At 69.3% G+C, this 57,671-nt stretch carries 36 protein-coding genes and 2 tRNA genes (1 of these 38 running past the window's edge); 23 read left to right on the top strand and 15 right to left on the bottom strand.

Annotated features, from left to right (window positions below):
* Positions 1-10 precede the first annotated feature (10 nt).
* The 5 genes from D187_RS45580 to D187_RS53400 all read left to right on the top strand — a co-directional run bounded on the left by D187_RS45580 (position 11) and on the right by D187_RS53400 (position 17,377).
* Positions 11-12,280, top strand: a complete 12,270-nt coding sequence (locus D187_RS45580) for a tetratricopeptide repeat protein (protein ID WP_002624067.1) — start codon at positions 11-13, stop codon at positions 12,278-12,280.
* A gap of 152 nt (positions 12,281-12,432) precedes the next feature.
* On the top strand, positions 12,433-14,415 hold the full coding sequence (gene gltJ / locus D187_RS45585; protein ID WP_043435123.1) for an adventurous gliding motility protein GltJ: 1,983 nt from the start codon (positions 12,433-12,435) through the stop codon (positions 14,413-14,415).
* Between the two features lie 227 nt (positions 14,416-14,642).
* Complete coding sequence (locus D187_RS45590; protein WP_043435126.1) at positions 14,643-15,497, top strand: hypothetical protein; 855 nt, start codon at positions 14,643-14,645, stop codon at positions 15,495-15,497.
* Positions 15,498-15,691: 194 nt separating this feature from the next.
* Positions 15,692-16,180, top strand: a complete 489-nt coding sequence (locus D187_RS45595) for a toxin-antitoxin system YwqK family antitoxin (RefSeq protein WP_043435129.1) — start codon at positions 15,692-15,694, stop codon at positions 16,178-16,180.
* Positions 16,181-16,273: 93 nt separating this feature from the next.
* The gene (locus tag D187_RS53400; protein ID WP_076606353.1) at positions 16,274-17,377 is read left to right on the top strand and encodes a TIGR04552 family protein; all 1,104 of its coding nucleotides are present in this window, start codon (positions 16,274-16,276) and stop codon (positions 17,375-17,377) included.
* Between the two features lie 27 nt (positions 17,378-17,404).
* Here the strand turns inward: D187_RS53400 and D187_RS53405 are convergent, their stop codons facing one another.
* Both D187_RS53405 and ffh read right to left on the bottom strand, forming a co-directional pair.
* Positions 17,405-19,375: an Ig-like domain-containing protein gene (locus D187_RS53405; RefSeq protein WP_076606354.1), complete on the bottom strand. Its 1,971-nt coding sequence runs from the start codon at positions 19,373-19,375 to the stop codon at positions 17,405-17,407.
* A 258-nt stretch (positions 19,376-19,633) separates the two neighbouring features.
* The gene (gene ffh / locus D187_RS45610; protein ID WP_002624073.1) at positions 19,634-21,262 is read right to left on the bottom strand and encodes a signal recognition particle protein; all 1,629 of its coding nucleotides are present in this window, start codon (positions 21,260-21,262) and stop codon (positions 19,634-19,636) included.
* A 551-nt stretch (positions 21,263-21,813) separates the two neighbouring features.
* Between ffh and D187_RS45615 the strand changes: the two genes are divergently transcribed.
* Both D187_RS45615 and D187_RS45620 read left to right on the top strand, forming a co-directional pair.
* Positions 21,814-21,899, top strand: a tRNA-Leu gene (locus D187_RS45615).
* A 195-nt stretch (positions 21,900-22,094) separates the two neighbouring features.
* A tRNA-Arg gene (locus tag D187_RS45620) sits at positions 22,095-22,168 on the top strand.
* A gap of 461 nt (positions 22,169-22,629) precedes the next feature.
* Here D187_RS45620 and D187_RS45625 read toward each other — a convergent pair.
* A complete protein-coding gene (locus D187_RS45625; RefSeq protein ID WP_245592006.1) occupies positions 22,630-25,359 on the bottom strand; it encodes a vitamin B12-dependent ribonucleotide reductase in 2,730 nt (909 codons plus the stop codon).
* 601 nt (positions 25,360-25,960) lie between these two features.
* On the opposite strand from D187_RS45625, the gene D187_RS45630 reads away from it, so the two are divergent.
* Positions 25,961-26,296 (top strand): (2Fe-2S) ferredoxin domain-containing protein, encoded by a 336-nt coding sequence (locus D187_RS45630; protein WP_002624077.1) that lies wholly within the window; start codon positions 25,961-25,963, stop codon positions 26,294-26,296.
* A 75-nt stretch (positions 26,297-26,371) separates the two neighbouring features.
* Here D187_RS45630 and D187_RS45635 read toward each other — a convergent pair whose 3' ends face one another.
* Together D187_RS45635 and D187_RS45640 are read right to left on the bottom strand one after the other, a co-directional pair.
* Complete coding sequence (locus tag D187_RS45635) at positions 26,372-27,085, bottom strand: Bax inhibitor-1/YccA family protein (protein ID WP_002624078.1); 714 nt, start codon at positions 27,083-27,085, stop codon at positions 26,372-26,374.
* An 84-nt stretch (positions 27,086-27,169) separates the two neighbouring features.
* Positions 27,170-28,669, bottom strand: coding sequence for a hypothetical protein (locus tag D187_RS45640; RefSeq protein ID WP_002624079.1), 1,500 nt, complete (start codon positions 28,667-28,669; stop codon positions 27,170-27,172).
* Between the two features lie 231 nt (positions 28,670-28,900).
* Here D187_RS45640 and D187_RS45645 point away from each other — a divergent pair, with 231 nt between their 5' ends.
* From D187_RS45645 to D187_RS45665, 5 genes are all read left to right on the top strand, one after another.
* Complete coding sequence (locus D187_RS45645; RefSeq protein WP_245591995.1) at positions 28,901-29,335, top strand: hypothetical protein; 435 nt, start codon at positions 28,901-28,903, stop codon at positions 29,333-29,335.
* A gap of 305 nt (positions 29,336-29,640) precedes the next feature.
* Complete coding sequence (locus tag D187_RS45650) at positions 29,641-30,126, top strand: hypothetical protein (protein WP_002624082.1); 486 nt, start codon at positions 29,641-29,643, stop codon at positions 30,124-30,126.
* Between the two features lie 79 nt (positions 30,127-30,205).
* Entirely contained in the window at positions 30,206-30,589 is a 384-nt protein-coding gene (locus D187_RS45655; RefSeq protein WP_002624083.1) for a hypothetical protein, read from the top strand.
* An 11-nt stretch (positions 30,590-30,600) separates the two neighbouring features.
* Complete coding sequence (locus D187_RS45660) at positions 30,601-31,206, top strand: hypothetical protein (protein ID WP_002624084.1); 606 nt, start codon at positions 30,601-30,603, stop codon at positions 31,204-31,206.
* An 11-nt stretch (positions 31,207-31,217) separates the two neighbouring features.
* Positions 31,218-32,900 carry a tetratricopeptide repeat protein gene (locus tag D187_RS45665; RefSeq protein ID WP_002624085.1) on the top strand — a complete coding sequence of 561 codons (1,683 nt, stop codon included), beginning with the start codon at positions 31,218-31,220 and terminating at the stop codon, positions 32,898-32,900.
* Positions 32,901-32,909: 9 nt separating this feature from the next.
* Here the strand turns inward: D187_RS45665 and D187_RS45670 are convergent, their stop codons facing one another.
* Both D187_RS45670 and D187_RS45675 read right to left on the bottom strand, forming a co-directional pair.
* Positions 32,910-33,758 carry an alpha/beta fold hydrolase gene (locus D187_RS45670; RefSeq protein ID WP_002624086.1) on the bottom strand — a complete coding sequence of 283 codons (849 nt, stop codon included), beginning with the start codon at positions 33,756-33,758 and terminating at the stop codon, positions 32,910-32,912.
* Between the two features lie 41 nt (positions 33,759-33,799).
* The gene (locus tag D187_RS45675; RefSeq protein ID WP_155894036.1) at positions 33,800-34,237 is read right to left on the bottom strand and encodes a CBS domain-containing protein; all 438 of its coding nucleotides are present in this window, start codon (positions 34,235-34,237) and stop codon (positions 33,800-33,802) included.
* A 62-nt stretch (positions 34,238-34,299) separates the two neighbouring features.
* Between D187_RS45675 and D187_RS45680 the strand changes: the two genes are divergently transcribed.
* Positions 34,300-34,848 (top strand): isochorismatase family protein, encoded by a 549-nt coding sequence (locus tag D187_RS45680; protein ID WP_002624088.1) that lies wholly within the window; start codon positions 34,300-34,302, stop codon positions 34,846-34,848.
* Positions 34,849-34,860: 12 nt separating this feature from the next.
* Here the strand turns inward: D187_RS45680 and D187_RS45685 are convergent, their stop codons facing one another.
* From D187_RS45685 to D187_RS45710, 6 genes are all read right to left on the bottom strand, one after another.
* Positions 34,861-35,736 carry a metal ABC transporter permease gene (locus tag D187_RS45685; protein ID WP_002624089.1) on the bottom strand — a complete coding sequence of 292 codons (876 nt, stop codon included), beginning with the start codon at positions 35,734-35,736 and terminating at the stop codon, positions 34,861-34,863.
* A complete protein-coding gene (locus D187_RS45690; RefSeq protein WP_051256826.1) occupies positions 35,717-36,526 on the bottom strand; it encodes a metal ABC transporter ATP-binding protein in 810 nt (269 codons plus the stop codon). Before D187_RS45690 ends, D187_RS45685 begins: the two co-directional genes overlap by 20 nt.
* Positions 36,516-37,349 carry a hypothetical protein gene (locus D187_RS45695; protein WP_002624091.1) on the bottom strand — a complete coding sequence of 278 codons (834 nt, stop codon included), beginning with the start codon at positions 37,347-37,349 and terminating at the stop codon, positions 36,516-36,518. The genes D187_RS45690 and D187_RS45695 overlap by 11 nt, the downstream gene beginning before the upstream one ends.
* A 3-nt stretch (positions 37,350-37,352) precedes the next feature.
* A complete protein-coding gene (locus tag D187_RS45700; RefSeq protein WP_002624092.1) occupies positions 37,353-38,279 on the bottom strand; it encodes a metal ABC transporter substrate-binding protein in 927 nt (308 codons plus the stop codon).
* Between the two features lie 26 nt (positions 38,280-38,305).
* Entirely contained in the window at positions 38,306-39,637 is a 1,332-nt protein-coding gene (locus D187_RS45705; RefSeq protein WP_002624093.1) for a hypothetical protein, read from the bottom strand.
* A gap of 67 nt (positions 39,638-39,704) precedes the next feature.
* Positions 39,705-40,124, bottom strand: coding sequence for a hypothetical protein (locus tag D187_RS45710; RefSeq protein ID WP_002624094.1), 420 nt, complete (start codon positions 40,122-40,124; stop codon positions 39,705-39,707).
* Positions 40,125-40,343: 219 nt separating this feature from the next.
* Between D187_RS45710 and folE the strand changes: the two genes are divergently transcribed.
* The 4 genes from folE (at position 40,344) to D187_RS45730 (ending at position 44,179) form a co-directional block, all read left to right on the top strand.
* Positions 40,344-40,928 carry a GTP cyclohydrolase I gene (gene folE / locus D187_RS45715; RefSeq protein ID WP_076606355.1) on the top strand — a complete coding sequence of 195 codons (585 nt, stop codon included), beginning with the start codon at positions 40,344-40,346 and terminating at the stop codon, positions 40,926-40,928.
* Positions 40,929-40,941: 13 nt separating this feature from the next.
* Positions 40,942-42,372: an FAD-binding oxidoreductase gene (locus D187_RS45720; RefSeq protein WP_002624096.1), complete on the top strand. Its 1,431-nt coding sequence runs from the start codon at positions 40,942-40,944 to the stop codon at positions 42,370-42,372.
* Between the two features lie 206 nt (positions 42,373-42,578).
* Positions 42,579-43,328, top strand: a complete 750-nt coding sequence (locus D187_RS45725; RefSeq protein WP_002624097.1) for a sigma-70 family RNA polymerase sigma factor — start codon at positions 42,579-42,581, stop codon at positions 43,326-43,328.
* A gap of 110 nt (positions 43,329-43,438) precedes the next feature.
* Entirely contained in the window at positions 43,439-44,179 is a 741-nt protein-coding gene (locus D187_RS45730) for a tetratricopeptide repeat protein (protein WP_002624098.1), read from the top strand.
* An 88-nt stretch (positions 44,180-44,267) separates the two neighbouring features.
* Here D187_RS45730 and D187_RS45735 read toward each other — a convergent pair whose 3' ends face one another.
* Positions 44,268-44,507, bottom strand: a complete 240-nt coding sequence (locus D187_RS45735) for a twin-arginine translocase TatA/TatE family subunit (protein WP_002624099.1) — start codon at positions 44,505-44,507, stop codon at positions 44,268-44,270.
* 86 nt (positions 44,508-44,593) lie between these two features.
* Positions 44,594-45,565 carry a sensor histidine kinase gene (locus tag D187_RS45740; protein ID WP_002624100.1) on the bottom strand — a complete coding sequence of 324 codons (972 nt, stop codon included), beginning with the start codon at positions 45,563-45,565 and terminating at the stop codon, positions 44,594-44,596.
* 229 nt (positions 45,566-45,794) lie between these two features.
* Between D187_RS45740 and D187_RS45745 the strand changes: the two genes are divergently transcribed.
* The 5 genes from D187_RS45745 to D187_RS45770 all read left to right on the top strand — a co-directional run.
* Complete coding sequence (locus tag D187_RS45745) at positions 45,795-46,166, top strand: response regulator (protein ID WP_002624101.1); 372 nt, start codon at positions 45,795-45,797, stop codon at positions 46,164-46,166.
* 86 nt (positions 46,167-46,252) lie between these two features.
* Positions 46,253-46,579 carry an SCP2 sterol-binding domain-containing protein gene (locus D187_RS45750; RefSeq protein WP_002624102.1) on the top strand — a complete coding sequence of 109 codons (327 nt, stop codon included), beginning with the start codon at positions 46,253-46,255 and terminating at the stop codon, positions 46,577-46,579.
* A 109-nt stretch (positions 46,580-46,688) separates the two neighbouring features.
* Positions 46,689-47,885, top strand: coding sequence for a CaiB/BaiF CoA transferase family protein (locus D187_RS45755; RefSeq protein ID WP_002624103.1), 1,197 nt, complete (start codon positions 46,689-46,691; stop codon positions 47,883-47,885).
* Positions 47,886-48,156: 271 nt separating this feature from the next.
* Positions 48,157-55,869, top strand: a complete 7,713-nt coding sequence (locus D187_RS45765; protein ID WP_002624105.1) for a type I polyketide synthase — start codon at positions 48,157-48,159, stop codon at positions 55,867-55,869.
* Positions 55,866-57,671: the start of a type I polyketide synthase gene (locus D187_RS45770; protein ID WP_002624106.1), read on the top strand. 7,248 nt of this gene lie beyond the right edge of the window; only the first 1,806 of its 9,054 coding nucleotides appear in the window; the start codon lies at positions 55,866-55,868; the stop codon falls past the right edge of the window. The genes D187_RS45765 and D187_RS45770 overlap by 4 nt, the downstream gene beginning before the upstream one ends.

Genomic DNA, 57,671 nt, shown 5'->3' on the forward strand with positions numbered 1-57,671 from the left:
CTTTTTCTTCATGGATTCGTCGAACCTCCGCCGACCCGCCGAGCGTGTCGTCACCGAGCGGCCCTTCGCCGAGGTTGAGGCCTCGCTTGAGAAGGCAGGCCGGGTCGAGGAGCTCATCCGTCTCTACGAGGGCCGTGCGCGCGAGACGACGGGTGCCGAGGCGGCGCGGGTGCTGGTGCGCGCGGGCCAACTCGCCCACGAGCGTTTGCGCAACCCCGCGCGTTCCGAGGAACTCTTGCGGCGCGCGCTGCTCATCGCCGAGGACACCCGGCCCGCGCTGCTCGGACTGAAGGCCGTCTACGAGGCGCGCCAGGACATGTCGGCGCTCGTCGACGTGCTGGAGCGTCTGGGCGCCCTCTCCGAGGGAGATGAGTCCGCGTCCTTCTTCCTCAAGGCGGCCAACCTCCACGAGCAGAAGCTCTTCCGGCGCGATCGCGCGGTGCTGTGCCTGCAGTGGGCCGCGCGCGCCAGGCCGGAGCGCAACACCTTCAAGCGCGCGCGCCAGTTGCTCATGGCCGACGAGCGCTTCCAGCCCGTCTTCGACTCGCTCGAGCGCGAGCGGGCCGCGCTGGGCGGCGAGGGCATGGTGGAGGAGTACGCGGCCCTCTGCGAGAAGCTGGTGGAGGATCCCACCGAGCACGTGCTCGCCCAGCAGGCGCTGGCCGTGGTGCGGGAGCTGGAGCCGAAGAACGTCCGGGCGGACAAGGCGGCGCAGACGCTGCAGCGCTTCGAGCAGACGTGGCGCGAGCGCGCGCGCACCCTGCGCGGCATGTCGCTGGAGGAGCGCGATCGCAAGAGCGCGGCGCGGCTGTCGCTGCTGGTGGCCAAGCTGCACGCCTGGTACGAGCCGACGGCGACGGACAAGGTGAAGGAGGCGCTGGACCGCTGCTTCCTGCTGTGGCCGGGCATGCCCGAGGCCGTCAACCTCATCGAGTTCCAGGCCGAGCGCAATGGCGACGTGTCGTCGGCGCAGTCGTGGATCGAGACGCTCGCGAACGAGGCGCGTGAGCGCACGGTGCAGGCGGACCTGTGGCTGCGGCTGGGCACCTTGCGGATGACCCGGCTCAATGATCCGGCCGGGGCGCTCGCCGCCTTCGAGAAGGCCACGTCGGTGGATCCCTCGCGCGCGGACATCGCCAACCTCGGCGCCGAGCTGCTGCTGGATCAGCAGCGTGAAGCGGACGCGCTCGCCATGTTGGAGCGGGTGCTCACGACGGTGAAGGACCGGTCCACCCGGGTGACCCTGCACCTGCGGCTGGCGGACCTGTACCTGCAGCAGAAGGACGGGGCCGCGACGCGCACCCACCTCGAGTCCGTGCTCAAGCTGGATCCGGTCAACGCCGCGGCGGCCTTCATGCTCGCGCGGCTGTTGGCGGAGCAGGAGGACCTGGCGGCGATCGAGCCCCTGTTGGACCTGGCGATGCTCGCCCCGCGCTCGCGCGCCGAGCGCGTGGCCTTCTGCGAGGGACTGGCGCTGCTGTACGAGGAGGCGGAGAACGCGCGGGGCGCCTTCGAGGTGCTCGCGCGCGCCCTGACGCTGGAGCCGAGCCGGCCGATGTTGCTGGAGGCGGTAGTGGAGCACGCGAGCAAGGCCCACGCGGAGCCCGCGCTCGCGACGGCGTTGCGGCGCGCGGCCCTGGCGGCGCTGCCGCCCGAGGCGTCGCTGCCCATCTGGCGCCACCTGGCGCGACTGCTCGAGGGGCCGCTGGCGGATCCCGCGGGGGCGGAAGCGGCCTGGAAGGAAGTGCTCGCGCGCGCTCCGGGTGACAGTGCCGCCCAGGAAGCGGTGAAGGCGTTGCGTGCCGCCGCGGCGCTCTCGGCGGATCCGAAGACGCGCCTGGAAGGGGAGATCCTCCGGCGCGAGGCGTCGGGGGCGACCCCCGCCGAGCTGGAGCCCCTGGTGCGCGAGTTGGTGCGGCTCGCGCCGGATGATCCGGCGAGCGTGCGGCGCCTGCAGGCGGTGTGCATCGCGCTGTCGAAGGTGGAGGAGGCCACGGAGCTGGCCGGACGCCTGGCGAAGGTGTCCGAGACGCAGGTGGAGCGCAGCGACTGGGCGGCGCGTCAGGCCCGTCTGTACGCCGAGCGCCTGAACCGTCCGCAGGAGGCGGCGACGCTCTTCCTGCAACTGCTCTCGGAGAACGTCTCCACGGGCGTGGTGCTGGGCGGGCTCGAGCGGCTCGCGACGGCGGGGGTGCGCACGGCGGAGATCGCCGAGGCGCTCGCCCGTCATTACGGCCGCCAGGGAGATCATCAGCGTCAGGTGACGGCGTTGTCGCAGCAGTTGGAGGCCACGCAGGACGTGACGGCGCGGCAGCGGCTGTTCGCGCAGATCGCCGGCCTCCAGGAGAAGCAGCTCGTGGACGGCCGGTCCGCCTTCGATCTGCGCATCAAGGCCCTGCGTGAGGTGCCCACGGACGAGGCCAACCGTGCCCAGCTGGCGCGGCTGGCCCATGAGCTGTCCGCTCACGCCGAGCTGGTGCGTGTGCTGCGCGCCCTGGCCGGTGAAGCGGAGGCGCCGGCCCTCGCCGTTCAGTTGCTCTCGGAGACGGCGACGCTGGCCGAGGCGTCCGGGGCGCTTGCCGAGGCCATTGGCGCGCTGGAGGCGGCGCTGCAGCGCGCGCCCGATTCGTCCGACGTGCTCGGCCGCCTCATCCAGATGTACGGCAAGGCGGGCCGCGCGGCGGAGGCGGACGCGCTCCTGCGCAAGCGCATCCAGACGGCTCCGCGCGCGGAGAAGGTGGAGCTGCTGATGCAGCTCGTGGAGCTCAACGCCGGGCTGGGCCGTCCGCTGCAGGCGGCCGAGGCGCTCCAGGCCGCCATCCACGCCGGAGCGGACGAGGTGCGTCACCTGCCGCAACTGGCCGAGCTGTACGAGAAGGCGGATCGCAAGCCCGAGTGGGGCCAGGTGCTCGCGCGGCAGATCGCGCTCGCGGAGGACGCGGGCGATCTGGATCGCGTGGCGCGGCTGACGCTCAAGCGCTCGCAGGTGCTCCAGGACTCCTCGGGAGACCGCACGGACGTGGTGCGCAGCTTCTCGGACATCCTCCGCCAGCGGCCGTCGGATACCGACGCCCGGGCCGCGCTCGAGGGGATGCTCACGGCGGGTCCCGCGCGCGAGGAGGCCGCGCGGGCGCTCATCCCGGCGTATGAGGCCACCAAGGATCACCGCAAGCTGGTCGCCGCGCTGGAGGTGCTCGCCGAGGTGGCCAAGGATGACGCCGCCCGGGTGTTGGCGTTGCGGCAGACCGCGCAGGTCCACCTGACCCAGCTGCGACAGCCGGAGCTGGCCTTCGCCTCGCTCGCCCGGGCGCTGCGCCTGGCGCCGGGTGACTCCGCGCTTCGGGTCGCGGCGCGTCAGGCCGCCGAGGACGCGGACTCGCTGGATGCCTACGCGGAGATCCTCATCGAGCTCACGGAGGAGGGAACCTCCGACGTGGTGCGCGCGGGTCTGCTGCGCGAGCTGGCCGAGGTGCAGGAGAAGAAGCTCGACGACCGCGCCGCGGCGCTCCAGTCGCTGCGGGCCCTGCTGATGCTCGAGCCGGGCAGTGTCGACTGCCTGAAGGCCTTGCAGCGCCTGCACCGCGCGGGCGAGGAGTGGGCCGCGCTCGCCGAGGTGTTGGAGAAGCTCGCCGCCGCGGCGGCCGATGTGGCCGAGCAGATCGCGTACCTGCGCGAGGCCGCCCTGCTGCACGAGACGAAGCTGTCCGACCTGGAGAGCGCCGCCGGCGCGTGGCGGGCCATCGCCGAGAAGGAGCCGCTCCAGCGCGAGGCCGCCGCCGCCCTGGACCGCCTGTACACCGAGCTGGAGTACCCGAAGGAGCTGGCGTGGGCGCTCGGGCTGCGGCGCACGCAGGAAGGGCAGAGTCCCCAGGGCCGCGAGGTCTCCTTCCGTCTCGCGGAGTTGCTGCGCACGTCGCTGGGCGACGCCAACGCCGCGCTCCAGCTCTACCAGGGCATCCTCGCGGAGGATCCGGGCCATCCCGGTGCCCGCGCGGCGCTCGAGGAGTGGGTGAAGGCGGCCGTGCCGATGAGCGCCGGGGCGCTGGAGGTGTTGGATCCGGTGCTGGCGCGGCTGGGCGACCATGCCCGTCGCGTGGCGCTGCGCGAGGCGCGCCTGGCGTCCGCCATGACCGCGGAGAAGGTGCAGCTCACCGCGGACATCCGCCGCATCTACGAGCAGGACATGCAGCAGCCGTCGCTCGCCTTCATGGCGGCGGTGAAGGCCTTCTCCCAGGGCATCGAGCGGGAGTCACTCCAGCCGGAGCTGGAGCGGCTCGCGCGCGACACGGGCTCCTACGAGATGCTGGCCGAGCTGTACGAGGAGGCCGCCTCGGAGCTGCCCGCGGGTGAAGCGGCGACGCTCTCGATGCTGCGCCGCTCCGCGGAGCTGCGCGAGCAGATGGGCCAGACGGAAGAGGCCGCCAGCGTCTGGAAGAAGGTGCTCGAGGACGCGCCGCAGGACCGTCAGGCGCTCGACGCGCTCTCGCGTCTGTACGAGCGGGGACAGAACGCCAAGAGCCTCTCCGAGGTCTATGCCGCCCAGTCCGCGCTGGCCACGGACCCCGAGGCACGGCGCGCGCTTCTGGTGAAGGCCGGTGAGGCCCACGCCGCGGCGGGTGACGATGCCAAGGCGATCGAGACGTGGCGCTCGGCGCTGGCCATCCGCAAGGCGGCCGACGGGTTGCTCGCGCTGGACAAGCTGTTCGCCAAGACGCGCCGTCCCCTGGAGCAGGCGGATGTGCTGGCGCAGCTCGCCGAGCTGGCCAAGGACAACGAGTCCCGCCATGGCTTCATCCTGCGCCGGGCCCAGTTGCTGGAGAAGGAAGGCAGTCACGCCGAGGCGCTGAGCGCCTACCGGGAGCTGCTGGGGCTCGCCCCGGGCGATCCGCAGACGGTCGCGGGCCTGGAGCGCCTGCTGCAGCTCGACGCGCAGCGGGTGGAGGCGGCGCGGTTGCTCGAGCCCGTCTACCGCGGCCTCAACGACACCCGGAAGCTGGTGGATGTGCTGGAGATCCTCCTGCCCGTCACCCAGCCCGCGCTGCGCCTGGAGCGCATCCAGGAGATCGCCACCCTGCGCGAGGCGCTCGGCCAGACGTCGCTCGCCTTCGTCGCGCGCCTGCGTGCCTTCAACGATGCCCCGCAGGTCGAGGGCGTGTGCGATGACCTGGAGCGGCTCGCGGCCGACTCGGGCTCGTTCGAGGAGGTGGCGGCGGCCTACGAGGATCAGCTCGATCGCGGGGCCGCCGAGCCCCTGGCGGGCGACCTCTGGCGCAGGCTCGCGGCCATCTACGACGGGCGCCTCAAGCGCTACGACCTGGCCGTGCGCGCGCTGGAGGAGGTCAGCCGGCGCGATCCGAAGAACAAGCAGGTCCTGGAGTCCATCTCCCGCGTGCACCGGCGCACGGGCGCCAACCGGGAGCTGGCGATGGTGATGCGCCGGCAGGTGGCGGCCGAGCCGTCCGTGCCCGCGCAGGTGAACCTGCTCTTCGAGCTGGCGCACCTCGCCGAGGAGACGCTGGGCGACAAGGCCCTGGCCGCGCAGACGTACCGCGAGGTGCTGGATCGCCGTCCGGAGGACGCCAACGCGTTCAAGCTGCTGGGCCGCGTGCTCACGCAGATGGAGCGCTGGCCGGAACTGGCGCAGCACATCGAGCGGGAGATCCAGCTGGCCGACGCGCGCAACGCCCAGGAAGAGGGCAGCGAGCTGCGCGTGCGTCTGGGCCGCTTGAAGTTCAGCCGCCTGGATGATCCCCGCGCGGCGTTGGAGCTCTACCAGGAGGTGCTGCGCCGCCGGGCGGCACACGCCGGCGCGGTGGGCGCGCTGGAGGAGATGGCGCGCTCGGACAGCCCGCTGCGCGGCCAGGCGGCCCTGGCGCTGGAGCCGGTGTTCACGGCGGTGGGCGATCACCTCAAGCAGGTGCAGATGCTGGAGTCGCGCGTCTCCGCCGAGCCCGTGCCCCAGGAGCGCGCGTCGCTGCTGCGCCGCATCGCGGAGACGTACGGGGGCCCGCTGGAGAACGCGGAGATGGCCTTCCTGTCGGCCACGCGCGCGCTGCGCGAGCTGCCGGATGAGCCGCGCACGCTCGAGCTGTGCCTCTCGTTGGTGGACAAGGCCGGAGCACTCGAGGAGTTCGCGGCCATCCTCTCCGAGATCGCCCCGAGGGCGGGCGACACGGCGCGCTCCGAGCTGTACCGGGCCCTGGCGCGGCTGCAGGCCCGCCTGGGCGAGGACGACGAGTCGCTGGCCTCGTGGCGCAAGGTGTTGACGCTGCTGCCCACGGACACCGAAGCGCTCGACAGCATGGCGCGGATGGTGGCCGATCAGGGCACGCCGCAGGAGCTGTTGGAGGTGCTGCGGCGCCAGCTCGCGAGCGCCGAGGAGCCCGCGCGCCGCGCCCAGGTGCTCTTGCAGATCGCCGCGCTCCAGGACGAGAAGCTGCACGATGCCCTGGGGGCGCTGGCCACGCTGCGTCGCCTGTTGGACGTGAAGCCCGACGACACGGCGGCGCTCGCGCGCATGGATGGCCTGTGTCAGAAGCTCGAGCGCTGGCCGGAACTGGCGGACGTGCTCGCGCGGCGCATCGCGCTCGTGACGCCCGAGGAGGGACTGGAGCTCAAGTTCCGCCTCGCGGTGGCGCGGGAGACGAAGCTGCTCGACAAGGCGGGGGCGCTGGCTCTCTACGGCGAGGTGCTGTCGATCCAGCCCAACCACCTGGGGACGGTGGGCCGCCTGGAGGCGTTGGTGGGCCGCGAGCCCCAGAACCTGCTCGCGGTGGAGACGCTGCTCAACGCCTTCCGCGCGAGCGGGGACGTGACGCGGCTCGCCTCGCTCATCGAGACGCGGGTGGGCGTGTCGCCGGACGCGCACGAGCGCAAGACGCTCCTGGGCGAGCTGGCCACGCTGCGCGAGTCCCAGGGAGAGCCGGAGCTCACGTTCCTGGCGCTCTTCCGCTCCTTCAAGGAGGACCCGAACGACCGCGAGCTGCGGATCCGGCTGGAGAACGCCACGGACGCGGCCGGCTCCTATGACGAGCTGGTGGTGGCCTACGAGGAGGCGCTGCCGCGCGTGGCCGAGGTCCAGGACTCGGCGGAGATCTGCCTCAAGCTGGGCCAGCTCTTCGAGTCGCGCCTGGGCGAGCCCGAGCGCGCCATCATCTACTACGAGCGCGCGCGCAAGCTGGATTCCACGGCTCAGGTCCGGTCGCTGGCGGCGTTGGACAGGCTCTACATCACGCTGGAGGCCTGGCCGGAGCTGGCGGATGTGCTGGAGGCGCTGGCCTCCACGGCCGAGCAGACGGTGGAGAAGGTGGGCTACCTGTTCCGCCTGGGTCAGCTCGTCCAGGAGAAGCTGGACAACATGGATCGCGCCGCCTCCGCCTTCGAGCAGGTGCTGGCGTTGGATCCCACGCATCTCGCGTCGGCGCGGCTGCTCGAGGGCATCTATGACGCGGCCGGAGCGCAGGACAAGCTGTACGCCATCCTGAAGCTGCAGTCCGAGCGCGTCACGGGCCTGGAGCGCGAGCGCGTCCTCATGCGCATGGCGCAGGTGTCCTCCGAGGGCCTGGAGGACCTGGACCGGGCCATCAAGCTGTACCGCGAGCTGCTGGCGAAGAACCCGCGCAACGAGCAGGCCTTCACGGCGCTGGAGGGGCTCTACGAGCAGGCGGGCCGTCACGAGGAGCTGCGCGTGCTGCTGGCGGATCGGCTGGCGCAGACGCTGGATCCGCGCGAGGTGGTGCGGCTCAACGAGCGGTTGGGCAAGGTGGTGTACCGGCTGCTCAAGCAGCCGGAGCTGGCGGTGACCTACCTCAAGGCGGCGCTGGAGCGGGATCCCCGGCACCGGGGCGTGCTGGACACGCTGCGCGAGCTGTACGAGGAGACGGGACCGGCCGAGGAGCTGGTGGGCATCCTGCGGCGGCTCGTGCCGCTGCAGGAGTCGGCCGAGGGCGTGAAGGTGCTGCGCCTGCGGCTGGCCGAGGTGCTCTCGGGCATGGGGCGGCGCGAGGAGGCGCTGGACGCGGCGCGCCGGGCGCTGGAGGTGGAGCCCCACGCGGTGGCGGACCTGGAGCGCGTGCAGGCGCTCTTCGTGTCCCTGCGGGCCTACAACGACGCGGTGCGCGTGCTCGAGCTCAAGGTGCAGGTGCACCTGCAGGAGAACGAGCGCGACCAGGCGGTGGCCACGTGGTTCGCGGTGGCGGACCTGTGGTCCGGTGCGGGCAACAAGCCCGAGCTGGCGGCGGGCGCGCTGGAGAAGGTGCTGGAGCTGGATCCGGCCAACCGCACGGCCTACGAGCGCGTGTGCGAGCTGTACCGCGCGAACAAGGACTGGCGGGCGTACGCGCAGGTAGTGGACCGCTACCTGCCGCACCTCGTCACGGAAGAGGAGAAGCTGGCCACGCTCAAGGAGCTGGCCAAGGTGCAGGAGGAGCGGCTCGGGCAGAAGGACGTGGCCTTCCTGGCGCTCTGCCGCGCGCTGCAGCTCGACGCCTCGGACGACATGCTGCGCGAGGAGGTGGAGCGGCTCGCCGACGAGACGGGCTCGCACGAGGAGCTCGCCGCCGTCTACGAGGAGGTGGCGGACGCGCTGCCGCGCGGGCCGCTCGCCGAGCGCATGTACGCGACGCTGGCGCGCGTGCATGACCTGAAGCTGGATGACGCGCAGGCGGCGGAAGGGGCGCTGCGGAAGATCCTCGAGTTCGATCCGACGAACGCCACGGCGCTCGATGGGCTCGCGGGGATGTTCCAGCGGCGGGGCCGCGAGCGCGAGTACGTGGTGGCCCTGGAGCAGAAGATCGAGGCCGCGGGCTCCATCGAGGCGCGCAAGGCCATCCTTCGGGAGATCGCGCGCGTCCAGGACGAGCAGGGTGACCCGGACGAGGCCGCGAGCGCGCTGCTGCGGGCGCTGGAGCTGGAGCCGGACACGGAGACGCTGGGCGAGCTCGTCGCGCTCTACCGTCGCCAGAAGGCGTGGCGGGACGTGGCCGCCACGCTGCTGCGGGCGCGCGACCTGGCGGCCACCGTCGAGGAGCGGGCGCGCATCCAGGTGGAAGTGGCGGGTGTCTACGAGCGTGACATCGGGGACGACGAGCCCGCGGTGGCCGCCTACCGGCAGGCGCTCGAGTTCGAGCCGTACAACCTCCAGGCCCTGGAGTCGCTGGAGCGGCTGCACACGCGGCTCGACCAGCCGGGGGAACTGCTCGCCATCTACGAGCGCATGCTCGAGGTCATCACGGACTACCGGGAGCGGGTCCGGGTGCTCTTCCGGTGCGCGAGCATCTGGGAGGACACGTACCAGAACCCGGCCAACGCGGACGCCTTCGTCGAGGGCGTGCTGGCGATCGATCCGCAGAACATGCAGGCGATCAAGTCCCTCATCCGCCTGCGCAGGACGCAGTCGCGGTGGGAGGACCTGATCGTCGCCTACGAGCGGCAGTTGCAGCTGGCCACGTCGACGCAGGAGCAGGCGGAGATCTACGTGGAAGTGGGCAACGTCTACCACCAGCAGCTCAAGCAGGTGGACCGGGCGGTGAACACGTACCACCACGCGCTGAGCATGGATCCGATGTGCCGGCCCGCGCTGCATGCGCTCGGCAACCTGTACGAGCGCAGCGGCAACTGGCCCTACGCGCTGGACGTGCTGCAGCAGGAGGCGCAGCTGGCGGGTCGCACGCCCGAGGCGGTGGAGCTGTACTACCGCATGGGTCGGATGCACGAGGACATGCTGATGGACACGGGCAGCGCGCGGGCGAGCTACCAGAGCGCGCTCGCGATCGACCCGGGCCACCTGGCGAGCATCCGCGCCCTCAAGGGCATCCAGGAGCAGGAGAAGGACTGGGGCGGCTACGAGCAGACCCTGCTCCAGGAGGCGCAGCAGACCGAGGATCCCGAGGCCAAGGCGCGCTCACTGCTCGAGGTGGCTCGCTACAACGCCGAGACCAAGGGCGACCCCGACACGGCCACGCACTACTACGAGGAGACGCTGCGCTACGCGCCGGACAGCCTGGAGGCGGCGCGTCCGTTGTCGGACGTCTACAGCGCGCGCGAGGACTGGGTGCGCTGCGAGCGCATGCTCGACATCGTGGTGCGCAAGATGGCGGAGCGGGCCATCGCGGAGAAGGACTCGGGACTGGCCGCGGAGTTGTGCCGGCAGCTCTACCGGCTGGGCTACGTGGCGGACAAGCTGGGCAACCGCGACAAGGCGCTCGACTCCTACAAGAAGGCCTATGATCTCGACGCCACGTACCTGCCGGTGCTCGAGGGCTACGGCCACCTGCTGGTGCAGCACGCGCAGCGCTACGAGGACGCGTTGCGCATCTTCCAGACCATCCTCATCCACCACCGCGAGGAACTCACGGACATGGAGGTGGTGGAGGTCTACTGGCAGCTGGGAGACATCCACGCGAAGCTGAATCAGGTGGACCGCGCGCAGAACCACTTCGAGAAGGCGCTGGCGGTGGACTCCAGCCACGAGGCCTCGTTGCGCGCGCTGGTGGCGTTGATGGACGCGTCGCAGCGCTGGGAACGGGCGGCGGACCTGCGCCAGCAACTCGCGCAGGCGCTGGAAGGGGAGAGCAAGGCCCAGGTCTACCTGGAGCTGGGCCAGATCGCGCGCGAGAAGTTGAAGGACGCGTACCAGGCGATCGACGCGTACACCGGCGCGCTCAAGCTCATGCCGGAGTCGCTGGAGGTGCTGGACGCGCTGTACGTGCTGCTGCGCGAGACGCGTCAGGGCCAGAAGGCCGCGGACATGCTGGAGCGGATGTTGCGGCTGCCCGCGCTGAGCGCCGAGCCGAACAAGGCCAAGCGGGTGTGGTTCGCGCTCGGCGAGCTGCGCCGGGACGAGCTGCGCGACGTGGAAGGCGCGGCCGAGGCCTTCAACACGGCGCTGGACCTGGATCATCGCTTCGTCGAGGCCTTCAGTGCCCTCGAGGCGATGCTGGGAAGCGCGAGCCAGTGGAGGGCGCTGGAGGAGAACTACGTGAAGATGATCGGGCGCATGCCGAAGACGCCCGACACGCACGGGGCGCGCATGGGCCTGTGGCGGGCGCTGGGAGACCTCTATCGCCAGGTGTTGAAGAGCCCGGAGAACGCGGTGGCTGCCTACGGGCTCGTCGCCAAGGGCCTGCCGGACGACGCGTCCGTGCAGGAGATCTACGCCGAGCTGGCCGCGGCCTCCCCGGGCAAGGAGGACGAGGCCATCGCGGCGCTGCGCCGGGCGCTGCCGAACACGCGGGATGCGCGCAAGGTGTGCTCGCAGCTGGTGCGCCTGTGCGCGTTGCGCCGTGACTATGACGGCGCGTGGCGGGCGGCGCAGGCGGTGGCGGGGCTGCTGGGCGAGGCGGGAGACGACGAGAAGGAGATCCTCTCCAAGCTCGGGCCCTACGCCAAGCTCAAGGAGGTGGCCCAGCGGCCGCTGCCGGACCGCATGTGGTCCTCGCACCTGCTGCACCCACGGCTCAAGGGTCCGTTCACCGAGCTCATGGGCCTGCTCTTCGAGCAGCTCGGCCACCTGTACGCGGTGCCGTTCCAGAACTACCAGATCGTGCCCAAGAAGCACCGCATCGACCTGGCCAGCTCGCAGGAGTACCACGTGCAGCACTACCGGTACGTGGCGCGCCTGTTCGGGATGGACGCGGTGGAGTTGTACTCGCCGCACCTGGTGGCCCGGCGCGAGAACCTGGCCAAGCGCTCCAACGAGCCGACGCCGGATCCGCGCCTCAACGTGGAAGTGCTCCAGACGCACCCGGCTTGTATTCGCGCGGGTGGGCGCTTCTTCGCGGAGCAGGGGCAGAAGGAGGCCTACTACATGCTCGGCCGGGCGTTCGCGCTGGTGCGTCCGGAGCTGGCGTTGAGCCAGCGGCTGGCGCCCGAGCGGCTCGAGGCCGTGGTGCAGGCCGCGCTCAGCCTGGTGGTGCCCAATCTGCGCTTCACGGTGGATCCGCGCGCGGTGGACGCGGAGCGCCGGGTCCTGGAGAAGAGCGTCAGCGAGCAGGGCCGCGCGGCGCTGGCCAAGGTGGCACGCGTCTACGTCCCGGTGGCGACGCCGGCGGATGTGCGCCAGTACCTCGAGGGAGTGGAGCTGACGGCGGTGCGCGCGGGCCTGTTGGCCGCGGGCGAGTGCGAGCCCGTCAAGCGCATGGTTCTGGAGGAGACCGGGTCGGCCTTCCGGGTTTCTCCGAAGGCGAAGCTCCAGGATCTCCTGCTGTTCGCCACGTCCGACGAACTTCGCGAGCTGCGTGTCGCGATAGGTACGGACGTGGAGGTGCAGGTAAAGAAGTAGCCGCACCATGAAGGGCGCGTGAACCCTGGAGAGGGGTTCACGCGTTGAAGAAGCAACCGGGCGGGCTAGAGCGGCGTCCTTGACCCCCCCGGAAGCCACCTCTACGATTCCAACGGGTTTTCTCCCGTTATTCCTGAGACTTGCGGGGAACGATGCGTTTCGTTTGCGATAGCTGCCGCGCGCAATACATGATCAGCGACGACAAGGTTGGCGCCAAGGGCGTCAAGGTTCGTTGCAAGAAGTGCGGCCATAACATTGTCGTCCGCCCAGCCGGCTCCGCGCCGGTGAAGGAGGATGGGACGAGTAGTGAGGCCGCGGGCGGTGCGGCCGCGTCCCAGGGTCAGTCGAGTACGGACGGTTTTGGCGTTCCCGCGTCGCTGGGCACGCCTCCCGAGGGAGGAATCTTCGGGGGGGTCGAGGACGACGAGATCGGCGCCGTGTTCGATCAGGTGCTCAACTCCGGCTCGCACAAGGTGCCAGCGGGAGAGGGACCGGCCCTGGTGGAGGACGCGGCGGTTTCGGACGCGAGCGACGCGATGCGCAAGCTGGCGGAGGCCGAGGCGGGGAGCGCCAAGGCCGCGGCCTCGCACGAGTGGTTCGTCGCCATCGACGAGAAGCAGGTGGGCCCGCTGTCGATGGAGAAGGTGAAGGATCACTGGGAGCGGGGCGAGGTCGGTCCGGACAGCCTGTGCTGGCGCGCGGGCTTCAGCGACTGGATTCCGCTCTCCGAGGCCTCGGAGCTGGCGTCGGTGCTGGCGCCGCGTCCGACCCGGCCGGTGATCGTGGAGCCCACGCCGGTGGCGTCGTCGTCGCCGGTGTCGTCGGGTCCGGTGGAGTCCGCGTTCAGCGCGGGAGGCGCCTCCAAGGCGGGTCGGGCCGAAACGCCCGCGCCCGTGGCTCCGTCCGCGCAGGAGTCGGGTTGGAAGCCGTCGGCGGCGAGCGTGCTCGCCTCGCTGGTGAAGGAGGAGAACGAGGCGCTGTCGAAGCCCGCGGCCAAGAGCTCCGTGGCGGAGGAGAAGGCGAAGCCCGCGGCGTCCGGGTTGCTGGATGTGCCGCCGCCCGCGGCCGCGCCGGCGCCGAGCCCGTTGCTGCCCGAGGCCCCCGCGCCCGTGGCTCCGGCCTACGCCCAACCGGCGCCGCACTATGCGCAGCCGATGCCGCAGCAGTACGCGCCTCCTCCGGCCTATGCGCCGCCCCCCGCCTATCCCGGCTATCCGCCCCCGGCGGCGCCCAAGCAGGGCGGCAAGATGGGGATGGTGATTGGCGGAGTCGTCGGAGCGCTGTTGTTGGCGGGTGGCGTTGGCTTCTTCATGGCGTCCCGGCCGTCCGCGCCGCCAGCGGCTCCGGCGCCACAGCCCGTGGCCCAGGCCCCGGTGACGCCGCCTCCGGCGAAGGCCGCGGAAGTGCCCATGCCTCCGCCCCCGGCGGCCGCGGTGGCGCAGAATCCCGCGGCAACGCCTCCGGCGGCGCCCACGGCTCCAGCGACAACGACCGCGCCCGCGGTGGCTGCGGCGGTGCCCCCCGCGACCGCGCCGACGGCGACTCCGCCTCCGGCGACGACGCCTCCTCCCGCCGCCGTGCCTGCGCAGACGCAGACGCCGCAGCAGGTCGCCCGGGTGGATCCGCCTGCGCGTGGAGGAACCAAGAAGCCTTCGACGGGCCGTACGCAGCGCGAGGATGAGGACGAAGCGCCCGTGGCGCGTAGCAGCCCGCCGCCGAAGAGCAGTGGCGGGGGCGGCGATGACGAGTTCGATGAGTTGTTCGGAACGAAGCCGGCCAGCGGAAAGGGCTCGGCGCCTGCGGGCCGTACGGTCTACGTGCCTCCGGAGCCTGGTGGAGGTGGGTCCGTGCCCGATAAGCTCGGACAATCGGACATCATGCAGGTGGTCGTGAACAACAAGCCCGCCATCGTGAAGTGCGTGAACGAGCAGAAGAAGAAGGACCCGGGTCTGAGCGGCAAGCTGGTGATGCGATGGACCATCCAGACGTCGGGCAAGACGAAGAACGTGTCCTGCCAGACGGGGGAGTTCCGCTCGACCTACATGGCGACCTGCATCTCCGGGCTGATCAAGGGGTGGAACTTCCCGAAGCACAAAGTGCAGGGAGATCCCATCGACTTTCCGTTTACGTTCTGACCCTTGGGTAGGAGAGGACAGTCACCCAGCGGACAAGACTACAGGGTGACTGTTCATCTCATGGGGCATGAATCTTCCTCTGGGGGGATGCGTCGAGAGGGTCTGTCGACACTCGTTGACAGGCCTGGAGCGACGGGACTAAAGCCGCGCGCTGCAGGATGAAGGGGGGCCTCGAGTGGCCGGCTGCCCGCCTTCATGTGACGTATCCCTTCAGGAGGAAGCCGATAATGCAGCTTCGGAAGATGACGTTGATGATTGCCGCGCTGGGCTTGGCGTTGACGGCCTGCCCGGGTGGTGGTCGCGAGGATCTGTCGTGCACTGCGGACACTGACTGCAGCGAGGATGGCACCGAGATCTGCCACCCGCAGGCCAAGGTCTGTGTGCAGACCTGTACGCAAGGGACTGATTGTCCGGACTCCGCGAAGACGTGCGAGGCGATCAGCTCTACGAATTCGCAGAAGATCTGCAAGTGCTCCACGGATGCGCTGTGCCAGACGGACGAGCGCGTGTCCGACGCCTCGACCCTGTCGTGCGACACGACCTACCGCGTGTGCAAGTCGACTGGGACGACCACCCCGCCGGGAGCTGCCTGCACGGGTTCGGGCCAGAGCACCTGCGCTTATGGCCAGTTCTGCAGCGGCGGTACCTGCACGGCTGCGCCTGAGGCTGCGGCGACCTGTGAGAACTTCTCGCAGAACCGTCCGAATTGGAGCGCTGCTTCGAGCAACGGCCCTGTGATCTACTCCGTGACGGGAACTGACTACCAGGTTGGGTCGGCGTACTGCCAGTCTGATGCGCCTAACGCATTCATCGTTCGGGTTCGTGCGTACCGGACTGATGCTGACTGGCCTTCTACCCGCGCTGGTTTGTCTGGTTTCTTCTACGTGACCACGGGGTCAGACAAGCTTGATGTGGTTAACCGTGGTCTCCTTGTGCCTAACACTGGCTACAATCGGACTGCCAGCAACCCCAAGGATGCCGAGTTCAATGTTTACCTCTGCCGCCCCTCTAACGCTCAGACGATCCAGGTTGGTTTCTACTTCACGGGTGGAAACCCGGTGTGCGAGAACATCAACAGCTAGACCTTTGTTGACTGGTGGGATGAGTTTCTCTCGCTGTTGGTAGCTGGGCCCCACTCCTACTCGTAGGAGTGGGGCTTTTTGCTACATAAATTGTTTTTTCGGTCGAAACAAACACCAATAAATATCAACAAGACTTGTGCGTCAGTTTGGTTGGCGGCAGTGATGCCATGTTGGTTGAGAAAAAGGAGAACACCATGCAACTCACGAAGTGGATCAGGGCTTTCGGAATGTTCGCGGCAGTGACTTGCGGCTCTTCGGTTTTGGCCAAGGAGTCCATCAAGCTGGATTGCCCTGCTGGGACCGTGCAGTCCAGCAGCGCGAACGGCAAGACTGCGGATATCGTGGCCTGCGTGAAGACGAATGGTAAGGCCTTCAGTCCGCATGGGCCTACGGTCTACTTGTTTCCCAACGGAACCAAGCAGGCAGAAGGTATGTCCGAGGATGGCTTCCGTACAGGCCTTTGGACTTTCTACAACGAACAGGGCCGGAAGACTGGGTCTGCCTCCTTCAAGCACAGCAATTTTCACGGCGAAGTCGTTGAATTGCACGAGAACGGCAAGGTCAAAAAGGTCGACCAGTACGTCGAGGGGCTGCGGGAAGGTACGGCCAAGGAGTTTTCCGCAGATGGAACCCTGGTCAAGCAGACCGAGTACCGCAATAATCGCCAGGTTGCTGTCAAGTAGTCTTTGTGCCTCGTGGCGGTGAAGCGGGACTTTAGTACCCCTTGCTTCTGGCTGAGCCTCTTCCTTCCGTGAGCAGGCTCAGCTAGAAGCTCAATGGTGAAGTCCGCACCTACTCTACAGTCGTTGCCTGACCTGCCCATTTGTTCCGTGGCGGACATGGGTCTTCGAGAACTCGAGCGCATCCGGCTCATTCTCCGCGGTGGCTCTGTCATCGACTGGCGGCGAATGCACTTCCAGGCCCATGAAGAGGTCGACCGATTCCTTCGCCTCTGCCAGCTCGACACGACTCGGGCTGAGGATGAGGCGTGGGCGCGAGTTGTGCTTTCGGATGCTGTGGAGTACCTCCGAAAAACCTTCAACTACCGGGTCGCAGATGCTGTGGCGAATCCGGAGAAAATTCACGACCTCTTTCTCTTTGCCTCTGGCGTCAAGGGGTTGCCAAGGCATCGACGTATCGCTTGTATCGTCCTCAAGGTGATGCACGTCATTCAACACATTGAGGGACGAGATCTGCTTCATCGATTGGCATGCTCCGAAGTGGAGCTGTCACGGCTGGTAATGGACAAGGTGCTGGGCGTAGCTCAGTTGCTTCAAACCAAGGGTCTACCAGTTGTTGAGTTTGCTCATTCCATCAAGACGCGAGAATCTCTTGTTACCAAATTGCTGGCCAAGAGAGAGACGGTTGCTGCTCAAATCTACGACCGCACTCGCTTCCGAATCATCACTCGGACGCAATCAGATATCGTTCCTGTTCTTTATTTCTTAACCCAACACCTGTTTCCGTTTAATTTCGTTGTTCCTGGGCAGACTGAAAATACGCTTGTCTCGTTCAAGGCTGTGCTTGCGGAGAACCCTCATCTCCAACAGTACGCTCAGCATCTTCATTTGGACCTCGATTATGAAGAGCGAGAGGATAAGTCACGCAATGTTTTTTCTGGAAGCACATACCGAGCGTTGAATTTTATTGTGGATGTGCCTTTGCGGATGGATGCGTATTTGCCCGCTCCAGAGCAAGACTACCGTGAGCGAAAAAATAGAACAGTCTTCACTCTTGTGGAGTTCCAAATCATGGATGAAGAGACTGCTCAAAAAAACGAAGAAGGGCAGAATGCGCACAAGGTTTACAAACATCGGCAAAGGCGGCGTGTTTTGCGCCGCCTTTCACGTGGCCTTGTAATTCCAAAGCGTCAAGGATGACTCTTTTGGTCGTCAGTGCTTTGGTGTTTATTGGTTGTATCGGCGAATGTAAAGGTATTCCCCTGAGAGATAGTCTCCTGCGCCACGGCCCTCGAACCAAGCGATGATTGGTCTTTCGGATTGATCAATTGAGACTGTTGATCGGATACTGCTCTTCTGCCCCGCGTTGATGCCGTTTGCATTTGAGAGACTGTTCCAGGTGTTGTGCTCCCAGGCGCTAATGAAACTCTGCCTGCTTCCATCGTTGTCCCAGGAGAACTCCTGCCAGCTTGTAAATGTTTTGTCTGTAGGCGATGTTTTTATGTTGGGAAGGCTCGCCTGTGTGCGCGCGTCGTACGCGCTCAATGCAGGTCCCATGCGCTCCCAGGATTGTTCGCCGACTGAGCGAAAGACCTGTATGTCGCCAGGCCCGTCTATGTAGGACTCTTCTGCCCAAGCCAAGAATAGAGTGTTGTTCAAGCCGATAGACAACGAGCAGTCCTTTGCCCATGTTTCTCCACCAGGAGTTGCGCTAAGGCCGCCCGAAATGTACCCGGTGGTTTCATTCCCTTCGAACGGGGGAACAGCATACTCCCACTTGTCGCGGGTGTTGCTGTATCTCATGACGTAAATGTTGGTGGGAGAGTATTGTTCCAGGGTTTGTTCCTGGAATGCGACAATGGGTTGTCCGGAGTTGTTTACGACGAGAGATGGCTTTGAACTGCTGGTTTCCATGGGGACGGCATGTACCCGCCCCCTATTGGGTCCTACGCCAAGGAAACCACCTCCACTGGCCGACATCCAAACATAGATGTTTGACACGTTGGTGGTGTCTCTTTCGTCCCATGCCACGTAGATTTGGTTGCCTTTCACTGCGAGAGAGGGATTGTGCGCGGGCGTCGGAACTCGGTTGGACCTTGTATCGTTTTCAGCAGACAGGGGGCCAGTTCCTACTGTTTGCCAGGTGCTCCCAATCCATCGCTTTACGTAGATGTTCTCGTTGAACCCGTCGGACTCTTCCCATGCGATGATGGGATTTCCATCGCTGCCGAGCGCCATCGACGCCTTGAACGCAGAGCCGAGCGGCGTACCATTGAGCGGCTCACCCATGGGCACGAAGGCCCTTCCATCCCAGCGATAGACGAAGATGGAGGACCTCCCTCCTGGGGCCCGTTCTTCACTCCATGCAACGATGGGATTGCCTTCCTTGTCGAGCACCATGGTGGAGTCCTTCAATTGGGTGTCGGTGCCCGTGATGGCTTCCAGCGCGCCTCCGAAGGCGTACCAATCCGGAACCTCGAAGCTCCATGGGGAGCTGGTCGATGTGATGGGGTTAGCCAGCGCCTTGCCCGCCAAGTCGGTGATTCCCCGGCTCAATCCGAACGAGAAGGTCGCTGGCAGCGTCGGGCGTTCCTTGGGCGTGATCGTGAGCGTCTTTCCATCACTCGACAGCGAGAGCGTTTTTTCCGCCTGGACCCCCGCTACCGCGAAGCTCACCGTGGTGTCGTTGACCGTCGTCACCTTCACGGGCTTGGTGAACACCACCTGGAAGGGCGTCCGGTAATCCACGTTGGTCGAGCCGTGCGTCGGCGTCCGTGACGCAACCTGCAGGTTGGTCCGGTCGACGACCACCTTCACCGGCTTACTGTCGAAGCTCTTCCCCGCGCGAAGAGCCCGGGCCGTGATCGCGTACTCCTTCTCGGCTTCCAGCGTGGTGTCCCACGTGTACTGAAACGGTGGGGCAGTCGGTGCGGCCAGCAGCTCGCCATTCTTGAGGAGCTGGACGGTGTCCGCGACGCCTCCCCGCACCTCGACCGTGATGGTCACGGACGTGCTGCTGTAGAAGGTGTCCGCGGGACTCGTGATGGTCACCGCCAGGTCGCTCACCGGAGTCCCTGAGTCCGGAACCTCCGCGTCCGGTCGCGGGTTTCCCCCGCCGGGTTCGATCTCGGGAACGTTGATGCAGGCGGACATCCACCCGGTGAGCAATAGAGGAATGATGCGTTTCTTGATGGTCATGGCTCTTCGCAGTGCAGGCTCCATTCCAGGAGCCCGGGGCTGACTCGCGGGGCCGTGCGCTGCCGTAAGTCCCCGCAATGTCTCGCCGAGCGTGCCTCAGCCCTCTCCGAACGGAAAGCCCCATGCGCTCGGCTCGTCCCGAGTCGGAGAGAAGAGTCCGGTGAGGTGGATGAGGGCCCCAAAACGACCGCGCCGCTCCAGGATGCCCTTCGCGGGGCTCCCGAGCGGCGTGCACGTGGCGCTCCCGTACCGGAGCGTCTACTTCTTCTTCCGGTTCTTCTTCTTGTTCTCCTTCTCGCGCTTGCGGCGCTCCTTGATGGCGTCCTTGTTCTCGGGCTTGGCCGCGGAGGGTGGGGCGTAGCCCATCATCCGCGCCTTCGCCATCGCCGCCTGCCCCATGGGCGCCGTGTAGCCCGGCGCGATCTGCGGCAGTTGCATGCCCCCCATCCCCGCCATGGCCTTCTCCATCATCTTCGGGTCCTTCCCGAACATGCTCGACAGGTCCATGTTCTTCATCTGCGCCAGCTGCCCCATCTGCTTGAAGCCCGGAATCCTCCCCAGCAGGCCCGGATTCTGGCCAATCGTCCCCATCACCTGCTGCATCATCCCGAACTTCTGCAGCAGCTCGCGCACTTCCTCCGTCTTGCGCCCGCTTCCCTTCGCGATGCGCTTCACCCGGCTGTCGTTGATGATCTGCGGACGCAGCCGCTCCTGCTCCGTCATCGAGTCGTACATCGACTCGATCTTCGTCAGCTCCGTCTCGTCCGGATTGAGCTGCTCGGTCATCTCGCCGAAGAGCGGGAACTTCTCCAGCAGATCCTTCAGCGGGCCCATCTTCCGCACCATGCGGATCTGCCCCACGAAGTCCTTCATCGTGAAGTTGCCCGACAGGAGCTTCTGCGCGTCCTCCGCCGCCTTCTTCTCGTCGACGACCTGCTCGAAGTCCTTCATCAGCCCGACGATGTCGCCAAAGCCGAGAATCCGGCTCGCGAGTCCGTCCGGACGGAACTCCTCCAGCTTGTCCATCGACTCGCCCATGCCGAGGAACTTGATGGGCTTGCCCGTTACCTCCTTGATGGACAACGCCGCGCCTCCGCGCGCGTCACCGTCCAGCTTCGTGAGGATGAAGCCATCCAGGCTCAGGCGCCGGTCGAACTCCGCCGCCGTGCGCACCGCGTCCTGTCCAATCATCGCGTCGCACACGAGCAGGATGTTGTCAGGCCGCACCTGGCCCTTGATGGCCTCCAACTCGGTCATCAACGCCTCGTCGATGGCCAGGCGGCCCGCCGTGTCGATGAGCACCACGTCGCACTTCTGCTCGCGCGCCGCGGCGTACCCTCGCCGGGCGAGCTCCGGTGGCGCCACGTTGGGCTCGAAGTACACCGGGACCTTCAGCCGCTCGCCGAGGACCTTCAACTGATCCACCGCCGCCGGCCGGTAGATGTCTGCGGCCACCAGCAGCGGCTTGCGTCCCTCCTTGAGCAGCTTGCTGGCGAGCTTGCCCGTGGTCGTCGTCTTTCCCGAACCCTGCAAGCCCACCATCATGATGCCGCTGAGCTGGTCGCGCGGCTTGAGCTGCAGGCTCGTGTCCACCGGGCCCATCAACGCCTCGAGCTCGTCGTGGCAGATCTTCACGAAGTGGTCGCCCGCCGAGACGCGGCGCTTGTTGCCCGCCTTGTCCGTGATGGTCGTCTGCACCACCTCGCCCACCGCCTTCTCTCGCACCCGGGCGACGAACTTCTTCACCACGTCGAAGGCGACGTCCGCCTCCAGGAGGGAGACGCGGATGTCGCGGAGCGACTCGTCCACCATCTCGGGGGTGATTTCACTCTTGCCCGCGAGGCGGTTCTTCGCGGCACGGAAGCCCTTGGTGACGGTTTCAAGCATGGCGGTCGCTATATAACAGCGGCGCTCGGGACGGGATGCCCATGTGCGGCGCCGTCGTCCGGTGGATGCCACCCCTCGTGTCCGGTGCGCGGCGCTCTCCCTCCCTCCGGACTCCAGCCCAGGAGCGTCCGTTGGCTCCGCCTGTCGAGTCGCTGCTCGCCCCCGCGTCGGGCGCCTTGGACGTTCGCTCCCCGATGCACTTGCCACCACCGGCGTCGCGCTCCGCGCCGGGCGCTTCGCGGCCCCTCGATGCCCAACCCCACGTCCTGTCTTGCCTCGCGCGGCGTCGGGCCGCGCGGAACGCTCCCTCCCACACGCTCACTGGGTGTGAGCCTCCCACCCGTACTCAGAGTCGAGGACTCGCTGGCAGTGCTCCCTCGGGTCTGGTAAGTTCGGCCACCCTGGTCCAACTACCTGTCCGGTTGGGCTCTTTTCATGACCCTCCAGGTAAGAATGTGCTGCCGCCCATGGAGGGTCGAGATGAGGACGGGGCGGAAGGACGCGGAGGAGAAGACTGCCTCCTGGGTTCATCCGTTGTTGGGTCGACGCGCGCACGAGTGGCGAAACTGGCAGACGCAGCGGACTTAAAATCCGCTGGCCCGAAGGGGCCGTCCGGGTTCGATCCCCGGCTCGTGCATTCGCAGCTCCATGCTCGGGGCAGTGTGCTCGAGGCATGGCGTGGAAGAGTGGCTCCGCCTGGTGAACTGGCGGACAAACTCCCGGCTTCCACACGCTTCTTCCGGGGAGTGTTCGCTCCTGGTGGGCTGTTGCCAGAAAGCGTGCTTGCGTCGGCGGAAGAAGTCGGCTACTTACCCGCTCGCCGGTGGCGTTTGCGCGATTAGCTCAGCTGGATAGAGCGTTGGCCTCCGGAGCCAAAGGCCGCAGGTTCGACTCCTGCATCGCGCGCTGATGGAACCCGGTGGAGCTCCTCGGAGAAATCCCGAGGAGCCCGCCGGGCGACTCGGCCCCCAGCCTCTCCCCTCAGTCAGTTGCAAGTCCGCCGCACGGGGCCTTCCTCGTTCGCTGGCGACTCGCTCACGCAGGTCCCCCTGCTGGGTGGGCTGGCGTGCTCGATCGCTCCGCTGAAGCCCGTCCGTGCCTGCTCGTCGGAGCGGCACGACCGCCGCGCAGGACCGCACCAACACCCCATCCACAGCGCGTACCGTCGGCTCCAGGGACCCCGGCCGATCTGGGCGCCTTCGTCAGCGCGTGAAGGCAGCGAGCCACAGCTCTTCCGTCACGGACACGCTCCCCGAGGGACTGACACATGCCCGGGAGCAGGGGAGGGGAGGAGGAACGCTTGAATAGAAAAACCCCGATGGGATGACTCCCACCGGGGCTCAAGGCTTCAATGCCTTACATCCGTCTCAGCTGCAGCCGCTCGTGGTGCCGCAATTGCTGCACTTATAGCAGGCGCCATTGCGCACCATGATCTCCCCGCAGGTGTGGCAGGGCGGGGCGTCGGCCTGGTTGAGGTACGTCCGCCGCGGCGTGGCCATGGGCAGCGCCACCACCGGAGCCGCCTGCACCTCGGGCTTCACCTCGGCCACCACCGCCTTGGGCTCCACCGTCTCCTCCACGCCCTCGGCCTGCTCGGCCGGCAGGAACTTCAGCGCCAGCCACCGGAAGATGTAGTCGACGATGGACTTGGCGATCGGCACCGCCGGGTTGCCCGTGAAGCCGCTCGGCTCGAAGCGCACGTGGCTGAACTTGTCCACCAGCACCTGCAGGGGTACCCCGTACTGCAACGCCAGCGACACCGCCGTGGCGAAGCTGTCCATCAGGCCGCTCACCACCGAGCCTTCCTTCGCCATGACGCAGAACAGCTCGCCCGGCGTGCCGTCCTCGTACATGCCCACCGTCAGGTAGCCCTCGTGGCCCCCGATGGAGAACTTGTGAGTAATCGCCTGGCGCTCGTCCGGCAGCCGCCGGCGCATGGCGTTGGCGTCGCGCACCGCGGCGAGCGCGGGCTCGGCCACCACGGCCTTGGTGTCCTTCACCTTGTCCTTGGAGGTGTTGAGCGGCTGGGTCCGCTTGCAGCCGTCGCGGTACACCGCCACCGCCTTGAGCCCCATCCGCCAGGCCTCGATGTAGGCCTTCTCGATGTCCTCCACCGTGGCGTCCGACGGCATGTTCACCGTCTTGGAGATGGCGCCCGAGAGGAAGGGCTGCGTCGCGCCCATCATCTGCAGGTGGCCCATCCAGTGGATGCTGCGCTGGCCCTTGGTCGGCTTGAACGCGCAGTCGAACACCGCCAGGTGCTCGGGCTTGAGGTGCGGCGCGCCCTCGATCGTCTCGTGCTTGTCCAGGTACGTGATGATGTCCTGGGCCTGCGTCTGCCGGTAGCCGAGCTTCTCGAGCGCCAGCGGCACCGTCTGGTTGACGATCTTCAGCATGCCGCCGCCCACCAGCTTCTTGTACTTGATGAGCGCGATGTCGGGCTCGATCCCCGTCGTGTCGCAGTCCATCATGAAGCCGATGGTGCCCGTGGGCGCCAGCACCGTCACCTGGCTGTTGCGGAAGCCGAACTCGCCGCCCAGCGCGAGCGCCTCGTCCCACGCCTGCTTCTGCGCCTCGAACAGCTCCGTCGTCACGCCCTCGGGGGGGATGTTGTAGGCGGCCTTGCGGTGCTTGCGGATGACTCCGAGGAAGGGCTCGGCGTTCTTCGCGTAGCCCTCGAACGGGCCCTGCTTGCCCGCCATGCGCGCGCTCATTGCGTACGCCTCGCCGCACATGAGCGAGGTGATGGCGCCCGCGTAGTTGCGGCCCACGTCCGAGTCGTACGGCAGGCCCGCGGCCATGAGCAGCGCGCCCAGGTTCGCGTAGCCCAGGCCCAGCGGCCGGTAGGCGTGGCTGTTCTTGGCGATCTTCTCCGAGGGGTACTTGGAGTTGCCGACGATGATCTCCATCGCGAGCAGCACCACGTCCACCGCGTGCCTGAAGGCGGTGACGTCGAAGTCGCCGTCGATGGTGCGGAAGTGCATCAGGTTCAGCGACGCCAGGTTGCAGGCCGAGTCGTCGAGGAACATGTACTCCGAGCACGGGTTGGACGCGTTGATGCGATCCGTGTTCGAGCAGGTGTGCCAGGCGTTGATGGTGGTGTCGAACTGCATGCCCGGGTCACCGCACAGGTGCGCCGCCGAGGAGATCTCCCGGAAGATCTCGCGTGCCTTGAGCGTGTCCATGGGCCGGCCGTCGCGCACCGCGTGCGTCGTCCAGGCGCCGTCGTTGATGACCGCGCGCATGAACTCGTCCGTCACGCGCACCGAGTTGTTCGAGTTCTGGAAGAAGACGGACGAGTAGGCCTCACCGTTGAAGCTCGGGTCATACCCGGCCTCGATGAGCGCCCAGGCCTTCTTCTCCTCGTTGGACTTGCAGCGGATGAACTCCAGCACGTCCGGGTGGTCCGCATTGAGGATGACCATCTTCGCGGCGCGGCGCGTCTTGCCGCCGCTCTTGATGACGCCGGCGAACGCGTCGAAGCCCTTCATGAAGGACACGGGGCCAGACGCGGTGCCGCCCCCGGCGAGCAGCTCGCGGCTGGAGCGGATGGTGGACAGGTTGCTGCCCGTGCCCGAGCCGTACTTGAAGAGCATTCCCTCGGTCTTGGCCAGGCCGAGGATGGACTCCATGGAGTCATCCACCGAGTTGATGAAGCACGCCGAGCACTGCGGGTGCTCCTCCACGCCCACGTTGAACCAGACGGGCGAGTTGAAGGCCGCCTTCTGGCGCAAGAGCAGGTGGGTGAGCTCGGCGTGGAAGGTGTCCCGGTCCGTGGCGGTGGCGAAGTAGCCGCCCTGCGCGCCCCAGCGGGTGAGGGTGTCCACCACACGCGCCACCAGGTGGCGCACGCTCGTCTCGCGCTCCGACGTGCCCGGCGTGCCCCGGAAGTACTTGGACGCGACCACGTTGGTGGCCAGCATCGACCAGGACTTGGGCACCTCCACTTCCTTCTGCTGGAAGACGGACTTGCCGTCCTCGCCCGAGATGCCTGCGGTGCGCAGTTCCCACGCCAGCTCGTCCGCCGGATCCACCCCCGGCGTCGTGAAGAAGCGCTCCACCGTGAGACCCGGGGCCTTCGTCCTCGGCCCCGCCATCTCCTTGCCGTCCAGCACCGCCGCCGTGGCGTTCAGCTCGTGGTGTTCCATGGTCCCTCGCCGTATTTCACTCTGGGTGTGACTGCGAATTTTGCAAAAGGCCAAGTCCGCGAGATCGCTCGGGATCGAGCCAACTCGATGGAAACCCTCGCCGCTCCCTCAAGAGACGGTGGGGGGACCTTGGATCAGGGCCGGAATCGTCGACGTCGTGTCTGCCTGCTCAGGGGGCGGACAGGTAAGCAAAGGTACGATCCCCGATCCGGATTCGTCAAGGCTTCACCACCAGATCTAGTGCACGTCACGCTCGTACCACCTATTCCTGGGGGAGTCCGGCCGAACGAGCGCTTCCTGGGTGAGTCGCTCCGGGGCCGGGCGGGGCTCCAGCAGGACGGCGATCTAAAGCCCTCCGGCTCGTTGATCAACTCCCTATTCAAGGGGCACGTCGTTGGGTGACGAGTCATGTATGGTCACTCCGGAAATCTGGGGGCGTTGATCAAAAGCGGATGTTTGCTGGGAGTCTGTGCATGGATGCTCCGCCCGGCCAGGGGTGGGAGCAAGAAACGGGAGGACGGAGTGGGGGAGGCTGCGTTAGGAGGAGGACATGCCTCCGTTCCAACGTCATGTGTTCGTCTGTACCAACCGGCGTCCCGACGGCCACCCCAAGGGGTGCTGTGCCACCAAGGGGGGCGAGGAAGTGCGCGCCCGCTTCAAGGAGGAGCTGGAGAAGCGCGGTCTCAAGGGGCAGATGCGCGCCAACGCCGCCGGGTGCGTGGACACCTGCTCCTTCGGCGTGTCGGTCGTCGTCTACCCCGAGGGCACCTGGTACGGCGGGGTGAAGCCCGAGGACGTGCCCGCCATCGTCGACGAGCACCTGGTGGGAGGCCGCCCCGTGGAGCGGCTGCTCATGCCGTTCTCCCGGGGCAAGACCCAGGAGTAGGGCTCGCGGGCATGAAAAAGGCGGTGGGCCCAGCAGAGAGCCCACCGCCTGGTCGTCGTCATGCGCCAGGGACTATCAGTCGTCGCGGCGGTCGCCGAAGAGGCGCAGCAGGGAGATGAAGAGGTTGATGAAGTCCAGGTAGAGCACCAGGGCGCCATTGATGCTCGCCGAGGTGGCCGACTTGTAACCCACGGCGGCGTGCATCTCGCGCAGCTTCTGCGTGTCGTACGCGGCGAGCCCCGCGAAGAGCACCACGCCCGCGCAGCCCAGCACGAAGTTGAGCATGGAGTTCTGCACGAAGATCTGCACCACGCTGGCGATGACCACGCCGATGAGGCCCATGAAGAGGAAGGTGCCCCAGCCGCTCAGGTCCTTCTTGGTGACCGCGCCGTAGACGCTCATCGCGCCGAAGGTGCCCGCGGACATGAGGAAGGCGTTGGCGATGGAGCCGCCCGTGTAGACGTAGAAGAGCACCGAGAAGGTGAGCCCGGTGAGGACCGAGTACACCAGGAAGAGGGCGCCGGCCACCGGAGCCGACATCCGGGGCGCCAGACCCGAGAGGGCGAACACCAGGCCGAGCTGCGCGATGAGGAACACCCACCGGAACTGGGCGACCATCATCACCGCCTGCTGGCTCGACGCGGCCAACAGCGCCACGACGCCCGTCGTCAGCAGTCCCGCGAACATCCACCCGTACACGCGCGACATGAAGGTGCGCTGGGACTCCTGCATCAGGACGTCCGTGACGTCAGCGCGCGCTGGCTGCCACCCCTGTGTTTCCCAAGCCATGAATTCCGTGTCCTTTCGCTCCGAACGGGCGGGAGGTCCCACCCGACGGCGCCTTATATAGCGCTCCAACAACCCGCGTGCCGCTCATCCCTTCCCGGAGCTGTCCGTTCCCGGGAATTCACGCGCCTTCCAGGCGTCCAGCAGTGCCTGGGCAACCTCGGTGGTGATGAGGGGCAGCACGCCCCCTCCCCCCACGATGTTGACGATCTCCGAGGTGGAACCCCGGCAGACCCCGCCCCAGGCGGGCTGCCGCTCGAGCCCCACCGAGGCATACGCCGAGTAGTCCACATGGAGCCGCAGGGTGGTGAGGCCGCGCTCCTCGCACAGAAGGTGCTCCTCGGGCGGACTCTCCACCACCTCCTGCACCACGAAGCCTCCTCCCCGGGCATCGCCGGCGGCCCGCTCGCACAGCTCGGCCCAGGAAAGCACGTCGCCATAGGCGGCGCGGGAGCGTTCCTCGAACGCCGGTGTGCCCACCGAGCGGCCGAGATAGACGGCCCGGCCGCCATAGTCCCACGCCCGCTTGAGGACGAAGCGGGCGGGCTCGGCGATCACACGCGCCACGAGGTCCGCCACCGGCTCTCCCGCGGGGCCCTGCTCGGGTCCGTGGCGGAAGGGCCTCGTCCAGGGCACCGAGGCGCGGATGGCCTCCAGCTCCTCGGGGGTGAGGCCGGCGGTGGCGGCGAACGCGGCATCCGTGAGCGCGCGCGAGACGAGGGCGAAGGTCGTCTTCACCTCCACGGGCGACACGGGCGGGTTGAGCAGCACCGCCTTGCGGCCCGGCACCGTGGAGAAGAAGTCCTCCACCCAGGGCGCGGGCGTCTCCTCCAACCGGCGCGTGAAGAGGTGCCGGTACACCAGCTCGTAGCGCTTGCCGCGCACCTCGAAGTGCTCCTCGCCGGAGACCTCGTCCGGGTGGACGACGTCCGCGTCCACGCCGAACTCGCGGAAGCGCTCGCACAGGTAGCGTTGCTCGGAAATCTGGGCGTCGTGGCGGCGGCAGAGCAGGGCGAGGGTGCGGGGCTCGCGGCCATCGCGCTCGGCGGCGAAGCCGTCCCGCAGGGCGTCATAGAGGGCGCGCGCGTTGCTGCCATTGGCGGAGAGGAGCGCGGGCAGCTTTTCCTCGGGGTAGCGCACGTGCCGGGCCACGCCCTCGATGAAGGTGCGGGCGGCGATGTCCGAATAGCCCTGCATGGCCGGAATGGTGGCGTTGACCTCCAGGGCGCGCGGCCGCGTGTCCACGAAGTAGTCCACCCGCGTGGTGGCCAGCCGCTTCACGTTCGCGAAGGTGCGCTCGGTGAGCGCGCGCTCGAGGGGCGAGAGGCCTCCGAGCAACAGCTCGCGCTGTTCACTGGCGAGCACCGTGCGCGTCACCTTCAGGGTGGCGGAGGCCAGGTGGGCGGAGAGGGTGGCGCGGCGGCGGATCTCCGCGGCGTCGAGGATGACGGGGGTGGCGGTGACGGGGATGGGCCGGGTGGCTCCGTCCTTGAGGGTCACGGCCAGGCCTCGCGCGTACGCGGTGCGCGCCAACTCCGGCCCGAAGTGGGCCGCCTCTCGCCGCAGGACTTCCAGGAACTCTTGCACGGGATTCATTCCTTCTGCTCTGTCGCCGCCCTTCCTATCCCGGCCCTGCTCGCGCCGGGAGGGACTTCGACACACCGGGCCACACCACGGCCCACGTGGAGGACAGATCGTCCTCCGGGGTTTCGGGAAATCAGGGGGAGTCGAGAAAGAAGTCCTGCAATGACTTGCACCCGCGAGGAGGCTGGCGTAAAGATGTAGACGCAACTGAGTTGCGCTTGGAGCCGTGTCTTCGTGAATTCCCGCCACCCGCCAGCGATGTCCCGACGGCCGCGCCCCCTGGCGCTGCCCTGGGTCGTGCTGTGCCTGCTGGCGTATCTGGGAAGCGCGGCGCACTTCGTCCTGGTGCAGCACAGCACGTGCCTGGAGCACGGCGAGCTGGTGCACGAGGATGGTGTCGGCCGGGCGGAGACCCCCGCGAAGGCGCGGGTGTCCTTCGAGGACGAGCGGTTCACCGCCTCGGATGAGTCCCCGGTCTCCGCGCATGGTGTGGACGCGCACTGCGCCCATTCCTTCCTCCGCCGGGAGATGCCTCCTCCGTCGGAGGTCATGCCCACGCTCCATGCGCCCGCTCCCGAAGCTCCAGAAGTCGTGGTGGAGCGCGAGAGCGTGGAGCCGCCCGTGGCCTGGCTGCGTCTGGCGCCCAAGGCCTCTCCTCCTCGGGTCTGAGCGCGTCCGCGCGTTCCCCGTCGTTCGTGCATCCCTGACCTCGCCCGTCGCGCGATGACTCCTTCGCGGAGCTGGACGTGTGTCCCCGTGCCTCTCCCGAGGCGCTCGCGGGGACGTGTGTCCCGAGCCTCCTCCGCGCCGGAGCCCGGTCTCGCGGGTCCTCCCGCGTCCAGGTGATGCCCTCCTGTCGCCGTGCGTCCGCGCACGCGTGACGTTCCCCGTCTCCCGTGTCCCGGTTCTTCCCGGGGCCCGGGCGCGGGGGGCTTCGTCGTTCCCCGATGTCCCATCACCCGGAGTGTCACACCATGATGAAGAAGCTGTTGTCCGCCTGCCTGTTGTCGAGCGCCCTGCTCGTGGGATGCGGCGGTGAGCCCGCCGAAGACGCCGACGCCGAGGGCTGCGAGCACCTGCAGGAAGGACCCGCGGTCCCCGTCACCGCGAGTGCCTCGTCGACGAGCGCGCCCGAGGTGGGCGCCGATCACAAGCGCTATGACATCTCGCTGCCCGCGGGCACGGCCGGCAATACCGGCTCGGTGTCGTTCGCCGCGGACGCGGCCACGGACTACACCTTCTTCCTGAGCGCGGATGTGTCCCTGACGCTCACCAGCTCCAGCGGGCAGACGGTGTCGTTCGAGTCGTCCGCGAAGAACTCGGCGTCCTGCGGCACCATCAAGGGCCGCTACGTGGCGCCGCTGGAGGTGGGCACCTACACCCTTACCTTCGGTCCCTCCTCCAGCGTGAGTTCGGTCTCCCTCGTCATCGAGGAGTCCGGCCACGAGCACGAGCACTGAGCGTTCGTGACTCCCCCGGAGCGGGGGCGAGCCTCCCGCTCCTTTCTTCTTCCAACCGATTCAACCGCAGGAGACGACAATGGGTACCTTCAAGCAATTCCTGGATGCGCAGCAGCTCGAGCCCCGGACGTTGGTGCGGCTGTCCTCGCAGCTCGAGGCGCGCTCGGACGCGGACCGCAAGCTGGTCAAGCAGCGCTCCGACAAGCGGCGCGACAAGGAGAAGCAGGCCAGGCCGTACGCGGAGCTGGGCATCGGCAAGCCGAAGAGCGGCCGCGGCGTGAGCGAGCAGCAGGTGACGGCCGCCCTCGAGGACAAGCCCCTGCCGCCCAAGGTGCGCGGCAAGCTGGTGCGCGCCGTGAACGCCGTGCTGAGCAAGAAGGGCGGCGCGGCGGTGACGTTCCAGGCGCTGTTCGGTGAGGTCTCCGCCCAGAAGGGCGCGGCGGCCAAGGCCAAGGCGAGCTGAGGACACGCACCATGGGCTCCTCTTCTCTCTGCGCACTGCCGCACGACGTGCGGCGCGAGGGCGAGCGGTTGTTCGACCTCTCCATGTGGTGCCTCGGGCGGGACGTGCTCCACCCGGACAACCTGCTGCTGCGCCGGGGCCTCTCCCGCGAGCGCCTCCCGGCGGGTCAGCAGGGCACCAGCGCCTACGCCACCGCGCTGGAAGGGGGAGGGGCCCTCACGTTGTGGGGCTTTGGCGTGCTGTGCCGGAGCGCGGGGGGCTGCGTCTATGTCCCGCGCTCCGGTTTCACCCCCCTGCTGGTGGACGAGCGGCGCCTGGAACGCCCGCTCTTCAACTCGATGGACCTCGGCGTCCCCCGTGTGCCGGACACCGCGGACGAGTGCTCCCTCGCGCGCGCCGCGGTGGTGGCGCTCGCGCGGTGGCTGGCCGGACACGAGGAGTGGGTGGGGGCGCTGCTGGGCTCCGAGTGGCGGCGGGAGTGCATCGCGGCGCTGCGCAAGGCGCCGTCGGTACCCGGGGAGGGGTTGGCGGCGGCGTGGCGGCGGTTCGCCGCGAAGGTGGACGGGCTGGATCGCCCGGTCGTGAACGCATCGTTGACCCCGCTCGTCGGGGTTTGAGGAGGAACACCATGTTGGCGCGATACCTTCGAGCCGAGGAACCCGCTCTCTTCCCCAACTCGCCCTGGGACGAGCTTCCGGATCTGGAACTGCCCGCTCCCCGCCGTCGCGAGGGCCTGGGGCGCGCGCACATCCCGGTGAGCACCCGCGAGCCCCTGGCCCAGGCCTGGTTCGATCAAGGGCTGCGCCTGTTGCACCTGGGCTGGCGGAGCGAGTCACGGCGGGCCTTCGCGGAGGCCGCGCGGAGGGATCCGGAGTTGGCCATGGCCTGGTGGGGTCTGGCCCTGACGCGAGGGGCCGGCGCCCGGTGCGCCACGGCGCGCGCGGAGGCCATCCACCGGGCGCTCGCGCTCAGCGAGGGCGTGACGGACGCGGAGCAGCGCTACATCGTCGCGGCCACCTTCCTGGCCGACAAGGGCCCCGCCAACGGCCGCCATGGTTTCGTGCGCGAGATGGAGGGTCTCATCGACCGCTTCCCCGAGGACGCCGAGGCCCGGCTGCTGCTCGCGGGCTTCCTCGCGGACGGGTACGAGTCGGATGGGCGTCCCGGACCGGGCCAGCCCTATGCGCAGGCGCTCGTGCGCGAGCTGCTGCGCACGCACCCGCACCACGAAGGGGTGCACCATGCCTGGGTGCAGTTGATGGAGGAGAGCGCGCGCCCCGGTGAGGCGGTGGAGAGCGCGCGCCGCCTGCGCCTGCTCGTTCCCCAGGTGGGCACGGCCTTGTTGAGCGCCGGCCGGCTCCTGCTGCGCACCGGCCACACCCACGACGCCCGCGAGACGCTGGAGGCGGCGGTGGCGGTGGAGGACGCCTGGCTCCAGCAGGAGGGCATCCCCGGCGCCGCCGCGTCCGTGGCGGGTCAGGCGCTGCGCCTGCTCGTCCAGGCGTGCGCCGACGCGGGGCGCTACGGCGAGGCCCAGGGGTGGGCACGCCGCCTGCGGACCCGGGTGGAAGACGTGACGCCGCGGCTCGGCCAGTCGCTCGTGTTCGCCGCGGGCGCGCTCTCCGGCCTGCACCTGCGCTTTGGTTTCTGGCGCGCGGCGGCGGAGCTGCGCGTGGAGCTGCCCGAGGGCTCGCGCCCGGCCGAGCAGGTGCTGCTGCGCGGCATGGAGACGTATGCCCGCGGCCTGCGCGCCCTGGAGCTGGGCAAGCTCACCGAGGCGGAGCGCTCGTGCGAGGCGCTCGATGCGCTGAGCCTGTCGCTCGCGGAGGAGCGCAAGGGAGATGGCCGACTGCTGTGCCCGCGCGATGTCGCCCGGGTGGTGGAGCTGGCCGGGTGCGAGTTGCGCGGCGCGCTGGAGTCCCGGCAGGGAGATCCCGCTCGCGCCGAGGCCACGCTCATCCGCGCCATGCGCCTGGAGCGTCGGTTGCGCGGGGCGGGTCCCGCTCCCTTCTCCCGTCAGGCCCGCGAGACGCTCGCCCGCGCCCGGCTCCGCGCCGGCCGCGCGGACAAGGCGGTCGATCTGGCCGAGTCGCTCGTGAAGGATCGGCCCGGCAGCGGGCATGCCTGGCTCCTGCTGGCCGAGGTGCACGTCGCTCGGGGAGATCGGGACGCGGCGACCCGGGCCCTCGCCTCGTGTCTGGAGTGCTGGCGAGGGGCGGATGCCCACCTGTCGGAGATCCAACGCGCCCGGATCTTCCGCTCGGAGCGGGTGGAGCTCGGTGGGGGAGAAGCCGCCAACGCCTCCTACTGAGCCGCGTGCTCAGGCCGGGGCGGGCACGCCCACCCTGTCGAGGAAGGCCTGGAGGCGTTGGCCACACGCCTCGGGTCGTTCCAGCGGGAAGAGATGGGTGCCGGGCAACTCCCCGGTCTCGACGTCGGGGCTCGTGCGGCGCACCCGGGCCAGCGCCGCGCGGGTGAGTGTGTCCGAGTCCTGGGCGCGCAGCACGAGCATCGGCACCTTCACCTCGCGCAGCCAGCGCCACGGGGAGTGGGGAGCGGTCTCGAAGACGCGCGCCTCCCAGGCCGTGGGGATGGTGAGCCGCACCCCGCCTCCGGGGACGTCCGTGAAGCCGTGGGTGAGGTAGTCCTGGAAGCAGTCGGGATCGAAGTGCCGGAAGAGGGCCTTCTTGCGGTAGCTCGTGGCGGCTTCCTCGCGCGAGTTCCACCGCTCGCGGCGCCGGTGGGCGAGGCTGGCCGGAGGCACGCGGCCGGCCAGTCCGAGCAGGCCGATCACCTGGAAGAACAGGGCGGGTCCGCCCGTGAACAGCACCGGGTCCAGCATCACCACGCCCCGGAAGAGCCCCGGGTGCTTCGCCGCGGCGATCATCGTGGCCACGCCGCCCATGCTGTGCCCCACGCCAACCACGCCCGACAGCCCCCGGGCGAGCAGGGCCCCGGCGAGATCGTCGGCCAGGTCTTCCCAGTTGCGCAGGGACCGGGGATGCATTCCCGGCACGAGCCAGCGGCTTTGCTGGGTGAGCACGTGCGCGCGGGGCGTGAGCGTCTGGAGCAACTTGCGGTAGCTGCCCGGCGGGAAGCCATTGGCATGCGCGAAGTGCAGCACGGGGCCAGCGCCGCCCCAGTCATCCAGTCGCAGAGGTTCGCTCATCGCGCCCTCCCATACCGCGAGGGCGGCCACCTGTCTCGCCCTCAACCCACCCGGGGCGGCTCGTCGAGATCCCTCGCGAGGTAGCGGATGACATCCGCGGGCGTGATGATGCCCAGCAGCTGCTCCTCACGCACCACGGGCAGGTGGTGGACGCCGTGCTTGCGAAAGAGCGCCATCACCTCGTCGGTGGTCTCGAATTCATTCACCGTGTGTACGGGCGAACTCATCAGCTCGCGCGCGGTGGTGTCCAGCGGCTGGTCCGCCAGGAGGGCATTGAGGATGTCGGGCTCGCTGATGATGCCCAGCACGCGTCCCTCGTCGTCCGTCACCGGTGTGCCGGCGATGTGTGCATCGGCCAGCAGCAGGGCAATCTCCGAGAGCGGAGTGTCCAGTGCGACGGACTTCACGGGCGCGGTCATCAGTTGGCGGGCATGTCCCTTCATCTCCGCGACATTGGTCACGCGTCCAAGGGTCGTCAATCACCCGGCCCTCGAATCTCGGGGTGCTTGACGATTGGGAGGGGCTCGGAGAGACACGGCCCATGCCTACCTTCCGGCTCCAGAGGGATCAGATCTCGCTGCTCGTCGTCGACGTCCAGGAGCGGCTGTGCGGCGCCATGGCGCAGGACGCGCTCGAACGGATGCTCAACCGCGTCAACGCCGCCATCGAGGGCGCACGGGCGCTGGAACTGCCCGTGCTCGTCACCGAACAGTACCCCAAGGGCCTGGGGCCCACGCACTCGCTGGTGAAGGCGCGCCTGGGGGACTTCTCCCCCGTGGAGAAGCGGGAATTCAGCGCCTGCGTGCCCGAGGTGCTGATGGGTCTCCATGCCCGCGAGCAGGTGCTGATCGTGGGCATGGAGACCCACGTGTGTGTCTTCCAGACGGTGCGCGCACTGGTCGAGCGGGGCTTCACACCGTTCGTCTGCTCGGACGCGGTGCTGTCGCGCCACCCCGAGGATCGGCGCGTGGGCCTGGAGGCGTGCCGCGAAGCGGGCGCTCGCCTGCTCACCGTGGAGCTGGCGCTCTTCGATCTGCTCGGGAGCGCGGACGCCCCCGAGTTCAAGAAGATCTCCGCCGCGGTGCGCTGAGCGCCCTTTGCCTCAGGCCCGGGAGCGGGTGACGAACTGCTTCACGCCACGCACCCCGAAGGCCAGTGCCACGATCGCGGTCGCGAGCACCGTCTGCGAGCCGCCCACGGGGAAGTTGTAGAAGTAGGCGAAGAGGTAGCCACCCAGGCCCGAGATGGCGCCCGCGAGCGTGGACAACAGGAAGGTCCACGGCAGGCGCAGATCCAACATCAGCGCGGCGAGCGCCGAGAGGATGGAGAAGGCGAACACCGGCAGCGCGCCGAGCGCCCGCGCCGACACACCCACCATCAGCCCGATGGAGATCATCAACACCGCGTCGAGCATGCGCACCGGCAGCCCCTGCACGTGCGCGCCGATGCGATCGAAGCTGGCGAAGGTGAGGCCGCGGAACCACCACAAGTGGATGAAGAGGATGAGGGCGCCCGCCCACGCGACCGCGAGCAGTTGGGGGCGCTCCACGAGCACCGCCGTGCCGAAGAGGATGCCCTGGATGTCATGGGCCTCCTGTGAGATGCGGTCGCCCACGAGGATGGCCGCGCCGCCCGTGAACGCATAGGCCAGGCCGAGCAGGCTTTCCCGCGTGAGCCGCAGCCGCGCCGGGTCCATCATCAACAGCATCGTGGCCACCAGCGCGAGCGCCACCGCGCCCACCGTGGGATCCACGTGCAGGCCCAGGTGGATCTCCACATAGAAGGCGAGCGCCACGCCCAGGCCCGCCGACTGCGTCACCGCGGCGCTGACGAACACCATGCGCCGCAACACCACGTAGACGCCCAGGAAGCCGAGCACGCTGCCGGCGATGAGCGCGCACAGCATGGGATCGCGGAACAACTCGTAGGCGTCCCAGAACTGGGCCCAGGAGGAGGGACTAACCGACTGTGGGTCCACGAGGATGTCCTGAAGGCGGATGACGGGGGCAGTACTCGTCGCCGTACTGGCGGCGGAAGGCAGGATGGCAGAAGACCGTGTCCGCGTCGCCCAGGACCACGGACCTGGTCTCCCGATCCACGAAGAGGAGCTGATCGGCGGACTCGGCGGCCACGCGCAGGTCGTGACTCACCACCACCACCGCGAGTCCATGCTCATGCGCCAGATCCGCCAGGCGCTTCATCGTCTCGCGCTCGGCCACGGCGTCCATGGCGGCCGTGGGCTCGTCGAGCAGCACCAGGTCCGCCTTGGTGGCGAGCACGCGCGCGAGCAGGGCGCGCTGCTTCTGTCCCTCGGACAGCTCGCGGTAGGGGCGGTGGGCGATGGGCAGGGCCCCGGCGGTGTCCAGCGCCTGCTCCACCGCGCGCCGATCCCCGCGCGCACCGAAGGGCCACATGAAGTTCCACCCGGACATCCGCCCCCAGCGCACCAGCTCCCCCGCGCGCACGGGCAGCAGCGCGTCGATGCCCGAGGTCTGCGGCACATATGCGCTCTTCACGTGCGGGCTGGAGCGGTACACCCGGCCGGACACCGGCGGCAGGAGGCCCAGCAACGTCTTGAACCACGTGCTCTTGCCCGAGCCGTTGCGGCCGATGACCGCCAGGAAGGTGCCCCGGCGCACCTGGAAGTCCACGGGTGGCAGCATCGGCTTGCCGTCGTAGCCAATCACCAGATCCTCGCAGCACAGGATCACGTCCTTCGTGTGCTCGTGCGAGTGCTCGTGTTTCGTCACCACGGGCTCATTCTCCACGGGACACCTCCGCTTGGGGCTTGAGCTGGGACAATCGCTCCACCAGGGCCTTGCGTGCGTCTTCATTGAACAGCACCGGGTTGTCCCCCTGCACGAGCTTGCCCCAGTCCACCGGGTCGAACAGCGCGGCCGTGAGCACCAGGTCCAGGCGCAGCTTCGCCTCGGGCGGGGTCGTACGGTCCGAGGGCAGGTCCACCGCGCCGGTGAGGATCGCCACGGGGGCGTCCGTGGTCGTGCCGGTGGGGAGCTCCAACTCGAAGGAGCGCTCACCCTGGAAGCGCGCGGGCACGCGCGAGTCGCGCACGGTGCCCACGAGCCGCAAGGACGCCACGGACCAGCGGCCCTGGGACACCTGGGTCTGGGGTAGCGCGCACTCGGGGGCGCACGCCATCGCGCGCGTCTCGGGGGCGAGCAGATCCAGCGGCGCTTCCGTGGCGAGCGTCACCACGGCACTCGAGCCGCCTCCGCCTCCCATCTCCGCGGCCACCTGCTCATAGGGGATGAGGGCGCCGTCGTCGCGGTGGCAGTGGCCGCCGTGGCACAGCGAATAGCCCGGCGGGGGACGGGCCGGGTCGAACGTCGTGCCCGAGCCAGAGCCCGAGGCGCTGGCGAGCAGCTCGATGCCGGACAGCCGCATCGAGGCCGAGTCCAGGCGCACCTGGTAGTCCGAGCTCAAGCGTTGGTAGCCGTCGCTCGCGGCGCGGGAGGCGAGGGGCTCGTAGGCGACACGCACGGAGGGCTCGACGACGGCGAAACCCTGGCCGGGCTCCCAGGCGCAACCACCCAGGGCGAGGCCCCACACGAGGAGGAGGGAGCGGCGCATGGTTCAGCTCCCCTGGCCCTTCAGGCCCTTCTCCAGCCGGGTCACCACGTCCTCGATGTGCTGTGGGTATGTCTCTCCTCCCCGGAAGTTGGTGCCGCCCGGGAGGACGACGAGGGGGGCGGGGATTTTATCCGCCACCAGCTTGGAGGTGCTGGCGGGGTAGTACTCCTCGCGCAACACCATGCGCGCCTTGCGCTGGCGGGCCTGCGCGAGCACCTGGGCCACGTGGGCGGGCGTGGGCGGGATGCCGGGCTTGGGCTCGAGGTAGGCGATGGTGTCGAAGCCCAGCCACGCGGACAGGTAGGCCGTGGTCCGGTGGTAGGCGACGATGGGCGTGCCCTTGAGTCCGGCCAGCCGCTGCTGCCAACCGGGGATGGCCTTCTTCAGCTCGTCGGTGAACTTCGCCAGGTTGGCGCGGTAGGCCTCCGCGTTCTTCGCGTCCAGGGCGATCATCTTCTCGGCGATCCCCTGGGCGACCACGAGGCCGATGTTCGGATCATAGAGGTAGTGCGGGTTGCCGCCCGGGTGCACGTCGCCATTGCTGCGGTCCGTGGGCGTCTGGGGCACCTCGCGCTTGCTCGTGACGAACTGGGACACGTCCAGGAAGCCGGGGCCGCTGGAGAGGATGCGCTGATTGCGCGCGCCATTCTGGAGCGTGGGCAACCAGCCGATCTCCAGCTCCAGGCCGATGGAGAGCAGCAGATCGGCGCGGTTGAGCTCGAGCGCCAGATTGGGTCTGGCGTCCACGAAGTGGGGATCCTGGGTGGACAGCGCCATGGCGGTGACCTGGACGTGCTCGCCGCCCACGGCCTTGGCGAGCGCGGCGAGGTCGGGCAGCGTGGCGACCACCTTCAGGTCGGCGCGGGCGGGAAGGGACAGCAGGCAGCAGAGGGCGGCGCTCAGGGCCGCGAGGAATCGGAAGGGGCTCATCGAGGGCTCCAGTGCGGGAAGGGGATTCAGAAGGCGTGAGCGCCGTGCGCGCCCATCACCACTTCGAGTGCGAGGAAGACCGAGGTGTCCGGCTGCTCCCGCCAGCCGACGAGGTCCGTGGCGGCTTGCAGGCGCAGGCGCGAGAACTCGGTGGGCCAGAAGGTGACGTTGGCCGAGACGCGCTGGCGATTGGCGGTCCAGTCGGGGTCGAGCGCGTCGTTGGCGATGGCGCCCTCGAGGTCGCGCGCGGGGGTGCCGAACTCGTAGCGGCCAGCGGCGGCCCACCGCTGGGAGAAGCGCCAGAGGACCTGGCCGTAGCCGCTGAGATCCGAGAGGACGTCCTGGGGCACCTGCCGGCGTCGGTAGAACAGCTCGCCCTGGAAGGCCACGATGGTGGAGTCGCCTCCGGCGAGGGGCCGGTACTTGAGGTACACGTCGGTGCCGAACACGTCGGCGCGGTTGCGGTAGCCGGTGGGGGTAGGCCCATCTGCGGCGGACAGGCCCCAGACGAGTGACAGCTCATCCCCCAGCGGGAAGAACTGCTTCACCGCGCCGGTGAACTGGAAGTCGAAGGGTGAGCGGACCCCTCCGCCCCCGGCGCCGAGGAAGCTGCGCGCGGTGCTCCCGCCGCTCGCATCGGTGACGGAGCCCACGACTTCCAGGAACCAGGGCAGCGGCGCGAGCCACGAGGCCTCCACGCCCAGTCCGCGGTTACCTTCACCGCCGAAGACGCGGCCGAGCGCGAAGGGCTGGTCCACGAAGTCCCAGGCATGCGGGTGGGTGGAGTTGAGCCGGCCGAAGAGGGTGAGGAACTGGCCGGCGCGCAGCTGGAGGTTGGCGGGCAGGGCGGTGGTGGCGGCGTACGCCTCCTCCACCTCGACGCCGAACTGGCTGAAGACGATGTTGCCGGTGAAGCGGAAGTAGGGATCCACCGCCGTGTTCAACGACATCTCCAACTGTTGGAGGTTGAAGCCGTTGGCGGTGGGATCATGTCCGCCCGACTGCAGGGGCTCCTTCGCGCTGAAGGCGGCCCCCGCCACGTCGAGGATGAAGGACAGCTCCAGTCCACGGAAGTTGATGTTGCTCGGGCTGATCACCACCCCACTGGGATTGGAGCTGGCGGCGGGCGGGGTCGCGGCGGGGGGCGCGCCCGTCGGGTCCGCGGCGGCGGCGTCCTGGCCGAGCGCCGACTCGATGTCCTTCAAGTCGTCGGCGGACAGCCCCGGGTCCTCGGCGGAGGCAGGGGTGTCCGGGGAAGAGGGGGGAGGCGTGGCCGGGTCCTGCGCGGACGCGGACAGCGGGAGGGACAACGACAGACAGGCGATGATGCCGGCGAGCCGGCACGACGGAAGGGACACGTGCTACTCCTCGAACCAGGACGTCGCCCGGGGGCGGACGTCGACCCAAGACCTCGCTTCGACGCGGCTAGGCGCGCGCCGGAGGAGACACCTTGGGCGCCAGGTCGAGCACGGACAGCGAGGACAGCGCGCGGGGAGACTCGGTGACGAGCGGATTCACCTCGAGGCAGGTCGCGACGAGGGACGTCGCTGGCGCGGGGCTCCCGGTCCATGGGGGGCGCTCGCTGGAGGAGAGGAAGTCGCACGCCTCATGGCGCAGCGCGCCTTCGGGCACGGACGCCTGCCGCTCCACCGCTCGTTCTTCCTGGAAGCGCACCGAGCGTGCGGAGCTCCCGCTGGAAGGGGCCTCCTCGAAGGCGCCGTGCACCGCGCAGTAGCGGTGCGAGTGTCCCTGGACGTGCGCGAGGGCGAGCAGTGACTGGATCACCCAGAGCGCCACCAGCAGGGGCGCGATGAGGGGACCAGCGGTATGGGCTCGGGAACGCATGGACCAGGGGATCCCAGGGCTCTACTGACGTGCCCGGAGCGTGTCAAGGGTGGGAGGGTGAACGGCGGGAAGCGCTCTTCATTCCGGGGATGGGTCTTCCCGGAAGATCCCACGCGGGCTTCGCTATAGGTTGCACCCCCTGTCGTGTTGGGGTCCTAGGAACGTCCAGGAGGTGTGCCCGTGGGAAATCGCCGAGTCACGAAGGAGGGAGCGCGAGTCATGAAGCCGGATCGGGCCGCCATGGCCGTGGCCATCCAGGACTTCCTGCGCGCGGCGGGACTCTCCCAGGAGGAGGATCCCAACCTCCACGAGACGCCGGAGCGGGTGGCGGAGGCGTGGGCGACGGAGTTCCTCGACGGCTACACCCAGACGCCCGAGGAGGCGCTGGGGGAGTTGATTCGCGCGCCGCGAGGCTCGTCCGGGGAGTTGGTGGTGGTGACGGACCTGCGCTTCCAGTCCATGTGTCCGCACCACCTGCTGCCCGTCGAGGGCCGGGCCCATGTGGCCTACGTCCCAGCGAAGTGGGTGGTGGGTTTCGGGCGGTTGGGCACGCTGGTGGATTGCTTCGCGCACCGGCTCATCCTCCAGGAGGACATGGCGCGCGAGGTGGCCGCGTCGTTGGCGCGCGTGCTCGGCAGCCCCGCCACCGCCTGCATCATCGAGGCGGAGCAGGCGTGTTTGCGCATTCGGGGGCCCCGGCAGCGGGATGCGCGCACGCACGCGGAGGCCTATGAAGGTTTGTTGCGACGGGACGGAGCCATGCGCCGGGAGTTGTGGACGCGCCTGGCGCTCCCGCGCCGATGAAGGAGGGAGCGGCATGAGCCTGCCCGCGGAGCGTACTTTTCCGAGACCCGATCCCGCGCTGATGGAGCGAGCCCACACGTCTCTGGTGGCGGTGCTGTCCGAGGGCCAGGTGCGCCGCGACGCGCCCACCCTGGAGCGCTACGCCCGGGACGAGTCCGACTCGGGCGTCTATCCCCCGGATCTCGTGGTGTTTCCCGAGGACACGGCCCAGGTGTCCGCGGTCTTCCGCACCTGCCAGGCGCTCGGTGTGCCCTTCACGCCCTGTGGGGCGCGCAGTGGCAAGAGTGGCGGCTCGCTGCCCCTACGAGGCGGCGTGGCGGTGAGCCTGGAGCGGATGAACCGCATCCTCTCGGTGTCGGTGGAGGACATGACGGCGGTGGCGCAGCCGGGCGTCATCACCGGTGACTTCATGAAGGCGGTGGACGCCCAGGGGCTCTTCTATCCCCCGGACCCGAACTCCTGGGAGTTCTGCACCCTGGGCGGCAACGTGGCGGAGAACGCCGGAGGCCCGCGGGCGCTCAAGTATGGCGTCACCCGGGACTACGTCATCGGCCTGGAGTGGGTGCTGCCCTCGGGCGAGGTGCTGCGCGTGGGCCGCCGCACGCTCAAGGGAGTGGCGGGTTACGATCTGGTGGGCCTTTTCGTGGGCTCGGAGGGAACGCTCGGGGTGGCCACGGAGATCACCGTCCAGCTCCTGCCCCGGCCCCGGTACGTGAAGACGGCCCTCGTCGTCTTCGACTCGGTGTACGCCGCCGCGCGCGCCATCACCGCCGTGCTGACGGCGGGAATCCTCCCCCGGACGTTGGAGCTCCTCGATGACACGGCCCTTTACGCCGTGCGTCATCGCGGCTTTCCCTTCCCCGAGGGCGCGGGAGCGGCCGTCATCGCCGAGGTGGATGGCAACGTGGAGGAGGGCCTGTTCACGGAGCTCACCCTGCTCGGGGAGATCTGCGAGCGGGAGGGGGCGCGGGAGGTGCTCGTGGCCCAGGACGAGTCCCAACGAGAGAGGCTGTGGACGGCGCGCCGCCTGGTCTCCCCGGCCCTCCGGGCCTTGCGGCCGCACAAGATTTCCGAGGACATCGCCGTTCCTCGCTCCCGGATTCCCGACATCATCCGGGCGCTCAAGGACATGGGCGAGGAGCTGGGTCTGCTCGTCGCCACCTACGGTCACGCGGGAGACGGCAACCTGCACGCCAACCTGCTCTACGACGGTCCGCACCAGCGCGCGCTCGTGGAGAAGGGCATCCAACGGATGTTGGAAATCACCGTCGCCATGGGTGGCACCATCACAGGCGAGCATGGTGTGGGACACGCCAAGCGGGAATATCTGGCGATGGAGCAGGATGAGGGCGTCCTCTCCCTGCAACGCCGGCTGAAGGACTTCTTCGATCCTTCGGGACTCCTGAATCCGGAGAAGATCTTTCCAGCGCCCAGGCGGCCGTGACGCTATGGAAGGAGTGGGGTCGTTTCACTCCAAGTCATTGCCGCGAACATTGTCGTGCGACTTGTGGACAGGGTAAGCAGAACAAATACTCCCCTGTCGTGGAATCGAGAAACCCTCCGGGCCGTCGTGCGTCTTAACTCCAAGAGTGGACGCGGAGACGGGGGTGGGCGCGTCCGAATCGTGAATGCAACGGAGGACGCGAAATCATGGCAACCAGGACGATGAAGTACGGAGCCGAGGGCCTTTCGCACTACCTGCGTCACCTCGGGGAGCACACGCAGTTGACCCGGGAGCAGGAGTACGAGCTGGCTGGTCGTGCCCGCAAGGGCGATGAGGCGGCGCGACAGACGCTCGCCACGAGCAACCTGGCGTTCGTGGTAGCGGTGGCCAAGAAGTTCGCCAACCGTGGGGCTCGCCTGGACGACCTCATCCAGGAGGGCAACGTGGGCTTGATGAAGGCCATCGAGCACTTCGACCCGAAGAAGAACGTGCGCTTCGCCACCTACGCGGTGTGGTGGATCCGCGCCTACATCACCCGCTACCTCAAGGACAACCGCAGCCAGGTGCGCGGTGGCGAGGCCGAGCGCGGCAGCATGATGGACTTCTCGCTCGACGCGAGCATCGACGAGGACGGCGAGACGACCTTCCTGGATCGGCTGGAGGACGGGGGGCCGTCGCCCCAGGCCATCTTCCTGTCGCGCGAGCAGGATGGGGAGGTTCAGGAGGCCCTGGCCAAGGTTCGCAAGCGCATTGGCGATCTGGGCTGGGACATCCTCCAGGAGCGGCTCACGCAGGACAAACCGCGCACGCTCGAGGAGCTGGGCCAGCGCTGGGGCGTGTCGCGCGAGCGCGTGCGGCAGGTGGAACTCAAGACGAAGAACTTCCTCGAGCGTTACCTGGCGGCCTTCAACCAGGACGAGGAGTTCGAGGCCATGAACCCGGCCGACGCCGCTTGAGCGCGAGGGCGGGTTCCATGTCCATAGCTCACCGAGGCGGTCCTCGAGGTGCCTGAAGCACCGCGGGGGCCGCCTTCCTCGTTTGAAAATCGCGTGCTAACACGACGGGAATGCGCTCGCTTGCTCTTGCCCTCGTCCTGTTGATGGCCCTGCCCGGGCTGGCCGCCACCCCCGATGAGCTGTCCGCGATGGACGCGTTGTACGCGAAGCGGGCGGACGGTGCCGTGGTGAAGCAACTGGGCGAGACGTTGAACAAGGCACTCCAGGCGGCCCCCGAGGACTACGAGCTGTTGTGGCGCTCGGCCCGGCTCCTCCAGTGGCAGGCGGATGGCGCCGCCGATTCGAAGGCCAAGAAGAGCTTCGGCAAGCAGGCCTGGGAGATGGGAGATCGCGCGCGCAAGGTGGTGCCCGGGCGCGTCGAGGGCCACTACTTCTCCGCCGCGGGCATCGGCTCCTACTCGCAGGCGGTGGGTATCCTCACGGCGCTGGGCGAGGGTCTGGAGGGCAAGTACAACGAGCGCCTGGACACGGCGATCAAGCTCGATCCCCAGTACGACTTCGGCGCGCCGCTGCTCATCAAGGGGCGCTACCACTACGAGCTGCCCTGGCCCAAGCGGGACTTGAAGAAGTCCGCCGCGCTCTACCAGAAGGTGCTCGCGGCGCACCCCGGCAACCTGCGCGCGTGGATGTTCCTGGCCGACACGCTCCTGGCCCAGGGCGAGGAGAAGCAGGCGCACGAGGCCATCCTCAAGGTCTTCCAGGGCAGCGTGGCGTATGACCCCGCCGAGGGCCAGCGCGTCCAGGCCCAGGCCAAGGCGGTGCGGGCCCGCATCGAGGAGAAGCTCAAGTAGGGCGGGGCAAGCAACGACGACGCCCGTGCCGCCCCCTCGTCTGGAGGAGAGCGCACGGGCGCGAGCCGCACGACGTTCGCGGGAGGACTCAGCCCTGACGGCTGGCGCTGCGCGCGTTGGCGTCCTTCATGTCCACGCCATTGGAGCCCTCGGCGAAGGTCGGCGTGGACTTCTTCTCCTCGGGCGCGGACTCCTCACCGCTGAAGCCCCGCTTGAAGTTGCGGATGGCGCTCCCCAGGGAAGAGCCCAGCTGCGGCAGGCGCGTGCCTCCGAAGAGGAGGAGCAGCGCCCCCATGATCAACAGAATCTCCATCGGTTTCAGACCCATCGCGCCCTCCTTGGCACAAACCGGCGCCACAGGATAGCCCCATGCGGGGTGGGTCGCCAGCAAGACACGCGTGCTTTACACCTGGACTACACCTGGATGCCCGCGGAGGTAGCGAGCAGGGCGGGCAGGGTGAGGTAGAGCGTCGTGCCGCCCGCGTCGCTGCTCGCTCCCACGCTGCCTCCCTGCACCTCCACCTCCTGCTGGGCGAGCGCCAGACGCAGCGGATCCTCCAGCTTCTTCTCGCGAAAGGCGCGCTCCTCCCGTGCGAACACCAGCGCGAGCTCCTCGTCCGGCACGGGGACTCCGTCCCGCCGGACTTCCACGCGCAGCCATTGTCCCTGGGGCAGCACTCGCACCCGGAGTTGTTCTCCGGCCTGGGCGCGCAGCAGGTGGTGGCGGATGAAGGCCTCCACGGCGTGCTGGACACGCCCCGCGTCCACGTCCACTTCGGGGAGGGGACCGCCCGGCAGCTCCAGGCTGAGCGCCACGCTGGCCGTGCCCGCCGCCTCCAGGTGGCGTTCCACCGCGGCGGTGAGCAGGGGCTCGAGCGGCTGCCGCTCCCGCTCGCACGCCAGCATGCCCAGGTCGGCCCGGCTCGCGTCGAAGAAGTCCTGGGAGAACGACAGGGCCTTGTCGGTGTTGCGCAGGATGGTCTCCAACCCGCGTTTGGCCTTGGCCTCCAGGGGGATGCGGCCGTTGAGCAGCAGGGCCGCGTAGGAGCGCACGTTGGCCAGCGCGCCCCGGAGATCGTGCGAGGCCATGCCCAGGTAGCGCACGCGGCGGTGGATGAGCATCGCGTCGTCTTCCTGGGGCTGGGTCCACACCAGCCGCGCGCCATCGCCCATGGGCCGCTCGCCCACCCGCAGCAGCCGATCCTCGCGCTCCCACAGCTCTCCACCCGCCCGGAGGTGGAAACCCGCCCCCTCCATCAGCTCCGCCACGGAGCCCACGGTTTCGGGCAGACGCTCCAGTCCCAGCTGGGCGCTCAGCCGCTCGTCCAGTGGCTGGAGCTGGCCACGCCGTGACAGGATGGCGAAGCCAGGCTCGTCGGCGCCCATCGCCCCGGGTCTTTCCAACTCACACCTCACGCCTGCCCTCTCCTCGTCCATGGGTTGATGTACAGAGTGGGTCGGCTCTGTCACTTTTGCAACGAGCCTGCCGCGCCGCTCCACGGACCGGCCGATTTCCCCCGCACCTTGACGCGCCTTGGGGGAAAATCGAGCCCGCGCATCACTTGAGGAGAAGAATCTGTCTTCCGCTAATCTTCAGCCCCAGGATTCCCACGTCGTGCTGGTGGTCGATGACGACCCCGACATCCTCGAGGCCCTGTCGGAAATCCTCGAGGCCGAGGGCTTCGAGATCCGCCGGGCACGCAATGGCAAGGAGGCCCTCGAACGGCTCGAGCCCGATCCCCCCCAGCTCATCCTCCTGGACTTGATGATGCCGGTGATGGACGGCTGGGAGTTCGCCCAGCGCATGCGCCAGCGGCCCAGCGTGGCCCACATCCCCATCATCGTCCTGAGCGCCGACCGCAACGTGGGCCTCAAGGCCACGGACATCGGCGCCACGGGCCACCTGGCCAAGCCCTTCGAATTGAGTGATCTGCTCGACATGGTCCGCCGGGCCCTGGCCAGCGGCACGCGCGGCACCGCTCGCTGAACCCGCTTGCTGGCTTGACCTCCCCGGGACCCGTCATTACGGTCCTGGCCGGCGTTGATTCAACAATCAATCCCCAAGGAGCAAGCATGAACTCGAAGGACATCATCGAGAGCCGCATCCCGAGCATCCTCAAGGAGAAGCCGGAGCTGGCCAAGGACATCAACGCGGTCATCCACTTCGACATCAGTGGCGACAACGGCGGCAAGTGGACGCTGGACTGTACCAAGCCCGAGGGCTGGGTGTCCGAGGGCATCAACGGCGCGTCCAAGATGACCGTCTACATGTCCAACGAGGACTTCGTGAAGATCACCGAGAAGAAGCTCAACTCGCAGATGGCCGCCATGCAGGGGAAGATCAAGTTCAAGCCCATGGACATGGGCCTCGCCATGAAGCTGGCGAAGCTGCTGGGCTAGACTCACCGGAAGCCGCGTCCCCTCGGGGCCGCGTGTTTCCTCGGGCGGCGCGCGCTCCTCTGGGGCTCGCGCCGCTTCTTTTTTTTCCGCCCCCGCCCCCCCCACGCCCATGAACACGCTTCCCCTGTCTGGCCTCAAGGTCCTGGATCTCTCCCGGCTGCTGCCGGGCCCGTACGCCACGCTGGTACTCGCCGACCTGGGCGCCACGGTGGACCGGGTGGAGGACCCCGCCGGGGGTGATCCCCTGCGCCAGATGCCTCCCCTGAGCGACAGCGGCGAGAGCGCGCTGTTCTACGGGCTCAACCGCAACAAGCGCTCGCTCACGCTGGATCTCAAGTCCCCCGCGGGCCGCGACGCCTTCCTGCGCCTGGTGCGCGGCTACGACGTGCTCGTGGAGAGCTTCCGGCCCGGTGTCATGGAGCGCCTGGGGCTGGGCTGGGACGCGCTGCACGCGCTCCACCCGCGGCTCGTCTATTGCGCCATCTCCGGCTACGGCCAGACGGGCCCGGATCGGCTCCAGGCGGGACATGATCTCAACTACGTGGCGCGCGCGGGAGTGCTCGGCTACGGCGGCCAGACGGAGGGCGCGCCGGCCTTTCCCGGCGTGCAGATGGGCGACATCGGCGGCGGCAGCCTCTTCGCGCTGGTGGGCGTGCTCGCGGCGCTCCACGAGCGCGAGCGCACCGGCCAGGGCCGCTTCGTGGACGTGTCCATGACGGACGGCGCCCTGGCCTTCCTCCACATGCACCTGGCCGCGCGGCTCTTCCTCGGCGACCAGGCGCCGCCCCTGCGCCGCGGCACGGACATCCTCAACGGCGGCTTCGCCGGCTACGGGCTCTATCGCACCTCGGATGGTCGCTACCTCTCCGTGGGCGCCCTCGAACCCAAGTTCTTCGCCGGCGTGTGCGAGGTGCTCGGACGCCCCGAGCTGCTCGCCGACGGCTACTCCCCGGGCGAGGCGGGCGCGCGCGTGAAGGCCGAGCTCACGCGCCTGTTCTCCGAGCACCCGCTGGCGTACTGGATGGAACGCTTCAGCGGCCAGGACGTGTGTGTCGAACCCGTACTCGAAGGGGACGAGGTGCTCGCGGATGCTCAGCTGCGCGCCCGCGGTCTGTTCGCGCGGTCCGTGGATACCCCTCGGGGGAGGACGGTGACCCACCTGCTCACGCCGCTGCGCCTGGGCGACACGCCGCTGCGTCCTCCTCCCTCTCTGGGACAGCACTCCCGGGACATCCTCCAGGAAGCGGGGTTGAGCCTGGAAGAGATTGAAAAGCTGGGCATCCAGGTCATGCCAGGAATTGAATGACCCGCCTCCCGGTTGTTTTACAGCCCGGTAATCCCCGCCCTATCTGCTTTCGCGCGGGTCTGTCTCTACCCGCTCCTCAAGTCAGAAAAGACATGCGATTTTGAGGGGGTTCAGATGGGGCCCCGCTCATATGCGCTGCGTCACAATAGACGACACCCGGGGTGTGGCCCTGGGTGGGCGAGCCTTCATTCGCTGGACACACGAAAACAGGCGAAGTCCGTAAGAGGCGCAAGTCTTTGACGGCTGGAAGCGGGACACAGGAAGGCAAGACATGACGGAGAGCGAGAACCCCCTGAAGCCCGGAGCCCACGCCACCTCGAAGGCGGAGCGCGACGAGGGCGAGGAGACGGGAGCCCTGGCGGCCGCGGGTGAAGTGGAGCCGCTGGCGGTGGTGGGGCTGGCGTGCCGCTTTCCCGGGGCGCCGGACGCGGAGGCGTTCTGGCGCGTGCTGTGCGAGGGCCGGGAGTTGCTCCAGGAGGTTCCCGCGGATCGCTGGGACGCGCATGCCTGGTACGATCCGGACCCGCAGGCCGAGGGGCGGATGATCACCCGCCACGGCTACTTCCTCGAGGGGGTGAGCGGGTTCGATCCGCTCTTCTTCGGCATCTCCCCGCGCGAGGCCGCGGAGATGGATCCCCAGCAGCGGTTGATGCTGGAGGTGGCGTGGGAGGCGCTGGAGGACGCGGGCCTGCCTCCCTCGAGCCTCAAGGGCTCGCGCACGGGCGTGTTCATGGGCTCCATCTGGCACGACTACGCGGACCGTCACCTGAGCGAGCGCGCGGCGGTGACGCTGCACAGCGCCACGGGCCAGTCGCTCAACATCGTGGCCAACCGACTCTCGTACACGCTGGGGCTCAAGGGGCCGAGCCTCACGGTGGACACGGCGTGCTCCTCGTCGCTTGTGGCGGTGCACCTGGCCTGCCAGAGCCTGCGCTCGGGGGAGAGCCGGCTGGCGCTGGTGGGCGGCGTCAACCTGATGTTCTCGCCCGAGGCGAACGTGCTCTTGTCCAAGTTCGGCGGGCTGTCGCCGGACGGGCGCAGCAAGGCGTTCGCGGCGGGCGCGGATGGCTTCGGGAGAGGGGAGGGCGCGGGGCTCGTGGTGCTCCAGCCGCTGTCGGCGGCGATCGCCGCGGGCGCGCGCATCTACTGCATCATCCGCGGCAGCGCGGTGAACAACAACGGCCTGGGCAATGGGCTCACCGCGCCGAGCGTGCCCGGTCAGGCGGCGCTCTTGCGCGAGGCCTACGCGCGCGCGGGCGTGCCCACCAACCGCGTGCACTACGTGGAGACGCACGGCACGGGCACCGCCCTGGGAGACCCCACCGAGGCGAGCGCCCTGGGCGCGGCGCTCGGCGAGGGGCGGGCCATCGATCGGCCACTGCTCATCGGCTCGCTCAAGGCGAACATCGGCCACCTGGAGGGCGCCGCGGGCATCGCCGGCGTCATCAAGGTGGCGCTCGCGCTGTCGCGCCGGCTCGTGCCCCCACACATGCTGCACGGCGAGCCCAACCCCCGCATCCCCTTCGGCGAGCTGCGGCTGAGCCTGCCGCGCCACACGCTGCCCTGGCCCGGGGAGGACGGGCCGGCCACCGCGGGCGTGAGCGCGTTCGGCTGGGGCGGCACCAACGCCCACGTGGTGATGGAGGAGTCGCCCGTGGGGGGCGAGGAGCTCCTGCCCCTGGCGGCCGACAGCGCCGAGGAGCTGCTCGCCCAGGCGGCCCGCGCGGAGGAGCTGGTGCTCAACCGCTCGGCGCCGGTGGCCGTGCGTGACCTGTGCCGCACCTGGGCCCTGTACGCGGGCGCGGGCGGCCACCGCGCCGCCATGGTGTTCCGCACGCGCTCGGACCTGGCCGCGCTGCTCAAGAGCCTGCGCCAGGGCAAGCGCCGCGCGGGCCTCTTCACCGGCGAGCCCGGCGAGCGTCCGCGCGTGGCCTTCGTGTGCGCGCCCCAGGGCTCGGAATGGCCCGCCATGGGCCGGGAGCTGCTGGCCACCGAGCCCGTGTTCCGCGCCCGCGTGGAGGCGCTGGACGTGAGCTTCATGCCGCTGGCGGGCTGGTCCCTCGTGGAGCGGCTGCGCGAGCCACACGCGCGGGGGGAGACGGACGAGGACGCCGCGGAGCCGTTGACGTTCGCGGTGCAGATGGGGCTCGCGGCGCTGTGGCGCTCCTGGGGCGTGGAGCCCGAGGCCGTGGTGGGCCATGGCGTGGGCGAGGTGGCCGCGGCGTGCATCGCCGGCGGGATGGACGAGGTGGACGCGGTGTGGAAGGTGTACCGCGCGAGCCGCCTGCGGCAGTGGGAGCCCCTGCGCGACGAGCTGGAGGCCGCCCAGCAGCGGCTGTGGGAGCGCGCGAGCGGCCCCATGTGGCTGTCCACCCTGGCGCGCGAGGTGGGCCCGGAGGGCCGCGTCGGTGACGCGCGCTGCCGCAACCCGCGCCAGCCGGTGCGCTTCGCCCAGGCCGCCGAGCGGCTCGTCTCCGAGGGCTTCGACTCCTTCGTGGAGCTCAGCCCCCACCCGGTGCTGTGCCGTCCGGTGGAGCAGCTCTTGCGCAAGGCCGTGCGCGCGGGCGTGGTGGTGGGCTCGTTGCGGCGCGACGAGCCCCGCGCCGCCCTGCTCGAGGCGCTCGGGGCCCTGCATTCCCGGGGCGTCGCGGTGCGCTGGAGCGCGCTGCCTCCCCCGGAGTCGCCCGTGAGCGAGCTGCCCTCCCCGACACGGCCTTCCGGGGACTCCACGCGCGTGGAGCTGTTGCCCCTGTCCGCGCAGACGCCCGAGGCGCTCGCCCTGGCCGCGCACCTGCTGCTCGCCCGGCTCGAGGAGCGCCCGCTGTCGCTGCACGACGTCTGCTACTCGGCCTCCGTCCACCGCGGCCACCTGCACTACCGCCTGGCGCTCCAGGCGCGCAACCACGCCGAGGCCCGGGCGGGCCTCGGCGCCTTCCTGCGCGGAGAGAGCCGCCCCGGCCTGTCCACCACCCGCCACGCGGATGGCCGGCACCAGCCCGTGGTGTTCGTCTTCCCGGGGCAGGGCTCGCAGTGGGCCGGCATGGGCCGGCGCCTCATGGCCGAGGAGCCCGTGTTCCGCGCCGCCATCGAGCAGTGCGACGCGGCGCTGCGCCGCCACGTGGACTGGTCCCTCGTGGAGCTGCTTCGCTCGGACTCGGCCGCGTGGATGGAGCGCGTGGATCAGGTGCAGCCCGCGCTCTTCTCCGTGCAGGTGGCGCTCGCGCGGCTGTGGCGCGCCTGGGGCGTGGTGCCCGATGGCGTGGTGGGCCACAGCATGGGCGAGGTGGCCGCGGCGCACGTGGCCGGGGCGCTGAGCCTCGACGACGCGGCGCGCGTCATCTGCCGCCGCAGCCTGCTGCTGCGCCGCGTGAGTGGCCAGGGCGGCATGGCCATGGTGGAGCTGACGCTGGAGGAGGCCCGCGCCGCCATCCAGGGCCTGGAGGACTGGCTGTCCGTGGCCGCCAGCAACAGCCCCCGCTCCACCGTGCTCTCCGGGGATCCGCACGCGCTCGATCAGGTGCTCGCGAAGCTGGAGGCCCAGGAGGTGTTCTGCCGCCGGGTGAAGGTGGACGTGGCCTCGCACAGCCCGCAGATGGAGCCCCTGCGCGAGGACCTGCTGCGCGCCCTGGAGGGCCTGTCGCCCCGGCGCGGCGAGGTGCCGCTGTACTCCACGGTGACGGGCCAGGTGATGGACGGCTCGGACCTGGAGCCGGCCTACTGGGTGCGCAACCTGCGCGAGCCGGTGCTGCTCTCGCCGGTGGTGGAGCGCCTGGCCACCAGCGGCCACACGCTCTTCGTGGAGGTGAGCCCGCATCCGGTGCTGCTGCCCTCCATCGAGCAGACCATCGCCCACCTGCGCCTGGAGGGCACGGTGCTGCCGTCGATGCGGCGCGAGCAGGACGCGCGCGCGGTGATGCTGGAGACGCTCGGGGGCCTCTACGTGGTGGGCCACGAGGTGGAGTGGAAAGCGCTCTACCCGGAAGGGGGCCGCCAGGTGCGGCTGCCGGACTATCCCTGGCAGCGCCAGGACTGCTGGTTCCAACCCGGCGCCAAGCCGGCGCTCCCCCACGGGCAGCGCGAGGCGGCACCGGCCTCGGTGCTGGGCGAGCCCCGCCGCTCCTCCCTGCGCCCCGGGGCTTTCTTCTGGGACGTGGACGTGGGCCTGTCCACCCTTCCCTGGCTGGCGGACCACAAGGTGCAGGGCTCCGTGCTGCTGCCCACCACGGCCTACCTGGACTGGGTGATGACGGCGGTGCAGTCCGCGCTCGGCCCCGGGCCGTGGGTGCTCGAGGAGCTGCGCATCGACGACGCCCTGGCGCTGCTCGGCGACAGCGCGCGCCGGGCCGAGCTGCTCGTGGACGTGAGCTCCACGGGCGCCATCTCCTTCAAGGTGTCCAGCTTCATCCCCACCCCGGGCGGCAGCGGCGCGGAGATGTGGACGGTGCACGCGGGCGGACGGGTGCGTGCCTCGGACAGCCACACCCGGAGCGCGCCGGCGCCCGTCGTGGTGGAGGAGCTCCAGCGGCGCCTGTCGTCCCGGCTGCTCATCGGCGAGGCGCACTACCACGAGATGGAGCAGCGCGGACTCCAGTACGGCCCCTCCTTCCGCGGCGTGCAGGAGGTGTGGAGCACGGACGGCGAGGCCCTGGGCCGCATCGCCGTGCCCGACGCGCTCGGGGCCTCGGGCACTCCGCACCCCGGCGTGCTCGACGCGGCGCTCCAGGTGTTGCTCGAGTGCCTGCCCTCGGATGAGACCACCTTCGTGCCCGTGCGCCTGCGCCACTTCGAGCTGCTGCGCCGGGGCCTGCCCCAGTGGGCCCACGCGCGCATCACCCCCCGCGAGTCCTGGCGCAAGGGCTCCACCCTGGAGGGCGACGTGACGCTGCTGGACGGGCAGGGCGCCGCGCTCGCCGTGGTGGAGGGCCTGGAACTCGCGGCCCTGCCCACGCGCTACGGCAAGGCGCGCGCCGAGCAGGATCGCTCGCTCTTCGAGGTCGCCTGGCGCCGCGCGGGCCTGCCCGCCGTGTTCGAGCCGGGCTCCGCCGACATGCCGTGGCTCATCTTCCAGGACGCCTCCGGCGTGGGCGAGGCGCTCGCGCAGATGCTGGAGTCGTGGGGCGGGGCATGCATCCGCGTGGAGGCGGGCACGGGCCTGCGCCGCATCCACGCCCGGCACTACACCGTGGCCCCGGGCTCGCGCGAGGACCTGAGCGCCGTGCTGCGCCAGTGCTTCCCCGAGGAGAACTCCTGCGCGGGCGTGGCGTACCTGTGGGGCCTGGACGCGGCCGGGCCGGACGCTCCGGGCGAGCAGGCGCTCGAGTCGGCCATGCGTGCCTGCGGCGGCGCGCTCCGGGTGGTGCAGGAGATGCTGCGCTGGGGCTGGAGGGATCCGCCGCGTCTGTGGCTGGTGACGCGCGGGGCGTGGCCGGTGCTGGGCTCGCCCACGCCGGGCGCACTCCAGGCGGCGCTCTGGGGCCTGGGCCGCACGGTGGGGCAGGAGCACCCGGAGCTGCGCTGCACGTGCGTGGACCTGGATCCTTCCTCCGCCCAGGTGGACGTGGAGTCGCTGGGCCGCGAGCTGTCGGCGCGCGCGGAGGACGAGCAGGTGGCCCTGCGCGGGGGAACGCGCATGGTGGCGCGGCTCGTGCGGCGCTCGGCGGCCAAGGACATGCTCAACGAGCCCCTGCTGCCCGCGGCCGGCAAGAGCTTCCTGGTGGAGACGGCACCCGCGGCCTCCTTCGGCGGCGTGGTGGTGCGCATGGCCGAGCGGCGCCGCCCCGCGCGCGGGGAGGTGGAGATCGCCGTCGAGGCCTCGGCCCTCAACTTCATCGACGTGATGAAGACCATGGGCCTGTACGTGATGAAGGACGTGGAAGGGGGCCGCTCCGGCGTGCCCCTGGAGGGGCTGCCGCTCGGATTGGACTGCGCGGGCCGGGTGGTGGCGGTGGGCGAGGGCGTGGAGGGACTCGCGGTGGGCGATCCGGTGGTGGCCTTCGCGCGCTCGGCCATGGCCTCGCACGTCGTCGTGGACGCGCGCTTCGTGGCGCGCCGGCCCCCGGACATGGGCGTGGAGGAGGCGAGCTCCATCCCCAGCGTCTTCATGACGGCCTGGTACGCGTTGCACCACCTGGCGCACCTGGGCGCGGGCGAGCGCATCCTCATCCACTCGGCCGCGGGCGGGCTCGGGCTCGCGGCGGTGCAGATCGCCCAGGCGCTGGGCGCGGAGGTGTTCGCCACCGCGGGCACCCCCGAGAAGCGCGAGCTGCTGCGCGGCATGGGCATTACCCACGTGATGGATTCGCACACGCTCGCCTTCGCCGACGAGGTGATGCGCGTGACGGACGGGGAGGGCGTGGACGTGGTGCTCAACTCCCTCTCCGGAGACGCCATCACCCGGAGCATGGAGGTGCTGGCGCCGGACGGACGCTTCCTCGAGGTGGGCAACCGGGACATCCACGCCGGACGCTCGCTGGATCTGTCCCAGTTCAGCCGCCGGCTCATGTACGTCGCCATCGACCTGGGCGGCCTGCGCGAGCGGCGGCCCGCGGTGTGCGCGCGCCTGTTGCACGAGGTGATGGAGCGCATGGCCTCCGGCATGCTCCGGCCCGTCCAGCACCGCTCCTTCCCCGTGTCGCAGGTGTCCGACGCCTTCCGGGAGATGGCGCGGGGCCAGCACGTGGGCAAGCTCGTCGTCACGATGCAGGATCCGCAGCTGCGCGTCGTCCCGCCCAAACCGGGCTTCCGGGTGCGTGCGGACGGCTCGTACCTCATCACCGGAGGACTCGGGGGCCTGGGCCTCTCGGCGGCCCAGTGGCTCATCGGGCATGGCGCGCGCTACCTGGTGCTGTTGGGCCGCGGCGCTCCGTCCGAGTCCGCCACCGAGAAGCTGGAGGCCCTGCGGGCCACGGGGGCGCGCGTGGAAGTGGCGCGCGTGGACGTGGCGGACGCCCGGGGGCTCGCCGAGGTGGTGGCGCGCACGCACGGGGAGCTGCCCACGCTCCGGGGCGTGCTGCACTGCGCGGGCGTGCTCGATGACGGCATCCTCGAGCAGCAGGAACTCCCGCGCTTCCGCGAGGTGCTGACGCCGAAGATCCAGGGTGCCTGGAACCTGCACGCGCTCACCCGCGACGAGCCGCTGGACTTCTTTGTCCTCTACTCCTCCATGGCGGCGCTGCTGGGCATGCCGGGACAGGGCAACTACGCGGCGGCCAACGCCGCCATGGACGCGCTGGCCCACCACCGGCGCCAGCAGGGCCTGCCGGCCTTGAGCGTGAACTGGGGGCCCTTCTCCGAGGTGGGCCTGGCCGCGGCGCGGGCCAACCGGGGCGAGCGCCTCGCGTTCCAGGGCATGGCGAGCTTCACGACCAGACAGGGTGACGCGCTGCTCGAGCGCCTGCTCGCGGAGGGCGCGGCGAACGCGGGCGCGGTGCTGCTCGACTTGCGCCAGTGGTTGCAGTTCTTCCCGAGCGCGGCGTCGCAGCACGTCTGGGAGGAGCTGGCGCAGGAGAGTCAAGCCGAGGGCTCGCGGGGACGCTCCAGCCTGCTGTTGGACCTCAAGCGCTGCGCGCCGGGCGGACGCGTGGCGATGCTGGAGAACTACCTGCGCGAGCGGCTCGCCCAGGTGCTCCGGGTGGACCCCACGCGCATCGGGCGGCATGAGCCGTTCCGGGGCCTGGGGCTCGACTCGCTGATGAGCCTGGAGCTGCGCAACCGCATCGAGGCCGCGCTGGACCTGAAGCTGTCGGTGACGCTGCTGTGGGCGCGCTCCACGCTGATGGCCCTGTCGGCCTACCTGCTGGAGCAGCTCGGCCTGGCGCCCATGCTGGAGCCGGCGGCGCCAGCGGCGCCCGTGGAGAAGCCTCGCAAGGAGAAGAACCGGCCCGCGCCCGTGGAGCAGGAGGCGCACCAGCTCGCCGAGCTGTCCGAGGGGAAGTTGCTCGAGATGGTGGATGACGCGCTGGCGGGCTGGGAGGACGCATCGTGAGCGAGGAGGGCAAGGAGGAAATCAAGCAGCGCCTGGCGCGCGCGGTGATGGCGATGCAGAAGATGCAGGCGCGCATCGAATCGCTCGAGCGCGCGCGCTCCGAGCCCATCGCCCTGGTGGGCATGGGGTGCCGCTTCCCGGGCGGCGCCGACACGCCGGAGGCCTACTGGGAGCTCTTGGCCGCGGGCCGGGACGTCGTCCGCCGCGAGCCGGCCTCCCGCCGCTTCGGGCCCGACTCGGGTGCTCCCCGCTGGGCGGGCTACCTGGAGGACGTGAGCGGCTTCGACGCGGAGTTCTTCGGCATCTCCCCCCGCGAGGCCGCCAGTCTGGATCCCCGCCAGCGCCTGTTGTTGGAGGTGGCGTGGGAGGCGCTGGAGCATGCGGGGCAGGATCCCGAGCGCCTCGTGGACACCGCCACGGGTGTCTTCGTGGGGCTCACCGGGGATGACTACGCGCGGCTCCTGCCCACGGATCCAGAGAGCATCGACGCCTACTTCTCCACGGGCAACGGCCACTGCTTTCCGCCCGGACGCCTGTCGTACACGCTCGGGCTCCGGGGCCCGAGCCTCTCGGTGGACACGGCGTGCTCCTCCTCGCTCGTGGCGGTGCACCTCGCCTGTCAGAGCCTGCGCTCGGGCGAGTGTGACGTGGCGCTCGCGGGCGGCGTGAACCTGGTGCTGCACCCGTCCGTCACCCAATCGCTCGTGCGCATGCAGGCGCTCTCCCCCAATGGCCGCTGCAGTGCCTTCGACGCGCGCGCCAATGGCTTCGTCCGGGGCGAGGGTTGTGGCCTCGTGGTGCTCAAGCGCTTGTCGGACGCCCAGGCCCAGGGAGACCGGATCCTCGCGCTCATCCGTGGCTCGGCCGTCAACCAGGATGGCCGCTCGCAGGGACTCACCGCGCCCAACGTGCTCGCCCAGAGGGACCTGCTGCTCCAGGCCCTGAAGAACGCGAAGCTGCAACCCTCGGCGCTCGGGTACGTGGAGGCCCACGGCACGGGCACTCCCCTGGGAGACCCCATCGAGGTGGAGGCGCTGGTGGAGGTGCTGGGCAAGCCCCGGCCCGATGGGCAGCCGTGCGCGCTCGGCTCGGTGAAGACGAACATGGGCCACCTGGAGGCGGCCGCGGGCATCGCCGGGTTGATGAAGGCGGCGCTCGCGCTCCAGCACGAGGCCATTCCCAAACACCTGAACTTCAGCCGGCTCAACCCCCGCATCCGCCTGGAGGGCACGCCCTTCTTCGTGCCCACCGAGACGCGGCCCTGGAAGCGCTCGGCGCAGCCCCGGTTCGCGGGCGTGAGCGCGTTCGGCATGAGCGGCACCAACGCGCACATCATCCTCGAGGAGGCGCCCCTTCCGGCCGCCCCCACGCGCGCGCCCGCTCCGCGCCCCGCGCACCTGTTGACGCTCTCGGCCCGCAACGAGGACGCGCTGGGGGAACTCGCGCGCCGCTACGCCAGCCACCTCTCCGCCCACCCCGAGGAGGACGCGGCGGACGTGTGCTTCACCGCCAACACCGCTCGCGCGCGCATGGAGCACCGGCTGTCCGTGGTGGGCGACTCGACGCGGGTGCTCGCCGAGCGCCTGTCCGCGTTCGCCTCGGGCTCGCGGCAGGAGCGCGTGGCCCAGGGGAAGGCGGGTCACACGCCGCCCCGGGTGGCCTTCCTCTTCACCGGTCAGGGCGCGCAGTTCGCCGGCATGGGCCGCCGGTTGTACGAGACGGCACCCGTCTTCCGCGACGCGCTGGAGCGCTGTGCCTCGCGGCTCTCGCCGCGGATGGATCTGCTGTCGGTGCTCTTCCCG

Source organism: Cystobacter fuscus DSM 2262 (assembly GCF_000335475.2).
Lineage (GTDB): Bacteria > Myxococcota > Myxococcia > Myxococcales > Myxococcaceae > Cystobacter > Cystobacter fuscus.

Excerpts from the sequence above, each read along its gene's own strand:
- D187_RS45580 (WP_002624067.1), top strand. The coding sequence starts at position 11 with ATGGATTCGTCGAACCTCCGCCGACCCGCCGAGCGTGTCGTCACCGAG.
- gltJ (WP_043435123.1), top strand. The coding sequence starts at position 12,433 with ATGCGTTTCGTTTGCGATAGCTGCCGCGCGCAATACATGATCAGCGAC.
- D187_RS45590 (WP_043435126.1), top strand. The coding sequence starts at position 14,643 with ATGCAGCTTCGGAAGATGACGTTGATGATTGCCGCGCTGGGCTTGGCG.
- D187_RS45595 (WP_043435129.1), top strand. The coding sequence starts at position 15,692 with ATGCAACTCACGAAGTGGATCAGGGCTTTCGGAATGTTCGCGGCAGTG.
- D187_RS53400 (WP_076606353.1), top strand. The coding sequence starts at position 16,274 with ATGGTGAAGTCCGCACCTACTCTACAGTCGTTGCCTGACCTGCCCATT.
- D187_RS53405 (WP_076606354.1), bottom strand. The coding sequence starts at position 19,375 with ATGACCATCAAGAAACGCATCATTCCTCTATTGCTCACCGGGTGGATG.
- ffh (WP_002624073.1), bottom strand. The coding sequence starts at position 21,262 with ATGCTTGAAACCGTCACCAAGGGCTTCCGTGCCGCGAAGAACCGCCTC.
- D187_RS45625 (WP_245592006.1), bottom strand. The coding sequence starts at position 25,359 with ATGGCGGGGCCGAGGACGAAGGCCCCGGGTCTCACGGTGGAGCGCTTC.
- D187_RS45630 (WP_002624077.1), top strand. The coding sequence starts at position 25,961 with ATGCCTCCGTTCCAACGTCATGTGTTCGTCTGTACCAACCGGCGTCCC.
- D187_RS45635 (WP_002624078.1), bottom strand. The coding sequence starts at position 27,085 with ATGGCTTGGGAAACACAGGGGTGGCAGCCAGCGCGCGCTGACGTCACG.
- D187_RS45650 (WP_002624082.1), top strand. The coding sequence starts at position 29,641 with ATGATGAAGAAGCTGTTGTCCGCCTGCCTGTTGTCGAGCGCCCTGCTC.
- D187_RS45655 (WP_002624083.1), top strand. The coding sequence starts at position 30,206 with ATGGGTACCTTCAAGCAATTCCTGGATGCGCAGCAGCTCGAGCCCCGG.
- D187_RS45660 (WP_002624084.1), top strand. The coding sequence starts at position 30,601 with ATGGGCTCCTCTTCTCTCTGCGCACTGCCGCACGACGTGCGGCGCGAG.
- D187_RS45665 (WP_002624085.1), top strand. The coding sequence starts at position 31,218 with ATGTTGGCGCGATACCTTCGAGCCGAGGAACCCGCTCTCTTCCCCAAC.
- D187_RS45670 (WP_002624086.1), bottom strand. The coding sequence starts at position 33,758 with ATGAGCGAACCTCTGCGACTGGATGACTGGGGCGGCGCTGGCCCCGTG.
- D187_RS45680 (WP_002624088.1), top strand. The coding sequence starts at position 34,300 with ATGCCTACCTTCCGGCTCCAGAGGGATCAGATCTCGCTGCTCGTCGTC.
- D187_RS45695 (WP_002624091.1), bottom strand. The coding sequence starts at position 37,349 with ATGCGCCGCTCCCTCCTCCTCGTGTGGGGCCTCGCCCTGGGTGGTTGC.
- D187_RS45700 (WP_002624092.1), bottom strand. The coding sequence starts at position 38,279 with ATGAGCCCCTTCCGATTCCTCGCGGCCCTGAGCGCCGCCCTCTGCTGC.
- D187_RS45710 (WP_002624094.1), bottom strand. The coding sequence starts at position 40,124 with ATGCGTTCCCGAGCCCATACCGCTGGTCCCCTCATCGCGCCCCTGCTG.
- folE (WP_076606355.1), top strand. The coding sequence starts at position 40,344 with ATGAAGCCGGATCGGGCCGCCATGGCCGTGGCCATCCAGGACTTCCTG.
- D187_RS45720 (WP_002624096.1), top strand. The coding sequence starts at position 40,942 with ATGAGCCTGCCCGCGGAGCGTACTTTTCCGAGACCCGATCCCGCGCTG.
- D187_RS45725 (WP_002624097.1), top strand. The coding sequence starts at position 42,579 with ATGGCAACCAGGACGATGAAGTACGGAGCCGAGGGCCTTTCGCACTAC.
- D187_RS45730 (WP_002624098.1), top strand. The coding sequence starts at position 43,439 with ATGCGCTCGCTTGCTCTTGCCCTCGTCCTGTTGATGGCCCTGCCCGGG.
- D187_RS45735 (WP_002624099.1), bottom strand. The coding sequence starts at position 44,507 with ATGGGTCTGAAACCGATGGAGATTCTGTTGATCATGGGGGCGCTGCTC.
- D187_RS45740 (WP_002624100.1), bottom strand. The coding sequence starts at position 45,565 with ATGGGCGCCGACGAGCCTGGCTTCGCCATCCTGTCACGGCGTGGCCAG.
- D187_RS45750 (WP_002624102.1), top strand. The coding sequence starts at position 46,253 with ATGAACTCGAAGGACATCATCGAGAGCCGCATCCCGAGCATCCTCAAG.
- D187_RS45755 (WP_002624103.1), top strand. The coding sequence starts at position 46,689 with ATGAACACGCTTCCCCTGTCTGGCCTCAAGGTCCTGGATCTCTCCCGG.
- D187_RS45765 (WP_002624105.1), top strand. The coding sequence starts at position 48,157 with ATGACGGAGAGCGAGAACCCCCTGAAGCCCGGAGCCCACGCCACCTCG.